Genomic DNA, 57084 nt, shown 5'->3' with positions numbered 1-57084 from the left:
TGGCACGGGAGGCCTCCACCGCCAGGTCGAGCTCCGGGCACGAAATTTCAAAGTCGTCGCGCATGGACGCGTGGCTCGCGTCCAGGAGTGGGCCGATTGACGCCGGCCCCTCAGCCGCGAGGAGGTCCACAGTCTGGAGGACGCGGTCATTCTCGGTGACCACATGGCGAACCCGGCGGAACGTCACTTCGTCCAGTAACCCTGAGGCTTCCTCCAGTTCACCTACCTGGACATCCCGCAGTGCCTTAACGCCCAGCACCTCAGCGCCCAGCTCGCAGGACGCGCGCCGGGACGCGTAGCCGCCGTCGGCATGGGAGTGGGACACCTTGGTGTCGATGACCAGCATCACCAGGTCTGCCGGCTCCGTTTCGAACGGAACCAGGCTGACGTTCTGGTCCCTGCAGTCCAGGAAGACGGCGTGGCCTTTGGATCCGCGCAACGAGGCGGATTGGTCCATAATGCCCGTGGGCGCCCCCACGAAATCGTTTTCGGCCTGCTGTGTGGCCAGGACCATGTCCTCTGCCTGCAGCCCGGCGCCGGTCAGTTCATTCAGTGCGGAGATGACCGCGCACTCGATGGCGTGGGAGGAGGAGAGCCCGGCACCGAGCGGGACGTTCGAGTCCAGCAGCAGGTCAACGCCCGGCACCTCGATGCCCTTCTGGCGAAGCGCCCACATGACACCCAGCGGATACTTCGTCCAGCCTTTGGCTGAACCGGGCTGCAGGGAATCCAGCGTGGTGGTCACCACGCCCTGGTCCCCGTACGTGGACAACAGCCGCACGGAGTTATCAGGGCGCACTGCTACTGCCACGCGTGCTGTCCGGTCAATCGCGAAGGGCAGGACGAACCCCTCGTTGTAGTCCGTATGCTCACCGATCAGGTTCACGCGGCCCGGCGCCTGCCAGATGCCGGCGGGAACCCCGCCAAACTCCCGGGTGAACCGGGCGGCCAGGTCCTCGGTACCGGTGCCTTCCGGTACGGTCAGCGGGTCAGATGCGGCACTCACGCGGAAGCTCCTTGGGGCAGGGCTGCCCGGAGGGCAGCGGTGGATGGTGTTGAAGCCGGAACGGTGACGCTGCGCAGGCGCTCGGCCACGCTTTCCGGGGTGGTGTCATTAATGAAGGCGCCCATCGCTGCCTCAGAACCGGCGAGGAACTTCAGCTTGTCGGCAGCCCGCCGCGGGGAGGTCAGCTGGAGGTGGAGGTAGCTTGCGGGACGTAGCAGGTCGTCCAGCGGGGCCTGGTGCCACGCGGAGATGTACGGCGTTGGCGTGGGGTAGAGCGCGTCCAATCGTTTGAGCAGGTCAAGGTAGACATGCGCCAGTTCATCTTTTTCTTCCCCGCTCAGCCCTGCCAGATCGGAAACCTGGCGGTGGGGAACCAGATGGATCTCCAGTGGCCAGCGGGCAGCAAACGGAACGTAAGCGCTGAAGTTTTCGCCCTCCAGGACCATCCGGCTGCCATCTTCGCGTTCGGAGCGCAGCAGCGAGCCCGTGAGGGTCTCCCGGCCGTCCGCCGCATCGTAGAACTTCCGGGCAGCCGCGCCCAGGACACCTGCGCGCGGCGTCACGTAGGGATAGGCATAGATTTGGCCATGCGGATGGTGGAGAGTTACGCCGATATCCGCGCCGCGGTTCTCGAAGGGGAAGACCTGTTTGATTCCGGGGAGCGCGCTCAGGGCTTCGGTGCGCTGCGCCCATGCCTCAATCACTGTGCGGGAGCGGGCTTCGCTGAGGCCGCTGAAGGATCCGGTATGGGCCGGGGTGAACGCCACCACTTCGCAGCGGCCGTAGGCGGGTCCCGTTGTTCCCCAGGCCGCTACCGCAGGGACCGTGCCCAGAACCGGGCCAAGCGACGGGAAGCGGTTCTCGAATACCACAACGTCGTAGTCGTCAGCCGGTATCTCTGAAGGATTGCCGGCGGTAGTGGGGCAAATGGGACACTGGTCCGCCGGCGGCAGGTGGGTGCGGCTTTGGCGGTGGGCTGCTACAGCCACCCATTCGTCGGTGAGGGCATCGAAACGCACTTCGCCCGGCTCGCCCCTGTTGGGCAGGCCGCGGTGGTCCGTGGTGGTGTCCGCCGTCCGCGCTTTGGGGGCGTGGGCGTCGTCGAAATAGATCAGCTCCCTGCCGTCAGAGAGCCTGGTGCTGGTGATTCCCGTCATGAACCGTCCTTTGGGTGTTGCTGCAACTTAACAATATTGTGTCACAGATCGCCCAAAAAGGAATAGAAGCAAACAAAACAGAACAAATGCCGGGTGCGCGGGCAATGGCAGCGCTGTACGGTATTGCTCATGACTTCCGATTCACCCCACGAAACCAGCGTCGCTTCAGGCTACCGGGCATACGCCACCGGCCGGCAGTATGAACTCCGGCGGGGAGACGCCCTGGCAGTGGTCACCGAACTGGCTGCCGGACTCCGCTTGTTCAGCCGGGCGGGCGTCCAGCTCACTGAAACTTACGGCGACGACCAGATCCCGCCGGGCGGGTGCGGTATTACCCTGGCCCCGTGGGCCAACCGGGTGGAAGACGGCCAGTGGTTCCTGGACGGCAAGAAGCAGCAGCTGGCCATCACAGAGGTGGCGCGCCACAACGCCAGCCACGGACTCCTCCGCAACGCCTCCTACACGCTGGTTGACGAGTCCCAGCATTCTGTGACGCTCGAGGCCACCATTTTTCCGCAGCACGGTTACCCGTTCCTGGCACGGCACCGTGTGCAGTACCTCCTCAACGAAGACCTCGGCCTGGTGGTCCGGCAGACGCTGGCCAACCAGGCCAAGGCGCCGGCGCCGTTCGTCCTTGGGGCACACCCGTATCTGCGGCTGGGGGACGCCGCCATCGAGGACCTGGTGCTGACTGTTGCTGCCGACACCCAATTGCTTGCTGACGAGCGCCTCATTCCGCGCAGCAGCGCTCCGGTCCAGGGCGATACGGACTTCCGGGCAGGGCTGCACATCGCGCCGCTAAGCGTGGACGTCGCCCTGACCGGCCTGCAGTTCGAGGACGGCAAGGCCCGTCACACTTTGGCGGCACCGGATGGCCGGCAGGTGAGCCTTTGGCAGGACGAATCCTGCCAGTACGTCCACGTTTACGTCAGTACCCAGTACCCCGGCCGCAGCCGCGCTGTGGCTGTTGAACCCATGACCGGTCCCGCCAATGCCTTCAACTCCGGCGACGGCCTTCGCTGGCTGCAGCCGGGTGAGTCCTTCACCATGTCATGGGGGATCGATTACCGCGCAGGGGACGCCGGCTAGCAGTTTCCCATTAGGCCACGGCTGGGGAATTATTAGGCTATGACGCCAGCCGAGGATCCCGTTTCGCCCGACCCTCAAACCCTATTACGGCAACCATCCGCTGCACCGGCAACAGGAACTGCACCGGCAACAGGAACTGCGCCGCTCCGGGTTCTGACAGACCGTGAACTGGACAGGGACATTCCCTACGGGGTGCGCATCGCCGCGTCCTGGGCCTGGCGCCTGGGACTCATCCTCCTTGTGGGCGGTGCACTGGTGTGGCTGCTGAGGGGGATCAGTTTCCTGATCATTCCGGTGATGGTTGCGGCCCTTTTGGCCGGGCTCCTGAGTCCGGTGGTGAGCTGGCTGAAACGGGGCAGGGTGCCCGGCGGAGCGGCTGTGGCCATCACCGTGGTGGGTTTCCTGGGCCTGATCGGCGGATCACTGGCGCTGGTGGGCAGGCAGCTCGTCGCCGGATTCGGGGAGCTCTGGTCTGAGGCGCTGACCGGCATACGCCAAATACAGGACTGGTTGTCCGAGGGGCCCCTCCACCTGACGGCCGACCAGATTGACAGGTACCTGCAGGAAGCCACTACGGCGCTGCAGGACAACACCAGCAGTATCCTCAGCGGTGCGCTGTCATTCGGCAGCACCGCGGGGCATTTCGCGGCGGGACTGGTACTCGCGCTCTTCGTCCTCATCTTTTTCCTGCTGGAAGGCGACCGGATTTGGGCTTTCCTCGTCCGGCTGCTGCCCCGGAAGGCACGCGCGGCGACGTTCGGCGCAGGGCGTAAGGGCTGGGCATCAATGGTGAGCTATGCGCGCATCCAGATGTTCGTCGCATTTGTCGATGCCGTGGGCATCGGCGTGGGTGCGGCGATTATCGGCGTCCCGCTGGCGCTGCCACTGAGCGTGCTGGTGTTCATCGGTTCGTTCATCCCCATTGTTGGTGCACTGGTGACCGGTGCCATAGCAGTACTGCTTGCATTAGTGGCTAATGGCCCCATCAACGCCTTGATCATGCTCGGCATAGTGCTGCTGGTGCAGCAGTTGGAAAGTCACATCCTTCAGCCCCTCGTGATGGGCAAGGCCGTAGCTTTGCATCCCGTGGCTGTGATCCTGTCGGTAGCGGCCGGATCCTACCTGGCCGGAATTCCGGGCGCGCTGTTCTCGGTGCCCATCCTCGCCGTCGCAAACTCGGCCGTTCGCTACATCGCCGCCAGAACGTGGGAACATGAACAGGTGCTGGCAACGCCTGCAGGCCCGGTGGCTGCCGGGACTGGCCCGGACAACACCATTACGCATGTTGACCCGCCGGACGCCCTCAAGGGCGGCAAGGACGCCGCAGCCAGCACCGACGCAGAACAACCTGACGCCCGTTCCGACGACGCGGCGCCGGGGCCAAAATCCAGAGGAGATTAGTCCGTGAACATCCTTGAAACCCTTCCCGTCACGCTGGACGATGTCCTGGAGGCGCAGAAGCTGCTCGACGGGATTATTGCGCGGACTCCCGTGGAGTCATCCCGGGCCCTGGGCGCGCTCGTCGGCGGCGACGTTTACCTCAAGTGTGAAAACCTCCAGCGGGCGGGATCATTCAAGGTCCGCGGTGCGTACGTGCGGATGGCGCGGCTGTCCCCGGAAGAAAAGAAGCGGGGGGTGGTGGCCGCGTCCGCAGGCAACCACGCCCAAGGTGTTGCCGTGGCCGCCAAGAGCCTGGGCATCAAAGCCCGGATTTACATGCCGCTGGGGGTGGCCCTTCCCAAACTTGCTGCGACCCGCGGCCACGGCGCAGAAGTCATCCTGCACGGACACAATGTCGACGAGGCGCTCGCCGAGGCGCAGCGGTACAGCAATGAAACCGGCACAGTCTTCGTCCACCCCTTCGACAACGTGGACGTCGTCGCAGGGCAGGGCACGTTGGGGCTCGAAATCCTGGAACAGGTGCCCAACGTTGACACCGTCCTCATGGGCGTAGGGGGTGGCGGGCTCCTGGCGGGCGTCGCGGTCGCCATCAAAGCCCGGGCGAAGGAACTGGGCCGGGAGATCCGCATCATCGGCGTGCAGGCGGAGAACGCCGCGGCATATCCGCCCTCGCTCGCTGCTGATGCACTCGTGCCCTTGAAAAAGGTGTCCACCATGGCAGACGGTATCGCCGTCGGGCGCCCGGGGCAGCTTCCCTTCAGCATCATCCGGGAGCTGGTGGACGACGTCGTCACGGTCAGCGAAGATTCCCTGGCGCGGGCGCTCATTTTCCTGCTGGAGCGGGCGAAGATGGTGGTTGAGCCCGCCGGTGCTGTGGGCGTGGCCGCCCTCATGGACGGGAAGATCGAGAATCCGGGAACCACGGCCGTGGTCCTCTCGGGCGGCAACATCGATCCGATGCTGATGCTGAAAGTCATCCAGCGGGGCCTCTCCGCCGCGGGACGCTACTTGACGGTCCGCATGATGCTGGATGACCGTCCGGGTTCGCTGGCCACCATCGCCCGGATCATTGCCGAGAACGACGCCAACGTCACCGGCCTGGACCACACGCGGGTGGGTGGGTCCATCAGCATGGGTGACGTCTCCATTACCGTCAACCTGGAAACCAAGGGGCACGAGCACGGCGAGCAGGTCCTCAGCGCGCTTCGCGCGGAGGGTTTCCAGCCCATCGTGGTGCACTAGGAGGGACCATGGCCGGACTGATGGGCAGCGGGGGTCCTGGGGAGCAGCGGACCATTGCTGCCCGGGCAAAGGGCGGATTGCTGGTGCTGGGCGGCTTTGTGGCGCTGCTGTTCGCCATCGAACTGTTCAACGCGCTGATGCTGCGCTCTCTGAACCGGACGTTCGGACTGAGACCCAGGAGCGCCGACGGGCTGCTGGATATCCTCACGTTCCCGCTCCTGCATGCCAACCTGAACCACTTGCTGTCCAACAGCCTGCCGCTGATAATTTTCGGCTTCCTGGTCTTTTTGTCCGGACTGCGGGTGTTCCTGACGGCACTGGCTTTCAGCTGGCTCGGTTCCGGGCTGACTGTGTGGCTTATTGGGAACGGCGGCATTACGGTGGGGGCTTCCGGGCTGGTCTTCGGGCTGTTCGCTTTCCTGCTGGTCCGCGGCTTTTTCAACCACAGCTGGCGGCAGATTCTGCTGGCGGTTGTCCTGTTTATGGGCTACGGCAGCATTCTGCTGGGCATCCTGCCCCTCGTGGCCGGGTATGTCTCCTGGCAGGCGCATCTTGGCGGCGCGGCCGGTGGGGTGGTGGCAGCGCTGCTCCTGAGGCCCCGCACAGCCACGGGCTCGAGGTCCTGAATTCGTTTGCTTAAAACAAAACGCTGGCCGCCCCCGGAGGGACGGCCAGCGTTGCGGTTAAGGCTTACGACTATGCGGCGTACGGCTTGGCTGAAAGGATCTCGACTTTGATGTCCTTGCCGTTGGGGGCGGTGTAGCTCAAGGCGTCGCCTTCCTTGTGGCCAAGGATGGCTGCGCCCAGCGGTGACTTCTCGCTGAACACGTCGAGATCGGAATCGCCCGCGATTTCGCGGGAACCGAGCAGGAAGGTCTCTTCGTCGCCGGCGATCCTGGCGACCACGATCATGCCGGGTTCAACGATTCCGTCATCTGCCGGAGACTCGCCCACGTGGGCGTCACGAAGCAGGGCAGTGAGCTGGCGGATGCGGGCCTCGATCTTGCCCTGCTCCTCCTTGGCCGCGTGGTAGCCACCGTTTTCCTTGAGGTCACCCTCTTGCCGGGCTGCTTCAATCTTCTGGACGATCTCTGCCCGGCCAGCGCCGGAAAGGTGGTCCAGCTCTGCCTTCAGGCGGTCAAAAGCTTCCTGGGTAAGCCAGGCTGCAGCTGCGCTGTTGGTGGTAGACACGGACTTCTCCTCTAATGGTCCTACATGCAAAAGACCCCGCCACGGTGGCCACTTGTGGAACAGCAACCAGCTCAGCGGGGTAAAGGTATTGCTCCATTGTAGTCAATCCTGTGGATTTAACCCAACAAGGAAGCGGCGCGCATCACACCTTGCGGACCTGCCTCAACCTAGTCGCCGGGAATCCAGCAGCTGTCCACCACGCCGGACACGGACAGTGACTCGGTCCTGACCGGGACCCGCTGTGAAACGGAACGCCCGCCGTCGGCTGTTCCATCAGCCTCCGACGGAGGAATGTCCACAACTTTCCATCCCACTACAGCGAACTTTGAATCCAAGGCCTTGACAGCACATTGCACCGAGGTTCCGGGTTCCCTGGTCACCTGGAAGTCCACCTCCGCCAGCGTGGCGTCAGTGGTGACATAGCCGATGTCCTTGAAGCTCACGTCGTTCAGGGAATTCGACGTGGAAACCCAGGCCATAAAACCAATGCCTGCGGCCAGGGCGACGCCTGCGATGGTGCGCTTGGCGGCAGGGGAAAGCCGGCGCTTTTTAGCGCCATAACGATTGGCTAGGCTAGTGTTCGCGGGCTCGGAGTCGGCCGACTGTTCCGGGGAAGTCACCAAACCAGTTTAGTGCCCCTTCCGTCAGAGCTTTCCCGGCCGGCGGCGCAGCAGGCCGCGAAGCAAGCCCGCCCGTTCAGCGAACCGTTCAGCAGCCATCAAGCCGCAAGAAAGAATAAGGAGCCGTCCTTCCATGACAGCGTCCAGCAACTCCCACGCACCGCTCCGGCTGCTCGCCGTCCACGCCCACCCCGACGACGAGTCCAGCAAGGGTGCCGCCACGATGGCCATGTACGCCGCGTCCGGGGTGGACGTTATGGTGGCCACCTGCACGGACGGCTCCCGGGGGGACATCCAGAACCCGGCGGTGGAAGGCGAACCCCATCCCAAACGGGACATGGCCGGCGCCCGCCGCCTGGAGATGGAACGGGCAGCCCGGATTTTGGGCATCAAGCAGCGGTGGCTGGGCTTTGTTGATTCGGGCCTGCCCGAAGGGGACCCGCTTCCGCCGCTGCCGGCCGGGTCCTTCGGCACCCTGCCGCTTCACCACGCGGCAGCCCCGTTGGTCCGGCTGGTCCGCTCCTTCAAGCCGCATGTCATCCTTAGCTACGACGAAAATGGCGGCTATCCTCACCCGGACCACATCATGGCCCACCGGGTTGCTGTTGAGGCCTTCGACGCTGCAGGCGATCCGGCGCGTTATCCGGATGCGGGTGAACCCTGGGAACCGGGCAAGCTGTACTACGACCGGGCCTTCAGCCCGGAGCGGTTCCGTGCACTGCATTTCGCGCTGGAGGAAGCGGGACTCCAGTCCCCGTACGCCGAGCGGCTGGCCGCGTGGCTGGAGTCCGACGCCGAGGGCCACACTCCGCCGCCCGCGCCCCACCCGACCACTACGCAGGTGGACTGCGGGGACTTCTTTGAGGTGCGCGACGACGCCTTGCGGGCACACCGCACGCAGGTGGATCCGCTGGGGTTCTTCTTTGCCGTATCCCCGGAAATGCAGCGCCGGGCGTGGCCTTGGGAAGATTACTCCCTGATCCAGTCCAGGGTGCCCTCAGAGCTCCCGGAGAAGGACCTGTTCGCGGGGCTAAGATAGAAACGGCAGGCAATTTCTATGCCGCGTAGAAGAGGCGCCCGGAACCGGGCCGCCGGATCTGCTGCCTGCTGACACCCGTTCCATAGAAGGTATTCAACGTGCATCGTCTGCTTCTCAACCTGGCTACCACCCCGTCCCCCCTGCCCACACCCTCGCTGCGGGAGGGGATCTCCGAGGACCAGGTAACACCGGGCCTGTTGGGATTCATCATGACGGCATTTTTTGTGGTGGCCACTGCCCTGCTGATTGTGGACATGGTGCGCCGTATCCGGCGGGTCCGCTACCGCGCCCAGGTGGAGGAAGACCGCATTGCCGCAGCTTCTGCGGCCGACGTCGAAGCGGCGGAAGCCGCGGAGGCAGGCTCGGCACCGGCTGGCTCGGGAGCGGCAGGCCCTGCCGCCGGTTCAGCGTCCGGAGATTCCTACCAGGGTCCTTCCGACGGCGCAGCGGACGCCGATCCGGGAAACCGCCGGCACTAGAGCCATAAGGGTTCCCCTCCTTGTCCCCGCGCCTCCTTGTCCCCTCGCCATGGCCCCGAGCCTGGTGCCGCACGGCAGGCAGCCAGGACGGGACCGGCAGTCCTAGCCCAGCACCGCCAGGGCTATTGCCGTGAAATGCGCAGCGAAGGCCACCACGGTCAAGGCATGGAACAGTTCGTGGAAGCCAAAGTGGTGGTAGCTGAAGTTGGGCTTTTTCAGGGCGTAAAACACGGCACCGGTTATGTAGAGCACGCCGCCCACGCAGATGAGGACGGCGGCGGGGACGCTGGCCTGGAAGAACTGCGGCAGGTAGAAGAGCGCGCCGCAACCCAGGGCGATGTAGATCGGAACGTAGAGCCAGCGGGGCGCCTCGGTCCAGAGCAGCCGGAACAGCACGCCCAGAATGGCGCCGGACCAAATGACCCACAGCAACAGGACAGCCTGGGGCCGTTCCAGCAGGGTCCAGGCGAGGGGGGTGTAGCTGCCGGCGATGACGAGCATGATGTTTGTATGGTCCAGCCGCTTGAGCACCATCTTCACGCCCGGTGACCAATTGCCCCGGTGGTACACGGCGCTGACTCCGAACAGCAGCACCCCAGTGGCCGCGTAGATGGCCGACGTAATCTTGCGGTCAGTGGTCGGCGCCAGCAGCACCAGGACAATTCCCGCCGCGAGTGCCAGCGGCGCTGTAACAGTGTGGATCCAGCCGCGCCACTTCGGTTTGATCATCAGGAGCCCGGCCAGCCGCTCGGCTGCCTCGTCCATGGCGTTTGTGTTGGCGTTCGTTTCCGCGCTGGCCTCGGCGCCTGTGTTGGCTTTCGGCTGCGGCGTCCGGGGACCCTCCGGGGTGTCGCTGTTCATGGCTCCAGAATAACTTACGGGCCGGTAAGTTACTGCTCAGTAACTATTGGTCACGCCGTGCCGCGGGAGGGGAGGGGCGCCCCCCTCCCCGGCGGACGGTAGCCTAGGATGTGCAAAGCCGAACGTACAGCAAGGAAGTCAGGTGAGAGACTGCGTGGAGTTGCCCGGGTTCCTCTACGGCTTTTACGAGCGCCGGCTGCTTAAGGATCTTGCGCGCGACCGCATCCCCCGGCACATCGGCGTCATGGTGGACGGCAACCGGCGTTGGGCCAAACAGTTCAACGCGCCCACCAGCCAGGGCCACCAGGCGGGTGCAGACAAGATTCATGAATTCCTCGGCTGGTGCCAGGAACTCGGAGTCAAGGTGGTGACGCTCTACATGCTGTCCACGGACAACATGAACAGGTCCAGCGAAGAACTCGACCTCCTGATGGGCATTATTGCCAACACTTTGGACCGGCTGGATGAGGACGCGAACATCTCGGTGCACGCCATGGGTGCTCCCGAGTTGCTGCCGGACTATCTCGCGGAGCGGCTGAACAAGCTCACGGCCCGCACGCCGGTCCGCGAAAAGATCCACGTCAATGTGGCCGTGGGGTACGGCGGACGCCGGGAAATTGTTGACGCCGTGCGCGAACTCCTGCACGATGCCGTCGCAAAGGGCACGGACATCGGCAAGCTCGCGGACGACCTCTGCGTGGACGATATTTCCCGGTTCCTCTACACGCGGGGCCAGCCGGATCCGGACCTGGTGATCCGCACCTCGGGTGAACAGCGGCTCTCCGGGTTCCTGATGTGGCAGAGCGCCTACAGCGAGTTCTACTTTTGTGAAGCCTTGTGGCCTGCCTTTCGCAAAGTGGACTTCCTGCGCGCCCTCCGCGATTACGCCGGCCGGCAGCGGCGCTTCGGCTCCTGACATTCCGGGTTCACCGACAGTTCACACGGCCGCAACAGGAATCGCCGCGTAATGGTTGTGGAAATTACTTCCGATGGATTTACGTTGTATCCATCAGCAGGCAAACCGCCGGCTGATCGGGGAGGCCAGTACATGGAGCGGAACATCGCACCGGTTGTATGGGAGGCCGGACCCGGCCTCGTGGCCGAGCCGCCTCACCACTAACAATTCCGGGCATGCGCCCGGGGCTGGAGTCGATGTGGCTACTTCTGAACAACTGCCCGCGGTCCTTTCCGACCAGGGACAGAAAGCTACCTCTCGCGCCACGCGAGCCACCTCAGAGACCGGCACGGCAGAAGATGCTGCGGCCGGTTTTGCTGTCTCCGGAAGGAAAGCCACCATCCACACGTTCGTGATCGACACCTCCGTCCTGCTGTCCGACCCGCGTGCGCTGCTGCGCTTTGCGGAACACGAGGTGATCGTGCCGGTGGTGGTCATCACCGAGCTCGAGGCCAAGCGGCACGACCCCGAACTTGGCTACTTCGCCCGCAAGGCGCTCCGGCTCCTCGATGATCTTCGGGTCAAACACGGCGGCCTGAGCCAGCCGATCCCCATCGGCGACGACGGCGGCAGCCTCATGGTGGAACTGAACCACATCTCCGCCGAGGTGCTGCCGCTGGGATTCCGCAGCGGTGACAACGACAGCCGCATCCTCGCGGTCGCGAAGAACCTCGCCAACGAGGGCCGGGACGTCACCGTGGTGTCCAAGGACCTGCCCATGCGGGTCAAGGCGTCGGCCATGGGGCTTACTGCGGACGAGTACCGCAACGAACTGGTGAAGGACTCCGGCTGGACAGGCGTGGCGGAGGTGGAAGCCAGTGAGCAGGAGGTTGCCACCCTGTATGGGCACGAACCAGTGTTCATCCCGGCGGCAGCGGAAATGCCGGTCAACACAGGCCTGGTCCTGCTGTCCAACCGCGGCTCCGCACTCGGCCGGGTCGGGGCCGACAAGCAGGTCCGGCTGGTGAAGGGCGACCGTGACGTGTTCGGCCTGCACGGACGGTCCGCGGAGCAGCGGCTCGCCATCGACATGCTCATGGATCCCGCCGTCGGCATCGTCTCCATCGGCGGCCGGGCAGGCACCGGCAAGTCGGCCCTGGCCTTGTGCGCGGGCCTGGAAGCGGTGCTGGAGCGCCGCGAGCACCGCAAGGTGATCGTTTTCCGGCCCCTTTACGCAGTGGGCGGGCAGGAACTGGGCTACCTGCCCGGATCCGAGTCCGAGAAGATGAACCCCTGGGCGCAGGCAGTCTTCGACACCCTCGGGGCACTGGTCAGCCAGGAAGTGGTGGAGGAGGTCATGGACCGCGGCATGCTCGAGGTCATGCCCCTCACCCACATCCGTGGACGCTCCCTCCACGACGCCTTCGTCATCGTTGACGAGGCCCAGTCACTCGAGAAGAACGTCCTGCTGACCGTCATGAGCCGCATCGGCCAGAACTCGAAGATCGTCCTGACCCACGACGTCGCCCAGCGCGATAACCTCCGCGTGGGACGCCATGACGGAATCGCCGCCGTCGTCGAAACCCTGAAAGGGCACCCGCTCTTCGGCCACATCACCCTGACCCGCTCAGAGAGGTCCCCGATCGCCGCCCTGGTGACCGAACTGCTCGAAGGCTAAGCCGCCTCATCGGATAGGTGCCCGAGGCACCCTTCCTCTGCGTGCTGGCTCCTTCGTCGCCTCCGACGCACGCTGCCGGAGGGCTGCCTCGGGCACTCGGCCGGTGCCAGTGCTTCGCGTAGGAGCGCATCGCCGACCAGAGCGTTGTGCAGGTCGCCCAGCGACCGGAGCGGCGCGGCGGGAGGTGTCTAAGCGACGGCGAAGTGCTGGTGGCGGACGAACCCAGCCGAAGCCACGCGCTCAAGTGATCTGCAGGAACTTCGCCGCTGGTTCGTGGCCCTTCACTTGTAACTCCCAGTCGGGGCGTTTGAAGGTTTCAGGGGTGAGCCGCACGTGCTGGACTGATTCGACTTTGGTGCCCCAGGCATTCCTGGTGATGCCGTTCAGTTCGTAGCCGAGGGAGCGGGAGACGCCGAGGGAGGCGTCGTTCCAGCTGGCGGCTTCGGACTCGGCCACTTCCGCGCCCAGCCAGTCGAAGGCGTAGAGTGCGACGGCGGCGCGCATCTCCTTGCCCAGGCCGCGGCCCTGCATGGATTGGGTGAGCCAGGATCCAGTGGTGACGGTCTTGAGCCTGGCGAAGTCCTTGGCGCCAACATCCTGGCAACCGATAAAGCTGCCTTCGTGCCAGATGCCCAGGAGCAGGGTCCAGGATTCGGTGGAGCACTCGGCGCGGCAGCGCCAGTACCAACGGGCCATGTTGGGCCCCAGCTCGTCCACGGCAAGCTCGGTCCACGGGGTGCTGAACGGACTCCTGCCGACTTCATGGATTCCGCTTTGCGCGGCTGCGACAGCCGCGGGGATGTCCTGATCCGAAATGGGGCGGAGTTCCAGCCGGGGCGTGGCCAGCCGGAGACCGAAAAGTGGCCAAACGTCGTTCAGTGAGGTCATCCGCGAAGCCTAGCGGATGAGCTAGTGCGGGTCTTGTCACAGTCAGGCCGGGACGTCCCACGGGATGTGCTGCCGGACATCAGTGAGGCTCATGGACTGGGCCAGGAACAGGTCATCCAGCATGTACTCGTCCACGGCGATGATGCGCAGCCAGTGACCGTACTCTTCCGTCTCCGGCTCCAGGGACTGGCTCGCCACGCACACGCCGGTGCCGAGGTCCACCCGGATCCGGGATCTGCCGGGAAGGCACAGCGGCGCGGCAGGATGGGCCGGATGGTAGGCGGCCGTGGGCAGCACCACTGCCTCGAGGACGGGGCGACCCTCGTGCTCGTGCTGCCTGACCTCCTGGACTTCCACGGTGTTGCTGCCGGGAAATTCAAGGGGTACGGGGGCGTTTCCGGCCAGCTCCACCGGGTCCAGGGCTGCGGAGAACCGCCCGTTGCCGAACCCGGGCTCGCCGTAGGCTGCTTCAGGCCGCCGGCGCACCAGTCCATGGTCGTCGTACACGGGGGTCACAAGATGCGGGGGCAGGAGCCACGACTTCCGAGTGGCGCTGACATACAAGCCGTCCTTGGAATCATTGATCCCGGTTGTGCTGTGCAGGACAAGTCCGTCTGCGGTTTCAAGTCGCAAAGCACCCGGACGGCGCAGCCACGCCCGGACCAAGGGCGCCGCAGGATCGGGCGCGTCTGCGAAGGGCTCATCCCAATACTCGAAGCGCAGGGACTGCCATTTCCAGGGCGAGGACCTGCAAAGGTTTCGGAATATCGCCGGGTCCGCGGCGGCTGAAGTCCTGTCCGGATCCATTCGGTGCCGGGAGTCCCACGTCGCCATATCCACAGTTTACGCGCGGGCGGTGCGCCGTCGAGCGGAAATCCAGTAGCATCCGAGGGTGATCCAACGACTGGGCGAACTATGGCCGCACACCCCGCTGGCCTTCTGGCTGGTGCTTGCTGCCTGCGCGTACTTCGGGGTGATGGCCGTCCGCCTGACGGTGATCGACGTCCGGCATCACCTCCTGCCCAACCGGATCGTCTTCCCCTCCTACGCTGTGGCCGGTGTCCTGCTCCTCACGGCTGCTGCCTTTGCCGGAGCCGGTACCGGCGCGGACCCGGGTCCTGCTGGTCCGCCCGCCGGACTGATGGCTGTGCCGGCGCTGCGCGTAGTGGCCGGAGCCGCAATCCTGTGGCTCTTTTACTTCATACTGCGGTTTGCGTACCCACCGGGCATGGGGTTCGGGGACGTGAAACTCGCCGGGGTCCTGGGCATGTACCTCGGCTACCTGGGGTGGGGACACCTGTTCGCCGGCACTTTCCTGGCCTTCCTTTTGGGCGGCCTCTGGTCCATCGCGCTCCTGGCCGCCCGCAGGGGGACACTGAAATCGTCAATTCCCTTTGGTCCGTTTATGCTCGCCGGGGCAGCGGCTGCGATGCTCCTTCCGGCCTGAACTATAGTTGCCCGGGCGGACGGGAGCCCGGTCGTTTTAAGGCAGGCAAGCAGTTCGGTAGGCTGGCGGAATGCCTGCGCCTGACTACATCCTGAAACTTCGCAAGAAAATCGGTAACGATCCGCTCTGGGTCCCCGGCGTCCGGGGTGTGGTGGTTGATGATTCGGGGAGGGTGCTGCTAGCCCAGCGTGCCGACAACAAACAGTGGGCGCTGGTCAGCGGGATGCTTGAGCCGGGGGAGCAGCCTGCCCGTGGGCTGGTGCGGGAGATTTTTGAAGAAACGGCAGTAGTGGCCGAACCGGAGCGCGTGGTGTCTGTGGGGGCAGTGGGTCCGTTCACGTACCCCAACGGCGACGTGTGCGAGTTCCTGGACGTGGTGTTCCTTTGCCGCTATGTCTCCGGGGCGGCCCGGGTGAACGACGACGAATCGCTGGCTGTCGCCTGGTTCGGCATGGATGAACTTCCTGAGCTGATGCCCGGGCACCTCACCAGCATCCACCGCGCCCTGGCTCCGGCCGACGCCGCCCACTTCGAACCCTGACCGGCGCCTCACAGGCAGCTCCGGGAGGAGACAGCACAGGGGCGCCGCATCCCCCAAGACTGCGGCGCCCCTGCGGGCTTAGCCCGCAGCGTTGTCATGCAGGCAGTACGACGGCGGTCAGTGGCGCTGGGAGACCAGCCCGCCGTCGTCCTTGACGCTGTCCCGCTGCTCCGCGGCTTCCGCCGTTGCCTCCACCGCTGGGCCGGGCAGCCCGGCGGCGAGGCGCTCCGCCTCCTCGCCGCCCACGGCTTCGCCGCGGGCCACCATGCCGGCAGTGTCCGAAAGCGGGATCTGCTTCAGCGTGAGGGCCAGGAGCAGCGCCAACGCAATAAACGGGATGAGGTACCAGAACACCGGGGCGAGTGAATCGGCATAGGCGTTGACGATCGCGTCGCGCAGCTGATCCGGAAGCTGGTTCAGGGCCTGCGGATCCAGGGTGCTGGTGGACTGTGCAGCCTGCTCGGCAGAGGCGCCAGCGCCGGTGAACGCGCCGGTCAGGGATTCGGAAAGCCTGTTGGTGAAGATCGCACCAAAGATCGCGACGCCCATGGCCGCACCAACCTCACGGAAGTAGTTGTTGGTGCTGGTGGCCGTGCCGATCTGGTCCGCGGGGACGGCGTTCTGCACCACCAGCACCACCACCTGCATGATCAGGCCGAGGCCTGCGCCGAAAATGAACAGCTGGACGCAGATGACCCAGATGGGGGTGGTGGCGGCGAGGGTGGTCATCCAGAGCATGGCGGCCATGGTGAGGGCCGCTCCCAGAATGGGGAATATTTTGTACTTGCCGGTTTTGGAGATCCGGATGCCTGAATAAATGGACGTGCCCATCAGGCCCGCCATCATGGGCAGCATCAGCAGTCCGGACTCGGCGGCCGAGGTGCCGGAGGACATCTGCAGGAACGTGGGGACGAATGCGATGGCGGAGAACATGCCCAGGCCCAGGGTGAAACCGATGGCGGTGGCATTGACGAAGATCCGGTTGCGGAAGAGGCTGAGCGGGATGATGGGGTCCTCGGCGCGGCGCTCCACCAGCACGAAGGCAGCAGCGGACAGCACCATGCCGGCGCCGAAGGCCCACGTGAGGGGCGAATCCCAGCCTTCGTCCTTCTTGCCGCCGAAATCAGTGAAGAAAATCAGGCAGGTGGTGGCGGCCGAAAGCAGCACCACGCCCAGGATGTCGATCCGCTTTTCAGCCTTCTTGTTGGGCAGCGTCAGGGTGAACCAGGCGATGGCGAACGCTGCGATGCCGATCGGGATGTTGATGTAGAAGGCCCATTCCCAGGTGAGGTGGTCCACAAAGAAGCCGCCCAGCAGGGGACCGGCTACGGCGGAGAGGCCGAAGATGGCGCCGAGCGGGCCCATGTACTTGCCGCGGTCCTTGGCCGGCACAATATCGGCAATGATCGCTTGGGACAGGATCATCAGGCCGCCGCCGCCCAGGCCTTGGATGGCGCGAAAGATCACAAAGCCCCAAAAGTCGGTGGCAAGGGCGCAGCCCACGGACGCCAGGGTAAACAGTGCGATGGCTACCAGGAACAGGTTGCGCCGGCCCAGGACGTCGCCGAACTTGCCGTAGATGGGCATCACGATGGTGGTGGCGAGCAGGTAGGCGGTGGTGATCCAGGCCTGGTGTTCCACGCCGCCGAGCTTGCCCACGATGGTGGGCATGGCGGTGGAGACAATGGTCTGGTCCAGGCTGGAGAGCAGCATCCCGGCGATCAGCGCCGAGAAGATGATCCAGATGCGTTTCTGGGTCAGCAGCAGGGGGCCCGCTGGTGGCTTGGTGGCAATACTCATGGTTGTCCTTCTGCGGCGGTGGTTTCCGGCTGGTCGTATGGCTGTGAGAAGAGGAGGCTCGCTGCGGAGATGTTTTCCATCAGCAGCTCTTTGTAGGGGCGCGTGTTGCCGTCGGCGAAGTAGGCCATGCTGGTTTTCCGGGCGATGGTGCTGAGCAGCGTGACAGCCATCTGGACCACGGGGTGGTCAGTGGCGACGCCTTCCCGCTGGGCGACGTCACGGGCGAACTGCGCTTCCCGCCGCTCGGTGACGCCAATGAGGCGGAGGATCAGCTGGGGCTCTTTTTTCACGACGGCGATCAGCTGGCGGGTCTCCTCCTCGGAGGCCTCCATGTCTTCGGACAACCGAAGGGAAAGCCGGACGAGGTCCCGGAAGAGCGTGGGGGACATTTCGCCGCGTGGCGAGGAGGCGCCGCCGTCGATGAACTCCTGGAGGATGTCAGCGGGCATGTCCTCGTCCGCATGGCCGATCACGGCGTCTTCCTTTGCCGGGAAGTAGTTGAAGAACGTGCGGCGGGAGATGGCGGCGCGCTCGCAGACTTCCTCCACGGTGTAGCCGGTCAAGCCGCGCTCGGCCGTCAAGGCGCGGGCGGCTGCGGTAATCGCCGCCCGGGTTGCGGCGCGCTTCCGCTCGCGGAGGCCGCCTTCAATTACTGCACTATCGTTCATAAAGTAAAGTTTTGCACTATCAAATAGTTAGTGCAACTTCATCGGCATCCGAGCGAGTTTTTGTCCAGGTATGCAGCTTTTAGGGGCCGGAAGCCTGCATATCTGGACAATAACTCCGAGGGTGGGGAGGGGGCGGGCAGCAGTACGACGACGGCCGGCACCTTTCGTGCGAAAGGTACCGGCCGTCGTCGTACTTGGGGTTGGTGCGGAGGCTACGCCTTGTGCGCCGGAGCCGTCATGGTGGTGACGTCCAGGGCCTTGTCGAGGTCGGCCTCGGAGACCTTGCCTTCGCCGTCACCGACGAAGCCGAGCTTCTCGGTGGCCTGGCGGACGGTGAGGCCCTCGGCGACAGCCGTCTTGGCGATCTTGGCTGCGTTCTCGTACCCGATGTACTTGTTCAGCGGGGTGACGATGGACGGGGAAGCCTCGGCGAGGAAGCGGGCACGCTCCACGTTGGCCGTGATGCCGTCGATCATCTTGTCCGCCATCACGCGGCTGGTGTTGGCCAGCAGGCGGATGGACTCGAGCAGGTTGGAGGCCATCACCGGGATGCCCACGTTCAGCTCGAAGGCGCCGTTGGTTCCGGACCATGCGATGGCGGTGTCGTTGCCGATGACCTGGGCGGCCACCATGATGGACGCTTCGCAGATCACCGGGTTGACCTTGCCGGGCATGATCGAGGAGCCGGGCTGCAGGTCCGGGATCGCGATTTCGCCGAGGCCCGTGTTGGGGCCTGAGCCCATCCAGCGGAGGTCGTTGTTGATCTTCATGAACGAGATGGCAATGTTGCGCAGCTGGCTGGACGCCTCGATGAGCCCGTCGCGGTTGGCCTGGGCCTCGAAGTGGTCGCGGGCCTCGGTGAGGGGAAGCCCGGTGTCGGTGGACAGCAGTTCGATAACGCGCTCCGGGAAACCGGCCGGAGTGTTGATGCCGGTGCCCACAGCAGTGCCGCCGAGGGGTACCTCGGCGACGCGGGGGAGGGAGGCGTTGATGCGCTCGATGCCGTAGCGGACCTGCGCTGCGTAGCCGCCAAACTCCTGGCCGAGCGTTACCGGGGTGGCGTCCATGAGGTGCGTGCGGCCGGACTTGACCACGTCCTTGAACTCCACTGCCTTGCGCTCCAGGGACTCGGCGAGGTAGCCGAGTGCCGGGATGAGGTCGTTAATCAGGGCCGACGTGGCGGCAACATGCACCGACGTGGGGAACACGTCGTTCGAGGACTGCGAGGCGTTGACGTGGTCGTTCGGGTGGACCACCTTGTCGCTGCCGGCGGCCTTCAGGGCGCGCGAGGCAAGCTCGGCGATGACCTCGTTGGTGTTCATGTTCGAGGACGTGCCGGAGCCGGTCTGGAAGACGTCGATGGGGAAGTCGCCGTCGTACTTGCCGGCGGCCACCTCATCCGCTGCGTCTGCAATGGCCTTGGCAAGCTCGCCGTCGAGCACACCCAGTTCAGCGTTGGCCTGGGCGGCTGCTTTCTTGACCCGGGCCAGCGCCTCAATGTGCGCACGTTCCAGGGTCTTGCCGGAAATGGGGAAGTTCTCGACTGCCCGCTGCGTCTGCGCGCGGTACAGTGCGTTCACGGGGACGCGGACTTCGCCCATCGTGTCATGTTCAATACGGAACTCTTCAGTGGAAGTCATGGGGCTAGCTTAGGGCGATCCGGCACCCCATCGAAAACCGTGAAGAGCATGCTACGGGCGGGTTTTCACACCCGCCTTAGAGCTCACCGATCCCGGAAACAACGTTGGCGCGGCCCTCGGCCAGGCTGTACGAGAGGCCGATGACGGCGGTGCGTCCGCTTTCGACTGCGTCGGAAATCACACGCGAACTGTCCACCAGCCGCTGGGCGGTCTGCTTGACGTGCTCCACCACCATGTCGTTCACCTCGTGCTTGTCCTGGCGCATGGAGGTCAGCACCGACGGCGTGATGCGCTCCACCAGGTCGCGGATGAAGCCCGCCGGCATATCGCCGGTGTCCACGGCGGCCTTGGTGGCGCTGACGGCGCCGCAGCTGTCGTGCCCCAGGATGGCAATCAGCGGTACCCCGAGCACACCGACGCTGTACTCCAGCGAGCCGAGGACGGCGTCGTCGATGACCTGTCCTGCGGTGCGCACCACAAAAACGTCGCCCAGTCCGACGTCGAAGATGATTTCGGCGGCGAGCCGTGAGTCGGAGCAACCGAAAATCACGGCGAACGGGTGCTGGTTCTCCACCAGTGAGGACCTGCGGGACGAGTCCTGGTTCGGGTGGGAAGACTGGCCGGCGACGAAGCGTTCATTTCCTTCACGCATCCGGCGCCAGGCAAGGGCAGGGGTCAGGTAGGTAGTCACCCTGCTTACCTTAGGGGGCAGTAGTGGCCGCAGGTGAAACTGTGACGGCAGGATTGCTGTCCAGGGATTTCACGACGGCGTCCGCCAAAGTGGCGAACTCGTCCAGTTGGGCGGCACCCGCCAGGATGACGGTGGTCCCGCGGTACTCAAGCTCCATCGACTTCCCGCCCTTGCCGGTATCGCGCAGCTGCCATTCCTTGCCGCCTGCGTTCCGCGAGCCGGTGACCGGCGCGTTCTGTACTTGCTGGAGGAGCCAAGTGGGGTTGGCGCTGCGGGTCTGGACCAGACCGATGAAGGACTCCTTGGGCGTGATGTAGCCCACCTCCCACGCCGGCACGCCGCTGCCCGTTCCGGCTTCCCACCGCGCGTAGTTCGCCCTGAAGGAGTTGCCGGTGTCCGGCGCTACGGGTGTGAATCCTGCCACGTCGGTCGCATTCCGGGCCGCGGCGCTCACATCGATGTTCGGGCGATAGCCGTCGGTCTTGGGAGAGGGGTTCATCAGGACGATGGGCAGGAAGGCAGCGATGCTCACCGCCAAAGCAATGATCATGCCGATCACCGACGCGTTGGCCCGCTTGGCTGCTGCCGCGGGAATGACAGGCTTAACCGGGCCCTGCCCGCCTGCCCCGCTGGATCCGCTATTGCTTCCGGATCCTGCTGGTTCGGGGGAAGGACTGGTCTTTTCCTGCATCTCATTCACCCCTCTATAGTCGCCCATTCCGGTGTGCAACTCACACTTGGTGCGCCCGCAGCGGGCCCGCCGGCCACCCCAGCCTCCGCGTACATTGCGCGGCCGCGTCATCCCGCCGCCGGAACCCGGTGCCGCGACTATGATCGATATCAGAGGAATCACCGCCCGGCTGTTCCGGCTGGGCGGGTTCAATGATCGCCACTCGAAGAAGAGGTTAACGTGTCACCAGCGTCCATGACCCAGAAGTACTCCACGATCTCCCCGTCACTGGCGGTGGGCAACGATGAGCCGGACCGCAACCTTGCCCTCGAGCTCGTCCGCGTTACCGAAGCGGCAGCCATCGCCGGCGGACACTGGGTAGGTTTCGGCGACAAGAACACCGCCGACGGCGCCGCCGTCGACGCCATGCGCTCCTTCCTTCAGACCGTCCACTTCAACGGCGTAGTGGTCATCGGCGAAGGCGAAAAAGACGAAGCCCCCATGCTGTTCAACGGCGAACGCGTCGGCGACGGCACCGGCCCGGAGTGCGATGTGGCAGTTGACCCCATCGATGGAACCCGGCTCACCGCATTGGGCATCAACAACGCCCTGGCCGTCCTGGCTGTGGCCGAGCGTGGCTCCATGTTCGACCCCTCCGCCGTGTTCTACATGGAAAAGCTCGTCACCGGACCGGAAGCTGCGGACATGGTGGACCTCCGCCTCCCCGTGAAGCAGAACCTGCACCTGATCGCCAAGGCCAAGGGCGTCAAGGTCAACCAGCTCAACGTCATGATCCTGGACCGTGACCGCCACCGCCCGCTGGTGGAGGAGATCCGCGAAGCAGGCGCCCGCACCAAGTTCATCATGGACGGCGACGTTGCCGGCGCCATCGCGGCTGCCCGTTCCGGTACCGGCGTGGACGCACTGATGGGCATCGGCGGTACCCCCGAAGGCATCGTTGCTGCCTGCGCCATCAAGTCCCTGGGCGGCGTTATCCAGGGCCGGCTGTGGCCCACCAGCGACGAGGAGAAGCAGAAGGCCCTCGACGCCGGACACGACCTGGACCGGGTCCTGTCCACGAATGACCTCGTCTCCAGCGACAACTGCTACTTTGCCGCCACCGGCATCACGGACGGCGACCTGCTCAAGGGCGTCCGGTACTCCAAGGACAAGGTCCTCACCCAGTCCATCGTGATGCGCTCCAAGTCCGGAACCATCCGTTTTGTGGACGGCGAGCACCAGGCCAGCAAGTGGGAAGGGTACGCCCGCAAGAGCTGACCCCGGCGGGAGGCTGCACAGATCCCCGGAGCGCCGCAGGGTGCTCCGGGGATCTGCCGTTTGAGCCTTGGTATAGGGTTGAAGCCATGATTCCAGCTGTTGTGCCCTGTACTGACCGCGCCCTTTGGGACGAATACGTTGACCGGTTCAAGGGACATCCGCAGCAGCTTTGGGGCTGGGGCGAGACCAAAGCCATGCATGGCTGGTCAGTGGACCGGGTGCTGCTTAACGACGGCGACAACACGGTAGGCTGCGCGCAGCTGCTGGTCCGCCGTCTTCCGTTCCCCTTCCGTGCCCTGGTCTACATTCCCCGGGGACCGATGTGTTCGGTAGAAAACGCCCCTGCCGTCCTTGGCAGCCTGGCAGACCATGCCGCCGTCCGCCACCGCGGTGTGGCCCTGAGCATCGAACCGGACTGGGACCAGGACTCGGACTTCGCGGGCGCCGTAGCGTCGGCTGGTTTCCGGGCAACCACCAATACTGTCCTCATTCCGCGCACGCTCATCCTGGACCTCACCCGGACTGACGACGAGCTGATGGCTGAGATGTCCAAGTCCACCCGGGCAAACATCCGCAAGGCGATGCGCAGCGACGTGGAGTTCCGCAAGGTCAAGAACGACGCCGAGCTGGAGCAGGTGCTCGCGATCTATCACGAGACCGCTGAGCGCGCCGGTTTCGGCATCCATGAGGACCGGTACTACCGGGACATCTTCAGGAACATGGGGGACGGGTCACCGATCATCGCAGCCTTCGACGGAGAGCAGATGCTGGCCTTCGTGTGGCTGGCCAGGAGCGGTTCCACCGCCTTCGAGCTGTATGGCGGCGTCTCCTCCGAAGGGCAAAAACAGCGCGTCAATTACGGCGTGAAGTGGGCAGCCCTGCAAGCCATGCGCGAAGACGGGTGCGTGCGTTACGACTTCAACGGCCTCCTCAACGACGGTATCTCCGACTTCAAGAAGCAGTTCGCGAAGCACGAAAACATGCTCCTGGGCACCTGGGAAAAACCGCTCTCGCCGTTCTACCCCGCTTACTCGCAGGCCATGCCGCTGGCCCGCCGCGGACTTCAAACGGCGCGGCGCCTGCTGAAGAGCGCGGCCGGCCAGGTCCGATCGGTGCTTAGGCGCGGCTAGAGTCCGGTGGTCACGGCGAACGCCAGCGCAGGTTCGGTGCTGCCGGCCACGGGATGAACGTTGACGGGAGCCTCGGCGGCAGCCAGGAAGGCGCTGCCGCCCCGGGAGAGCTGCAGGTCGCCCTTGGGTGAGTCCAGGTAGACATCCCCGGCAACCACAATCACCACCGCCGCACCCGACTGTGCCAGCGGTACGGGCCTGGCGTCGGATGAGAGTTCGATGCGCTGCAGCTGGAACTCGGCGAAAGGCGGGCGGAAGAGTTCCTGGTCCATCACCGTCCGCTCAGCTTCAAGCATGGGCACCGCGACCGGCTGGAAGTCGATGGTCCGCAGCAGTTCGGGGACGTCAACGAACTTCGGGGTGAGTCCGCCGCGCAGGACGTTGTCCGAGGACGCCATGACTTCAACGCCCAGGCCATGCAGGTAAGCGTGGACGTTCCCGGCGGGCAGGTAGACGGCCTCGCCCGGCTCGAGCGAGATGCGGTTCAGCAGCAGCGAGATCAGGACTCCGGGATCGCCGGGATACTTCTCATGGAGGTTGATCGCTGTTGACAGTTCGGCGTCAAAGGGAGCCAGGGGAGCTCCGGCAAGCAATGCTGCCACCACCAGGGACGTGTCCTCAGCTACGGCCTTGCCGCCGGTGATCAGGCGCTCGAAGGCTTTCCGCAGGCCGGCACTTTCGTTGCTGTCCTCAAGATCCGCCAGCAGGGCGCTGACCAGTGCGGGCGCCGCGCCCTCGTTGGCACGGAAGGCTGCTTCAACGTGCTGGAGGATTTCCCGGGTCTGCGCCGCCGGCCGGAAACCGCACAGCGCCTCAAACGGCGTCAGGGCAAGGATCATCTCGGGTTTGTGGTTGTCGTCCCGGTAATTCCTGTTGGGGGCATCCGCGGCCAGGCCCTCGGCATTCTCCCGCGCAAAACCCGTCTTTGCCTGTTCCAGGCTCGGGTGGACCTGCAGGGACAGCGGCTGGGCAGCGGCCAGGATCTTGGCGAGGAAGGGCAGCCGGGGACCGAAACGCGCCACGGAGTCCGGGCCGAGGAAATGCTCCGGGTCGCCGGCGATCAAGGCGTCCAAGGCGGCAGTAGACCCGTCCTCGGGCAGGCGGGCGACGGACGGTGAGTCAGGGTGCGCACCGATCCACAACTCTGCTTCCGGACCGCCCGACTCCGGACGTCCCAGCAAGGCGGCGATCGCCGTCGTGGATCCCCAGGCATAGTCCCGGAGGACATTGTCAATCTCGTACAAGGCGGTGTCCGTTCCGTAGTTAGGTGTGTGGTGGCGGCGTTGGCTACAACGGGGCGCACTGGCCGTTGGTTGCCACGAGTTCCCGGATTGCCTGCTCGTTGCCCTGGCTCTTGAGCTCGTTAAGCATCGCTTCGGTGATCGGCTCACCGTCAGGGGTGGTGGTCACAGGCGTGAAGTCCGACGCCGGCGCGGGGGGAGACTGCTGCGCCGGCGTCCCGCCCGCCGGCAGCGGTGCTGCGGGATAGCGGACCGGTGCAGCCTGCAGATGCCTTCCGCCCGCGCTCGGCACCACCATTGCGTCATCCGGCAACCCCGCGGACTCGGCTTCCGACGCCGAGGCCAACAGCTGGTCCACCCGGGTGTGAATGACGTCGAAGTTGGGCACCGTGGAGAAGGAGGCGTCAAAGTCCGGCGGGCCGATGGTGAGGCGCTTGATGTCCTGGCCCTTAGCCTTCATGGCCAGGTCCACGAAGCTTCCCAGCTGGGAGGAAGAGATATTGGAGTCCACCACCTTGGTACCGGCGTTGGCGATCTCCTCGAACTTGGCCAGCAGCGTGCCGGGGTCCAGCTGCTTGAGCATTGCCTGCTGCACGCACTGCTGGCGCTGGATGCGGGCGTAGTCGTCCACGAATTCGCGCGACCGCCCGTACCAGAGGGCAGTGTAGCCATCCAGTGTCTGGTCGCCCGCGGGGATCCAGCCCAGGGGCATGCCGTGGATGCCGTTGGCCTCATCGATGGTTTCGCCGCTGATGGGCACCCAGCCCCCGGCCTTGATCCGGATGCCGCCCATCGCGTCAATGAGCTTGGAGAAGCCCTCCATGTCCACCAGCACATACGCCTGGACTGTGATTCCCAGCGTCCCGGAGACGGCCTCAAGCGTGGCCTGGGCGCCGGGATCTGGAACGCCGGGATAGAGGTCAGCGTGCTCGTTGGTCACTTCGGTGTTGATGGCGTTGATCAGGCACGTGTCACCGCAGTCGTAGCCGTCAGGGTAGATGGCCCGCATGGGGGAGTCCTCGCTGAACTGGGCGTTCTGAAGGTTCCGGGGGACGGAGATGATGGCGGTTTGGCCGGTCTCGGCATCGACGCTCAGGACCGAGAGGCTGTCTGTGCGCCTGCCGGTACGGTCGTCACCGGCGTCTCCGCCCATCATCAGGAAGTTGTAGCGGCCCTCTACGGGGTCGATCGCGGGCCCTGCGGAGAAGATGCTGCCGATGGCGTTGCGTCCCACGTTGAGCAGGTAGGCCGCGTAACCGAGCGTTCCGCTGCCCAGGACCATCGCCAATACCAGCGAAATCACGACGACGGGACGTGCGGGCGGGGCCAGCAGGACCGGGCGGATGAGCCGCAGGGTATTGATAAAAAGAATTGCCCAGCCGGCAGCGAGTGCCACCAGCAGAATGACGATGACGAGCGAGGCAAAGGAGTTGGTGATGATATTGATGAGGAGCGGCCGGTTGAGCAGCAGCAGGAGTACGGCAAGCAGCAGGGCCGCCCAAACGCAGAGTGTCACCCTGAGGGCCGCGCGCCCGAGTTTGCGGTTGCCAGCCACAAGTTGCGCGCTGCCCGGCACCAGGAGAGTCAGGAGCACAAGCACGAAGCCGCGTTTGGTCCGGACCGGAGAGGAAGCGCTGACCGGGTAGCGGACCGGGTCGGTGAGCGCTGCCTCCGAAGCGGACTGCGGGAGCTTGCTGCTGGCCATGGCCGCCTTCCTAACGGCTGCCCCGGAGCGGGCCGTTGCCTTCGGCGAAGACCTCACTGACCTTTTGCCGCAGGTTTGCCCCCTTGCGGGAGGCTACGGCATTCAGGTCCGCGGCGAACTCAAGAAGGTCGGCGCGCAGCGATGCTGCAAGCTCATCCGTGCCTGCTGCAAGCATCCGTACCGCCAGGAGTCCGGCGTTGCGCGCTCCCGCGATCGAAACGGTGGCCACGGGGACACCGGCAGGCATCTGCACGATGGAGAGCAGGGAGTCCATGCCGTCCAGGGTCTTCAGCGGGACCGGAACCCCAATCACGGGAAGCGGAGTGACGCTGGCGAGCATCCCCGGCAGGTGTGCGGCACCGCCGGCACCGGCGATGATTACCCTCAGCCCGCGCTCGTGGGCTGTTTGGCCATAGCGGATCATTTCGGTGGGCATCCGGTGGGCGGATACAACGTCGGCTTCGAAGGGGATGCCAAACTCTGCAAGGGCGTCAGCCGCGGCTTCCATGACCGGCCAGTCTGAATCCGAACCCATCACCAGGCCTACCAGCGGGTTGCCGGCGGAACCGGCGGCAAGGGTGGCTTCGGCGCTCATGCTTTCTCCTCAAAAATTGCCTGCGGTTCTTCGGTGGGTACCCGCCCGTCCCGGATGATGCCCGCCACGGTTCCTGCACGGCGTCGGACGTCGTCAACCTCTGCGGTGGATGACCCCACCAGGTTTACATGGCCAATCTTCCGGCCCGGCCGTACCGACTTGCCGTAGCAGTGCACTTTGGCAGCCGGCTCGCTGGCCAGCGCCAGGGGGAAGGCGGAAAACAGGTCCTGGTTGTCGCCGCCCAGGAAGTTCTTCATCACCACTACCGGAGCGAGGACATCAGTGGCGCCGAGCGGGAGGTTCAGGACCGCCCGAAGGTGCTGTTCAAACTGGCTGGTGACGGACCCGTCCTGCGTCCAGTGGCCGGTGTTGTGGGGACGCATGGCCAGTTCGTTGATGAGGAACCCTGCGCCGGTACCCGGGGTTTCGAAGAGCTCCACGGCGAGGACCCCTGTCACTCCCAGTTCATGGGCTATGCGCAAAGCGGCGTCCTCGGCTGCGGCCGCAACTTCCACCGGGATGTCCAGGGCGGGGGCAATGACTTCATCACACACCCCGTCCACCTGGATGGTGTGTACCACGGGCCAGGCCCGGGCTTCGCCGTCCGGCGTCCTGGCGACCAGGGCGGAAAGTTCGCGGGTGAATTCGACTTTTGCCTCTGCCAGGAGGGGGCTCATGGCCTCAAACCATCCGAAGGTTTCGGCGGCCTCCTCCGCAGAGGAGATGATCCGCACGCCCTTGCCGTCGTAGCCGCCGCGGGGCGTTTTCAAAACCACAGGCCATCCGGTGTCCTCGCCGAAGCTGATGAGTGCGGCCACATCCGCCACCGACGCCCACACTGGGTTGGGAAGCTCCAGCCGGTCGATTGCGGCGCGCATCACCAGCTTGTCCTGCGCATTCACGAGGGCGTCGGGGCCGGGCTGGACGTTAACGCCGGCTTCCTGCAGCGCCCGTAGATGTGCCGTGGGGACATGCTCGTGGTCAAAGGTCATAACGTCCAGGCCCTTGGAGAACTCCAAAAGAGTCTGCAGGTCCTTGTAGTCGCCCACCGGAGAGGAGGCCACTGCCGGGACGGCGGAAACGTCCTCGCCCTCGGCCAGGACACGGAGTTCAAAGCCGAGTGCAGTCGCGGCTGGGGCCATCATTCGCGCGAGTTGGCCGCCGCCAACCACACCTATTACTGGAAAAGTCACATGGGCCAGCCTACCGAAGACCGCCCGGTATCCCGCTTTTGGGACGCGGTGGGGGAGGAGTTTTCCCACTGCCGGCCCCCTCCTGCCGAGCCTTGGGGGGCTGCCCCTCAGCTTCGGGGGCTAAAATAGGCCTCTGGCCGAGTGGCCCATAGTTCCAACGGCCATGGAGGGTCATGTTTAACACACTTGCAGATCGCGTCCGGGGGCTCGCCTCGCTTTTCTGGCGTGAGGTAGCCAAGTTTGGGGCCGTAGGCGGTGTGGCATTCGTCATCGACAACGGCCTTACGTATTACCTTATGCACGGTCCAATGACGGACAGCGAGGCCAAGGCCCGCTTTGTCGGCGCTTCGGTGGCCACCATCTTTTCCTGGATTGCCAACCGGCTCTGGACCTTCCGGCACCGCCGCCAGGACAACGTACTCCGCGAATTCCTGATGTTCATCCTTATCAACGGAATCGGCATCGGCATCTCCACCGGCTTCACTGCCCTCGCAAAGTACGGGCTTGGCATCACCGACAAGAACATGCTCTTCTTCGCGGGTGTGGCAGGCATTTTGGTGGCCACGGTGGTCAGGTTCTTCGCCTATCGGTTCCTGGTGTTCAACAAGGAACTGGACCAGGACCCCGAGTTCTCGCACGACCACGAGCTCATTGAACTCCACCACCATGCCAAGGACGCCGGTGTCGGCACGGGTCTGGCAGAGCATGAGCCCTTCACAGAAGACCCCGCGCAGCCCACAAAGTAAGGGCAAAGCGGCTAGGGCAGCCCCTCAGCTGCCGTGGATCCGTTCCGCCGCGAGCAGCTTCTCCGTGGGCTCAACATCGGGGTGCGTTATCACCACTGAGCCCCCGAGCCGCCATGCGCCCAGCGCATTGGCCAACGCCGCCTCCAGTCCGTCCCTTCCCGGTATATGTAGCCGAACGGCCTCTTCGTGGGGTACTGCGAAGCCGTCAAGCAGGTCCTGGTGGGAGTGCCGGCGGCCGTCGTGCGCAACGATTGCGCAGGACGAGGGGTCGGCCTCGGTGTGCTGCATAAATACGTCTCCGTGGGAGCGCACTTCCGCCGCGTAATCCAGGCAACCGGCCGGCAGTTCGCCGGCCCAGCGCATGGCGAGGGCCGGCAGCGCAACGGCCACGACGGCGTCGTACTTACCTGCAGCCGGCTCCGGCCGGGCCGTGGCCAGGAAGTCCGCTTCACCGCCGTTCAGGACTGTCTCAAGGCCAAGCTGCCAGGCGGCCAGCGCCCAGACCAGTCCTTTCCAGTGCGCGGGCAGGTCCAGCGCCAGCCGCATGCCGGGTTCGGCATCCAGGTCGTCCTGGAGGAGGTTACTGGTTTTAGCCACCCAGTTGTCCAGCACCTTTCCGGACAGCTCCACGCGCTCCGAATCCTGTCCGTACCAGGTGAGGCGGGGGGCTGTGGAGTTGCCTGAACGAAGGCTGGTCATCAAATCGATTGCCGGGGTAGTCATGGCTCAATCCTGCCATTGCCGACGGGCGCGGTCACTGGGCCGGGCAGTGGTTTGAAGAGGACCATCGGTGTGACCTTCGTCGCAGAAAAAGAGGTGCAACCTTCCGCACTGCGCCCTTCGGGCCGCTAAAGTCCTGTGTTTTGGAAGCTGACACCCTGCATAAACAGTCCGTCGATGGGTAGCGGGGCAAAAGTCCGGGCGTGGCGTGCACCATTTTGAGGGCCCTTGGTGATTATTATCCGGGCAGCGGCTTGACTCACCCTAGTTACACGCGTGTAATTAGGTAACTAAAGGCACCTGCGTAAATACCGGCACACAACCGAGTGTCCACGTATCCAGGCAGAAGCTGCAACATCAGGAGGGGCGCCGTGGGGCAAGCAGAGCGTATCCAGGAAGATGCCGTCGTGGCCGGCCAGGCAACGGCAAGATACCGTGCACGGGGGGTACCCAGCGATTGGTACGTCGACCCGGCTGATCCTGACGCTGCGGAGCGGTACAACACCAACAAGGACTTCCTGCAGGACCAGGCAACAGCTTTCCTTGCTGCGCACGAAGCACTGCTGGACGGCGGGCAGGACCCCGAGGACGAGCTCGATCCGCCCATGGAGCTGGCGGCCGGAACAGCACAGCCTGTTTGGATCGGACTGCCCTTCCAGCAGGACTTTGATGATGAAGGCGAGCTCGGCTGGCAGACGGATGCGCTGTGCGCCCAGACCGATCCCGAGGCGTTCTTTCCCGAAAAGGGCGGCTCCACCCGTGACGCCAAGAAGGTCTGCGGTGCCTGCAACGTGCGGTCCCAGTGCCTTGAATACGCCCTGGCAAATGACGAGCGGTTCGGCATCTGGGGAGGCCTTTCCGAGCGTGAGCGCCGGCGGCTAAGGAAGCGAGCAATCTAATTCATCAGGATTTTCACGTCACTGCCGTTGTGGTTGCACACAACGGCAGTGCCTATCTCCCCAAAACCCTGGCAGCTTTGGCGGACCAGACCCGGCCGGCGGATTTCGTCATCGGCGTTGACACCGGGTCCGGCGATAATTCCAGGGTCCTCCTTGAGCAGTCCCTGGGTGGGGCGCAGGTAGTAAGCCACCGCGGAAAGAGCGGCATGGGCGCTGCGGTCAGCGCCGGTCTTGCCGAACTCGCCCCGTTGCGGAGAGACCACGGCAACGGCAGTTCAGGGTGGATCTGGCTGCTTCACGATGACGCCGCGCCGGCTCCGGAGGCCTTGGCGGAACTTCTCCTCGCGGTCGAACGCGCGCCCTCCGTAACAGTTGCCGGCTGCAAGCAGCTGGACTGGCACGCCGAACGCAAGCTGGTGGACGTTGGCCTTTCCACCAGCCGCTGGGCTGAGCGGTTGACGCTCATCGACGCCGACGAACTTGATCAGGGGCAATACGACGGCCGCAGTGACACTTTTGCCGTGAATTCCGCCGGCATGCTGGTCCGCCGGGACGTCTGGGAACACCTTGGCGGCTTCGATCCCGCCCTCCCCGGCAGCGGGGATGACGTGGACTTCTGCTGGCGCAACCGCCTGGCGGGACACCGTGTGGTGGTTGTTCCGGCAGCGAGGATGTTCCACGTAGCCCACCGGCCCCATGCACTGGGCAACGCCGCCGCGGCCCGAAAAGCCCAAGTCCACTTGAGGCTGAAGCACGCACCACCGTGGATGGTTCCCGTCCATGGCGCGGCAGCCCTTCTCGGCAGCATTTTCAAACTGGTGTTGAGTATCGCTGTGAAGGATCCCGGGCACGGCATCACACAGCTGGCAGCAACGTTTGCAGCGCTGGGACGCCCCCGGGCCGTTATGAGGGCAAGGGCGAACGCCAGGAAGACACGCCGGATCCGCCGGTCCGTCATCCGGAAACTTCAGACTCCCCGGCGTGAGGTATGGAGCCACCGACGCTCCCTCATGGAGGCCCTGGGTTCAGACGGCAACGCAGGGGACCACCTCGAACAGGACCCGTTGGCCAACCAGCCCACCGGCGACGCAGCCGATGACTTCGCGGCGCTTGCCACCAGCAAGCGTGGCTGGGTGGGCAACGGTGCCCTGGCCGCAGTCATCATTGCGTCTGTTACCTCCCTGCTGGGCTTGACCGGACTTTTTGGTGCCCCCGCAGTGTCCGGCGGCGCGCTCATCCCGGTCGCAACCGGCTTGGGCGACATCTGGCACCATGCGTCCAGCTGGTGGATCTCGCTGGGTGCCGGTCTTCCCGGCCGCGGGGATCCCTTCGGATATGTCCTCTGGATCCTGGGTGTGCTGGGCGGCGGTGACGCCAATGCCGCCATGGCCTGGCTGCTGCTGCTCGGCACGCCACTGTCCGGCCTTACCGCCTGGTTCGCCGCGGGCGGCCTCACCGTACGCCGCCGCCTCCGCCTGGCAGCAGCACTTTCCTGGGCCGCTGCCCCAGCCCTGCAGGTGGCCCTCAACCAAGGCCGGGCCGGATCCCTTATTGCGCACATCATGATTCCGCTGCTGGCCCTGGCCCTGTTGCGGGCAACCGGCTCCGCAGTGGGACAAGGACGCTTCCAGCTGCCGGCCCCCGGCGACCGCCGTTTCGCCGACAGGGCACCGGCCAAACCCGGGATCAACGGAATGCCCTCCTGGACTGCTGCGGCGGCGGCCGGCCTGGCGCTGGCTGTTGTGACCGCGTCCGCGCCGTCCCTGCTGATAACTGCCACGGTGGTGATAGTTCTCGGCGGGCTCCTGCTCGGGAGCCGCGGGCGGACGGTGTGGTGGGCACTGCTGCCCACCGCGGCCCTGTTTATCCCGTTCGGCCTCTCAGCCCTGGACAGGCCCCGGGCCCTGCTGGCTGATCCCGGCGTGCCGCTGGGCTTCGACGCCGCTCCTCTGTGGCAGCAACTGCTCGGGCAGCCGCTGGAATTCGGAGCCAACAGCGGGCTGGCGGGATTGCCGTACTTCGCCGACAGTCCTGTGCCTTGGGCCCTGTTGTTGGCCCTCCTCATTGCCGTCCCCGTTCTGCTCCTGGCCGTGGCCGCCGTTAGCCTGCCCGGCAACCGGGCCGGGCTTGCCAGGTCCCTGTGGGTCGTTGCCACTATTGCGCTGGCCGGAGGCTGGCTTGCAGGGCACATCGCCACCGGCATGAATGCCCACACCATGGTTACGCCCTTCTCCGGACCTGCGGTTTCTGCAGCAGCGTTCGCCCTGCTGGGTGCCGGAGTACTGGGAGCAGAACGGCTGCTGGACATGGCGGACCGGGCGGTGGCGGGCACTGACAAACACAAGAGGGCACTGCAGTCAGCGGTCGCGTGCGGCATGGTGCTCCTGCTGGTGGGACCGCTGGCAGGAATGGCTGCCTGGTCGGCCCAGAACATCCTCCGTCCATCAGTTGTTACCGCCCAAAAGCCCACCGCTCTGGGTACGCCCAGGCTCGTCGGGGCAGCCGGCGCGCGCACCCTCCCGGCCACGGCCATCGATCGCGGGACCGGGCCCGAACAGACGCGTACACTCCTGATCAGCACCGGCGAGAACGGCACGTATGAGGCTTCCCTCATGAGGGGCGCGGGCACAACACTGGACAGCCTTTCCGCCATCGCCTCGGTGCGGAATATCCTGGGCTCGCCGGGGTCAGAAACGGTGCGTGATGACGATGACGTCACCGGGGCGGTCCGCCGCGTGGTGGCGACCCTGGTGGCCGGCCAGGGCGTAGACCCACGGGCCGACCTTGAACAGCTTGGGGCCGGCTTTGTGGTTCTCCGGGCAGCAGATACCGCAGCCCAGCTGACTGCCAGCAGGATGGACGCGGTACCCGGACTTACTGCGGTGGGGCAGACCGACGTCGGCTGGCTGTGGCGCATCACCCCACTGAACCAGCCAGTCCTTCAGGCCGCAGACGTTGCCCACCGGGTGCGGGTAGTTGACGCAGACGGCTCCGCGATTGCGCTGGTCCCGTCAGGGTATGACGACGTCGACGCTGCCGTTCCCGAGGGGCCGGAGGGCCGCCTGGTGGTGCTCGCGGAACGGGCAGATCCCGGCTGGAGTGCATGGCTGGACGGCCGCCGGCTGACGTCGACGACTTCCGGATGGTCCCAGGCTTTCACCCTCCCGGCCTCGGCGGGCCACCTGACGGTACGGTACGAGAATCCGTGGGCCCTGTGGTCCGGCATCGCCCAGTTCACCGTCTTTGGGCTCACGGTAATGCTCGCCACCCCGATGCCTGCCCGGCGCCAGAGGACAGGTATTTCACGGGACGAAGGCTCGCTGCGTAAGGAACACCAGAATGCGTAACACTTCCACGTCCGCGGAAGCATCAGAGGCAGGCGGTTCCACCGATGTCGAACCCCCGGAAAGCCCCGCGCCTGCCAAGCGCTTAGCTGCCAAAGGGCGGAAGGCGCTGCTCTCCGGCCTGGCGTCTGCCGCCGTCGTCATCGCCGGTGCGGGCGCCGTGGTGGCAGCCGGGTCAGCCCTCCCGCAGCCCGTATCCAGCCGTGCTGTACCCGCAGGGGAGTCGGCAGTTCCTGCCGGATCCAGCGTTGGGGTCTGCCCTGGGCCCGCCCGGCTGCTGGAAGGCACTGAAGCGGGCACTGACCCGCAATTCAGCCCGGAGTCGGAAACTGCCGCAAGCTCGGTAACCGGGGCAGTACTCAGCGCAGGAGGCGTGCTGCCGGCCAGCCGGCTGTCCGACCTCAGCGGAACGACCACGGTCGAGATTGCGAAGGAGCAGGCACGGTCCGGTGCCGCCGGAGGTCCCCAGGAGCTTCTCGCGGGAGTGGTTGCGGGCCGTTCCGTGGATCAGGTCAGCGTCCTCAGCGCCGATGCCCTGGCAAACCAGAAGGCCTCTGCGGCCGCCGCCATGAAGTTCACGGCAACAGACGGCGACCTGCAGGGGACTGCTGCAGCCAACTGCCTGCAGCCTGCCAACGATCAGTGGCTGGTGGGTGCCAGCACCACAGTGGGCCGTACGTCAGTGCTGGTGCTGACCAACGCATCCACCACGCCGGCCACCGTCAGCCTCGAGCTTTTCGGGTCCGCGGGGCAGATCCAGGCACCCGGCAGCCGGGGACTGCTGGTGGCGCCCGGCTCGTCGCGGCCGGTGGTGCTCGCCGGCCTGGCTCCAGGGAAGGGGCAGCTCAGCGTGCACGTGCGCAGCGCCGGAGGCCCTGTCGCAGCCGTCATCCAACAAAGTGTTCTGCGCGGGCTCACCCCGGGCGGCGTGGACTTTATCGCGCCCGGAGCGGCGCCGGCCGTCCGGCAGGTGATGACCGGCGTTGATATCCAGGACCCCGGCCAGGTAGCTGCGGTCACCGGAAGGTCCGGTTACGAGGACGCCGGCCCCGCTCTGCAACTCACCGTCCCCGGCCCTTCAGACGCAGTGGTGGAGGTCAAGCTCTACGGGCGTGACGGCCAGAAGGCACTGCCCAACGGGGGAGTCATCACCGCCAAAGCGGGGACCGCCACGGAAATCCCGCTCGCCGGCGTCCCGGCAGGTCATTACACGGTGGTTGCATCATCGGATGTCACCTTCGTCGCCGCCACCCGGGTTACCCGGGGCCTCCAGGACAACAGGGCGGCCGACGTCGCCTGGGCGGCGTCGGGAGCGAGGCTTGGCAGCCAGCACGTGGTGCCCGTTCCACAGGGGGGCCAGCGGCACTTCGTTTTCGGTGCCCTCGACAGCCGGGCCACCATCACCTATTCCGCCATCACTGCCGACGGTAAGGTCCGGGCGGCCTCCACCGCCGACATCGCCGGCGGAACCACAGCGTCCATCGCCATTCCTGAAAAGGCCGAGGATTCCGACGTCGTGGGCTACGTGGTGTCAGCCTCAGGCGATGCCGCCTACGGAGCCCTGCTGCTGCAGCAGGACGGGAGGGACGACGTCTCGTCACTGGCCTTCCTGTCCGCAGCGGCAGGACAGGAGACAGTGCCCGTTACCTTGAGCTACTGAGCTAGGACGTCGGGTACTGGCCGCAGGCTGATGCAGCGGCCAGCAGCAGCTGATGAAGCGGGATCAGTACCGGCGGCGGTACACGGGATCCAGGGTCTCCGGTGCGACACCCAGCATTTCAGCCGTGTGCTCCACCACCACGTCATGGACCAGGTCGTGGAGTTCGTCCACGCTGCCGCACGCCTGTTCAACCACGCGCCGGTACACGGTAATCATCGGCCCGTCCTCGCCCGCCCCAGGGGTATAGGAACCCATGGGGGGAGTGGTGGCATTCGCCGTCAATTGCTCCAGGTCCGGCGGGATTTCATCGACGCCGAAACGGACGCCGTCGAGGGTCTTGCCCCAGATGTCGTGCAGCCGTTGCGCGGAGTCCAGCACCATGTCATCGAAGCGGTCAGAACGCGTGCGGTAACCGGGATGGGTGGGGAGCATCACCTCGCCGCGAAGGCCCCGGCCGTGGCGGTTGCGGCGGCGCATCATAAAGCTCTTGCCCGGCGATGCGGTGCCCGGGTCCCTGCGGGCGTCCGGGTCAGCCAACCGGACCGAAAAGCCTGATTCATGGTTCGATGACTGCATACATCGACTGTAAACCCGGGCGGGGATTTACGCGACACATGGGCTCCACCCGCCAGGGCGCGTCGACCCGGGGCGGCAATGCCGTGTTTTGCCGCCTGCACGGAGTAGTCTGTGATGTCGTGGGAGCTATCCGTCAGTGTTCAAGATCTGCGTGCCGCCAGTCAGCGGTAGCTACTCTGACGTACGTATATGCGGATTCCACAGCGGTCCTTGGTCCGTTGGCCACGTACGCGGAGCCCCATTGTTACGATCTCTGCGAGCAGCACGCTGATTCCCTCACCGTCCCCCGTGGCTGGGAAGTTCTCCGCCTGGCCATGCCCTCCACGCCGCAGCAGCCGGGCCCGGACGACCTCCTGGCACTGGCTAATGCAGTCCGCGATGCTGCTGCCTTGCCCGCCCAGGCGCCGCCGCCGTCCGGAAAACGCGGCCCCCATTCGGCGCTCGAAGCACCAGCCGGAGCCGAAGGGACCCGAAGGGGCCACCTCCGCGTCCTGCGGGAACCGTCCTGACGCGCATCTGGCGGTAGGCTGGAAGCTGCAATTCCGTCCGATACCGCGCCAGCGCGCCCGCCAGGGAGCATGAATAATGCCAAAGATCAGTCCTGAACTCCTGTCCGTCCTGCGTTGCCCCATGACAGGGTCGTCCCTGGTGCAGGAAGGCGAGGAACTTGTTGCAGCCGTCGCGGGCGAATCCGGAGCGAAGCCCCGCTATGCCATCGAGGACGGAATTCCCCTCCTCCTTCCGCCTGCCCTGCTGGCAGCAGCGGCTGCGGCCGGGTCCGACCAGCACGATTCGGACCGGCAAGGTTCAGCCGCCGTCTCACCCCAGGCTGTTTAGCCCTTCATCCGCCAGCACAGACCATAGGCGCCCACGCTGCAGTTCCCGGACCGGGCGCCGGAAGCAGTACCCGGCCCTACCGCCGGACAAAGTAAAGGATTCATCCATGGCTTTTGATTACAAGGTTGCCGACATTTCGCTGGCCGAGGCCGGCCGGCACCAGATCCGCCTGGCAGAGCACGAAATGCCCGGCCTGATGTCCCTCCGCGAGGAATTCGGACCCACCCAGCCGCTGAAGGGTGCGCGGATCGCGGGATCGCTGCACATGACCGTGCAGACCGCGGTGCTGATCGAAACCCTTACCGCCCTGGGCGCCGAGGTCCGCTGGGCTTCCTGCAACATCTTCTCCACCCAGGATGAAGCCGCCGCTGCCGTGGTGGTGGGGAAGGGCACCGTAGACGACCCGCAGGGTGTTCCGGTGTTCGCGTGGAAGGGCGAAACGCTCGAGGAATACTGGTGGACCGCCGAGCAGATCCTCACCTGGCCCGGCGCGGAGACCAACCCGGAGCTCGGCCCCAACATGATCCTTGACGACGGCGGCGACGCCACCATGCTGGTGCACAAGGGCGCCGAGTTCGAGGCAGTGGGCATCGTCCCGTCCGCCGACCCGACGGATTCCGAGGAGTACGGCATCTTCCTTGACGTCCTCCGCCGGTCCCTTGCAGCCGACCCGCACAAGTGGACCCGCACGGCCGCCACCATCAAGGGTGTCAGCGAAGAAACCACTACCGGTGTCCACCGCCTGTACCAGCTCGCTGAACAGGGCAAGTTGCTCTTCCCCGCGATCAATGTCAACGACTCCGTCACCAAGAGCAAGTTCGACAACAAGTACGGGATCCGGCACTCGCTTCCGGACGGCATCAACCGTGCCACGGACGTGCTGATGGGCGGCAAGGTAGCCATCGTCTGCGGCTATGGCGACGTCGGCAAGGGTGCCGCGGAGGCACTGCGCGGCCAGGGTTCACGCGTGATCGTCACCGAAATCGACCCCATCTGCGCCCTTCAGGCGGCCATGGACGGTTACCAGGTGGCCAAGCTGGAGTCCGTCCTGGCCCAGGGCGATATCTTCATCACCACCACTGGCAACAAGGACGTCATCATGGCTGAGCACATGGCGGGCATGAAGAACAAGGCCATTGTGGGCAACATTGGACACTTCGATAACGAGATCGACATGGCCGGACTCGCCAAAATCCCCGGCATCAAGAAGGTGGAAATCAAGCCGCAGGTCCACGAATGGGTTTTCGAAGCCGGCACCGGGGCTGAGCGTTCCATCATCGTCCTCTCCGAAGGCCGCCTGCTCAACCTCGGCAACGCCACGGGCCACCCGTCCTTCGTGATGAGCAACTCGTTCGCCAACCAGACCATCGCCCAGATCGAGCTGTGGACCAAGAAGGACCAGCCCGAGGGGGAGCGCGAGTACGAGAACCAGGTCTACGTCCTGCCTAAGGTCCTGGACGAAAAGGTGGCCCGCCTGCACCTGGATGCCCTGGGAGTGGAGCTGACCGAACTGAGCAAGGACCAGGCTGAGTACCTGGATCTGGACGTCGCAGGCCCGTACAAGCCCGAGCACTATCGTTACTAAGAAGTAAAGTGCCCGGGCGCCCAGAGTGCCCGGGCTGTTACTTTCTGCGCCTAGGATCAAAATATGGAGCCCGAAGTCCAATCCCGCCGGCCGGGTCGTGTGAAAAAAATACTTGTGGTGCTGGCTGTGTGCCTCCTCGCCGCTGTGGGCGGCGTGTTCGCTGCAGTGGCACCGGGCATGGCCCGCGAAGCCATCGAATCCGAGGCAGGGTCCGCGGCCAGGACCTCGCCCGGCATCGCTGTGCCCGTTATCGCCCCGGTCAAGCTCGACGCCGCGCCGGCCAACGGTGCCAAGCAGGTAAACCCGGCCGCCCCGGTGTCACTGAAGGTGGCCGACGGGACCATTGAACGCGTCACCCTCACCAGCACTTCCGGCGAGACGGTGGAGGGCAGCATCGACGCCGCGGGGACAGGCTGGACAGCTTCCGGCCCGCTGAAGTTCAACACAGACTACAGCTACACCTACGTGGTGAAGGACGGAGCCGGACGCGAGACCAGCACCACGCAGTCCTTCAGCACGGTTTCCAGTTCCCACGAGGCGGATGCAGCCATTTACCCGCTGGACGGCATGAAGGTGGGTGTCGGGCAGCCGCTGCAGGTGATCTTCAGTGAACCTGTGGTCAACCGTGAGGCCGTGGAAAAGGCCATTAAAATCACCAGCAGCGCCGGCCAGGCGGGCGCGTTCCATTGGCACAGCGACACCATGGTCCGGTACCGGGCGGAAAACTTCTGGGCGGCAAACTCCACCATCACCATGGACATGCAGCTGTTCGGCGTGGACCTGGGCAACGGTCAGATTGCCAACTTCAACAAGAAGGTGAACGTCTCCATCGGCGACAAAAAGGTAGCGGTGGCGGACGCGGCAGCCCACACCTTCACCCTCCGCGTCAACGACCGGGCGGTCAAGACGCTGCCGGTGAGCATGGGGGACAAACGGTTCCCGTCCGCCCGCGGCTACGGCGTGCTGATGGAGAAGAAACGCTACGACCACTTCCGGGCCTCGAGCATCGGGCTGAAGCCCGGAGATCCGGCCTATTACGGGAACGTCGACGTGGAATACACCATCCGGCTCACCCTCAGCGGCGCCTACATCCACCAGGCTCTGCCGTCCGCCTTCCCTTTCATCGGCAACACCAACGTCTCACACGGCTGCATCGGATTCGCTCCCGACGGCGCCGCCTGGGTCTTCGAGAACATGGGCACCGGAGACGTTGTCCAGATCGTCAATACTGAAGGCGACTACGCAGCCCACGATGACGGGTTCGGCGACTGGAACATCCCGTGGAGCGAATACGCCAACTAGCGCTCAGCTGCCGAAAGGCAGCCGGTGCAGCCGCTCACCCGTCTCGGCGCTCCGGCGTCGTGCCTGGGACAACCGGGCGAGCTCCCTGTTCCGCCGCTCCGCCACGACGGCGGCCAGGTAGTCATCGGGGCTGGTCCCGGCAGGCGGCGGCGGGGCCACGTGGGCGGAGAGCTCAGTTGCGATTGACTCCGCCATGCCGGCCCTGGACAGTGGCGCCATCCGGTGGGCCTGCCGGATGAACTGGGATGCCCGGCGCGCCGTCGCATCCGGAATCCGGCCGATATCCGCCGCCGATGCCCAGGACCGGAGCCGGGGCGGAACAAGCACCGGCGGATATTCTTCAACCGGGACACGGCTGCGGATGGCGTAGGTCCCCGCCATCAGGTCGCCCAGCCGGCGCGACCTGTCATTGAACAGGGCCACAGCGATGGCCAGCCCACCGAAGGTCAGGTAAATCTCGAGAAAACCGGTCAGCCCGCGGATGAGTGCGTGGCGGAACCGGATGGCGCCGCCGTCCTCCCGCACAACCCGGAGGCCTGCTGCGAGCTTGCCCAGCGAGAGCCCGCGGCTCAGGGTCTCCACCGCCACTGGAACAATCACCAGGCAGAAAACCACACTGGCCACCACGAGGGCCCGCATCGCCGCGTCGTCGAGGTCTTCGCCCGCGGCCGCCACTCCAAACAGGATCACCACCAGCAAAATGATGCTCAAGGCCATGTCCAAAAGCAGGCCCAGCGCGCGGGCTGCAAAGGATGCGGGGCGCAGTTCCAGGACCACGGCCTCGCCGGTGATTATCGAACTCACACTGTTCCTGTTCCTCGCGGTGATGGGACGCTCATAGTCTATGGCGGGCCGCTAGGCTGGTGCCGTGGATATGGACGCGTTCTCCGCCGTCAACGCGGACAAGTGGTCCCGGCTGCACGAGCTTGCCTACAAAGGCAGGCTCAGCGGGCCGGAAGCAGATGAACTGCTGACGCTGTACCAGTCCACGTCCTCCCACCTTTCCCTCATCCGGTCGCTGGCGCCGGAGAGCGGCCTGTCCGCCTCCCTGTCCGCGACGCTTGCCCAGGCCCGGACCCGTTTTACCGGTGCGAGGTCCAACGTTATGGAGGACCTGGCTCGGTTTTTTGTGGTGGCCCTTCCTGCCGCCTTCTACCGGCTCACCTGGCTCACCCTGGCCTGTGGGGCGGTCTTTGTCCTCATCGGGGCGGCCTACGCTCTTTGGATCGGCACGTCCCCTGAGGCTCTGCGCGCGGTGGCGTCCGAGGCGGCGGCCAGGCAGTACGTCGAGGAGGACTTCATCAACTATTACTCGGAGAACCCCGCTGCCTCCTTCGCCGGCGCCGTCTGGACCAACAACGCCTGGATCAGCGCGCAGGCCGTGGCCCTGGGGATCACGGGAGTGTGGGTACCGATGATCCTGTTTAGCAACGCCCAAGGAGTTGGTATTGCCGCCGGCATGTTCGCGGCCGCCGGAAAGTCCGACGTCTTCTACAGCTACATCCTGCCGCACGGCCTGATGGAACTCACCGCAGTGTTCATTGCCTGCGCTGCAGGACTCCGGATTTTCTGGGCGATGGTGTCGCCGGGGCCGCGCACCCGCGGCCGGGCCGTGGCCGAGGAGGGCAGATCCCTGATCACGGTAGCCCTGGGACTGGTCCTGGTGCTGTTCCTCTCCGGCCTGGTGGAAGGGTTCGTCACCCCCAGCGCACTGCCGGTCTGGGCAAAGATCACCATCGGAGCCGCGGTTCTGGCCGCCTACTGGCTGTATGTCCTCGCCTGCGGACGGCCAGCCTACCTCGCGGGCGAACGCGGCGACCTCCGCCGCGAGGACGCGGGCTATTCGGAAATCGCTGCGTGAAGCGTTGCTCGAATCGTTGTAATCCCGCCGGGGTGGTTCCTCGCCCAGCCGGAAGCCCGGACGGTAGGCTCGTCAACAGATAAAGCGCGCCACGGACCCAGAACCTGGCGCGGAATCCCAACGGAAGTGACGCTGCTGTGAAAGACGAAACTCCTGCCCGCGCCAGGCGCGCCGAGCCGCAGCCGGAACCGGTCCTGGACACGTCAGGGGACTCTGCCGAGCCGGCGTTTTCCTGGATGACTCCCGCCGGTACGGGCACCGGGAGTTCTGCGACGGACAGTTTCGATGGGCCGGCCGCTGAAGGGCCGGGGGAATCGGCCGGGGACAGGAAAGCATCGACGCCGGTAAACACCGGGACCGGGGCCGCCGGCTCAACTGCCACGGCCACGGCTCCGGAGGCCCGCAAGGCCACCCAGCCGGAGAGCAGGGCTGACCGGAAAGCCGCAGAGGCCGCCGTCGCAGATGCCGAACCCGAGTCCGGACATGGCAGCTCGCCTATTTTCAAGGAGCCGCTCCCCACCTCCGCGTTGCAGGTCCGTCCGCCCGAGGAAGAGGTGGAGCGCCGTAAAGCGCAGCGGGAGAGCGCGGCCAACGCCAAACCGGTAGCCCCGCGGGTGATGCAGGTCCTGCTTGCCATCTTCTTCCCACTGATCCTGCTCATCCTTGCGGTACGTGCAGTGACCAGCCCGCTGTTCCTCTGGGTGGAGTACAACCGCCCCGGATTTCCCGGCGATGGCTACGGGTTCAGCACCGACGACAGGATGACCTACGGCTCGTACGCCGTCGATTACCTCAGCAACTGGTCCGGCCCGCGCTACCTGGGGGACCTGGTGCACCGCGGCGGCGACAAGCTGTTCAAGGACGGCGAAGTCAGCCACATGGCGGACGTCAAGCTGGTGATCCTCTCCACCTTTGGTGCCGGCGTGTTGCTGGTCCTGGTGAGTATCATCGCTGTCCTCTACCTGCGCAAGCGAAGCACCGGGGGAGTCCGCAGGGGCCTGTTCGCCGGCTCGATCATCACGCTGGTCCTGATCCTGGGGCTGGGTTCGCTGGCCGTGCTGGGCTGGCAGCAGTTCTTTACTGAGTTCCACCGGATCTTCTTCGCCGATGGTTCCTGGACTTTCAGCCTGGATGACACCCTGATCCGGCTGTTCCCCGGCCAGTTCTGGATCGACGCCGGGATTGTGATCGCGGGCCTGGTGCTGTTGACCGCGCTCGTCACGCTGATCCTTACTTGGCCCACCCGCCGGCGCCGCGGCCTCGTCAAGGACCACCAATCCGCTGGAGGAGATCAGTCAGCAGATCAGTCAGCAGGTCAGTCTGCGGATCAGTCAGCAGGTCAGGCAGCCGGTAAGTCAGCAGGTCAGGAGTAAAGTTTGGCGACTTCGCTTTCGTAGTCATGCACGACGGCGGAGCGCCTCAGTTTGAGTGAGGGCGTCAGGTGTCCTGACTCGACCGTGAACTGGGCGTCCAGCACAGTGAACCTGCGGATCGATTCTGCCTTGGACACCAGGTGGTTCGCCTGGTCCACGGCCTCCTGTATCGCTGCAGCCACCTGCGGGTCCGTGACGGCGTCCCGGACAGCAAGGGCTGGCAGTCCCTGCTCGGAGCGCCAGTTCGCCAGGCCTTCCGGGTCCAGGCTCACCAGCGCCGAGACAAATGGCTTTCCGTCACCCACTACCACCGCTTGGGCCACCAGCTGATGGGCGCGGATCCGTTCCTCCAACGGCCCGGGGGCAACGTTTTTGCCGCCGACGGTCACCAGTAGGTCCTTCTTCCTGCCCGTGATGGTCAGGAACCCCTCGGAATCAAGCTGCCCGAGGTCGCCGGTGCGGAAGAAGCCGTCCACAAAAGCCTCTGCGTTCGCCGCCTGGTTGGCGTGGTAACCCCGGAAGACGCCGATTCCCTTGACCAGGATCTCGCCGTCCTCGGCTACCCGCACGGTAGTGCCGGGGATGGGGATCCCCACTGAACCCACCCGGGTGCGGGAGGGCGTGTTAACGGTGCACGGCGCGGTGGTCTCGGTCAGGCCGTAGCCTTCCAGTACGGGAATGCCCGCGCCGCGGAAGAAATGGGCGTCCTCGGCTGCCAAGGCACTGTCCCCGGACACGGTGTATCCCACGTGGCCGCCGAAGGCCTGCCGGAGCCGGGGGTAGAGCAGCCTGTCATAGATCCCGTGGCGGATCCGGCATAGCAGCCCGGGACCGTTGCCCTCGCCCCGGCCGCGCTTGTCTTCCTCCTGCGAGTGCTCAATGGCAGTTGCCGAGGCGGCTCTGAAAAGCCGGGCCTTGCCGCCCACTGCTGCTTTGTGCCCCGCGGTGGCACGGACCTTCTCGAAAATCCGCGGAACCACCAGAAGGAACGTTGGCCGGAACGATGCCAGATCCTCGAGGAGCCGGGTCGCCCCTGTGTGCCCAAGCGTGGCACCGGCCGAGAGGCAGACTACCTGGACCGCCCGTGCAAGGACGTGTGCGAGCGGCAGGAACATCAGCGTGCGGGCTTTGTCCTGGAGCAGCAGTTCCGGGAGGAAAGCGACGATGTTCCGCGCCACCAGGGCGAAGTTGCCGTGGGTGATTTCGCAGCCTTTGGGTCTGCCGGTGGTGCCCGACGTGTATACCAGGGAAGCGACGTCGTTCAGCCCTGCCCGGCTCCGGTGCCGTTCCAGCTCGGCGTCGGTGACACCGGTTCCGGCGGCGGCCAGGCTCGCGAGGTTCGGGGCTTCGCCCTCGAAGTCCATGCGGACAACGTTGATGAGCCGGTCGCGGAGGAGTTCGGAACCGGCCAGGACAGCGGCCACCAGCTTCACCTTGGCACGGTCCTCGGCGAAGACGCGCCGCACGCCCGCGTCATGGAGGATCCACTCCACCTGGCTGGCCGAGGACGTTTCGTAGATGGGAACGGTGACGCCGCCGGCAAACCAGATGGCGAAATCCACCAGCGTCCATTCGTAGGAGGTGGCGGACATAACCGCCACGGTGTCACCGGGTTCGAGGCCGCCCGCGATCAGGCCCTTGGCAAGGGCACTGACATCCTGCAGGAACTTCTGCGCGGTCACGTCAAACCAGCCGTTGGGCCCCTTGCGCCGGTAGAGGGCGTGGGCAGGATTGAGGGCCTGCTGCTCGAGCAATAGATCCGTGACGTTGCTGGCGGCATCAAGCTCAACCAGCAGTTCGGTGCTCGCTTCTCTCACAGCAGGTCCCCGTTCCGCTGCCATGCCGCGGCAGCGGCTCCGTCAAGGTCTCCTGCCATCCTGCCCTAGATCCAGGAAGGCATCCACATCCGGAGCCGCCACTCCTGGTACGGGATGACCTCGGCGGCCCAGACGGGATAGAAGTAGGCTGCCAGCAGGACTGCGGCGGCCACGAACAGGGCCACCAGGTACAGGCCGGACCGGCGCCGCCACCGGGGATCCGTCGTCCTCCCCAGCACCAGACCCAGGCAGTACACGAGGGCCAGCACCAGGAACGGTTCGAAGGACACCGCATAGAAGTAGAACATGGTGCGCTCCGGGTACATGAACCACGGAAGGTACCCGGCGGCCACCCCGGCAAGCACTGCTCCGGCCCGCCAGTCGCGGCGTCCTGCCCACCAGAACAGGAGAACCACCAGTGATAGGGCTGCCGCCCACCAGATCATGGGATTTCCCACGGACAGGATGGCGGACGTGCACTTGTCCACGTTGCAGCCCGGAGTGCCGCGCTCCGGTGATTCGTAGAAGAACGACGTCGGCCTGCCCATCACGAGCCAGCTCCAGGCGCTTGCCTCATACGGATGCTCGGACCCCAGGCCCTGGTGGAACTTGTAGGCTTCCAGATGGTAGTGCGCCAGGGACCGGACCGAATCCGGCAGCCAGCCCCACTCGGCGGACGGATTGCTCTGCGCCCAGCGGCGGAAGTACGCGTTGTCTGAGCGGAACCAGGCGGTCCAGGTGGCGGTATAGACAAGAGCGGCAACCGGAACCATGCTCACGAACGCCGGGATGCCGTCCTTAATGACGCCGCCGCTGATCCAGCCGCGGATCCCCGCCACCCGCCGGGCGCTGAGGTCCCACAGGACGGTGAGGATGCCGAAACCGGCCAGGAAAAACAATCCGGACCACTTGGTTCCCACGGCAAGGCCCAGGAAGACACCCGCTGCGACCCGCCACCAGCGGATGCCCAGCCAGGGTCCGGACAGCAGCTGGGTAGTAGTGGGAAGCCCCCCGTTGGCAGCGGCAACCTTGCCCAGCCGGGCAGCCAGCCGCCGTCGGCCGTCATCCCGGTCCATCAGCAAGGCGCCAAACGCTGCAAGGATCCAGAACATCAAGAAGATATCCAGCAGCGAAGTCCGCGACATCACCAGGTGGTGGCCATCCACGGCCAGGAGAAGCCCGGCGGCACCCGCCAGGGGAAGTGATCGGAAGAGTTTCAGCGCTATCAGGGACAGGAGCAGGATGGACAGGGTCCCGGTCAGTGCTGCGGCGAAGCGCCAGCCGAAGGAGTTGTCGGCGCCGAAGACCGACATGCCGGCGGCAATCATCCACTTTCCCACCGGGGGGTGGACCACGTACTCGGGAGAATCCAGAAGGATGCCGGGGTTCCCGGCGTTGAAGGAGTCATTGGCCTTGTCCGGCCAGCTGCGCTCATAACCGCTGATCAGGTACGAGTAGGCGTCCTTGACGTAATAGGTTTCGTCAAAGACCAGCTTGTGCGGCGTCTCCAGCCGGACGAACCGCAGCACGCCGCCGGCTGCCGCAGTCAGGACAGGAACCAGCAAAAACCAAAGCCGCAGCGACGGCGGGTAGTCCCGCCAGCTTTGGACAGGCCCGAGCAGCCGGGTGCGCAGGGACTCCGCAGTAAAGGCCTCAGCTGGACGCCTGACCCAGGGCCGGGCAGGGCGGGCCGCGGGCTGGCCTCCAGCTTCGGAGGAAGAGCTGCTGGACGCCGGGGATGTGGCGTATTCGGCCCCGGCCGGCCGCGTCGAGGTCTGCGTCACGAGCCCCATGCTACCTTTTGCGGCTGGTTGCGCCCCGCAGCAGTAGGCTGGTGGCGTGGACCCTAACCCCAGCCCCTTCCCTGAATCCGGCACCGCCATCACCGACGAGGAAGCCGGAGGGCAGCCGTCAGAGGCGGCGGAGGCAGCCGCGGTGCCAACGCCGGCCGGCGGGCGGATCGTGCTGGCGGCCACCCCGATCGGCAACACGGGCGACGCTTCTGCCCGCTTGGTGGAGCTGCTGGGCACGGCGGACATTGTTGCCGCTGAGGACACCCGCCGCCTGCACCGGCTGGTGCAAAGCCTGGGCGTCACTGTGGCCGGGCGGGTGATCAGCTATCACGAGCACAACGAAGCAACAAAGACTGCGGAGCTGCTGGAACAGGTACGGGCCGGCAAGACGTTGGTGATGGTCACTGACGCGGGGATGCCCTCGGTGTCCGATCCCGGGTTCCGGCTGGTGGAGGGCGCCGTGGCCGGCGGGCTCAAGGTCACCGCCGTACCCGGACCATCGGCTGTACTGACGGCGCTGGCTTTGTCCGGCCTGCCCACAGACCGCTTCTGTTTCGAAGGATTCCTGCCACGGAAGGCAGGCGAACGGGCGTCACGCCTGGCGGACCTGGCGGGGGAGCGCCGGACGATGGTGTTCTTCGAAGCGCCGCACCGGCTTGAGGTGATGCTGCGGGCGCTGCGCGAACGCTTCGGGCCCGACCGCCGCGTGGCCGTGTGCCGGGAACTGACCAAAACCTACGAGGAAGTGATCCGCGGCTCGCTCGGGGAGCTCCTGCAATGGGCGGAAACCAGTGAAGTCCGTGGTGAGATTGCCGTTGTCCTGGCCGGCGCGCCTGAACAGGAGCCCGGAACACCCGAGGACCACGTGGCTGCTGTCAATGCACTGGTGGGCCAGGGGATCCGCCTCAAGGAGGCTGTCGCCGCCGTCGCCGAAGACGTCCGGGTGAGCAAACGGGAGCTCTACTCAGCTGTTCTGGCCGCCCGGTAGCCGGGCAGCCAGAGGGCCGGGAAGGGCTGTGCAGGTGCACAGCCCTTCCGCGTTTCGGTAGTGCGTCAAGGCGTAGACCCACCGCGGGTGCAGCAGTAGTCTGGCAACTAATCAGCCAGGACGACGGCGGCTACTCCAGCCGCCGCCGGGGCTGCAACAACCCTACTGACAAGGGAGTCATCGTGACTGTCACTGCACAGCCGGCCGTTTCCGCAGAACGCGAAAGCGCCCTTCTGGCCTCTGTTCCCACCGGCCTGCTTATCAATGGTGAGTGGCGGGCCGCCGCCTCGGGCAAAACCTTCGACGTCGAAGACCCGGCCACCGGCAAGGTGCTGTTGAGCATTGCCGACGCCGGCGCTGAGGATGGTGCCGCTGCACTGGACGCCGCCGTGGCCGCCCAGGACTCCTGGGCCAAGGTCCCGCCGCGTGAGCGCGGCGAAATCCTGCGGCGCGCATTTGAGCTCGTGACCGAGCGGGCCGAGGACTTTGCGCTGCTGATGACCATGGAGATGGGCAAGCCCCTGGCAGAAGCCCGGGGCGAAGTCACGTACGGCGCGGAGTTCCTGCGCTGGTTCTCGGAGGAAGCCGTCCGCGCCTTCGGCCGCTACTCCGTCTCCCCGGACGGCAAGTCCCGGCTGCTGGTCACCAAGAAGCCGGTGGGTCCCTGCCTGCTGATCACGCCGTGGAACTTCCCGCTGGCCATGGCCACCCGCAAGATCGCCCCCGCCGTGGCTGCGGGCTGCACCATGGTGCTGAAATCCGCGAACCTGACCCCGCTGACCTCCCAGCTGTTCGCCGCCGTCATGATGGAGGCAGGCCTGCCCGCCGGTGTCCTGAACGTCATCCCCACCTCCACGGCCGGTGCCACCACGGGCCCGCTGATCAAGGACTCCCGGCTCCGCAAGCTGTCCTTCACCGGCTCCACCGAGGTTGGACGCCGCCTGCTCGCCGATGCCTCCGAAACTGTCCTGCGCACGTCCATGGAGCTTGGCGGCAACGCACCATTCGTGGTCTTCGAGGACGCCGACCTTGATGCCGCCGTCGCCGGAGCCATGCTTGCCAAGCTGCGGAACATGGGCGAGGCCTGCACCGCTGCCAACCGCTTCATAGTGCACGAGTCTGTTGCCGCAGAGTTCGCGGAGAAGTTCGCCGCGAAGATGAAGGAAATGACCACCGCCCGCGGCACCGAGCCGGAGTCCAAGGTGGGCCCGTTGATTGACGCCAAGAGCCGGGACAAGGTCCACGAACTGGTGTCCGACGCCGTTTCCGCCGGCGCGAAGGCAGTCCTGGGCGGGGGACCGGTGGAAGGGCCGGGTTACTTCTACCAGCCCACGATCCTCTCCGGCGTCACCGAAGGCACCCGGATCCTGTCCGAGGAAATCTTCGGACCCGTCGCCCCGATCATCACCTTCAGCAGCGAAGATGACGCGGTGCGGCTGGCCAACAACACCGAATACGGGCTCGTTGCCTACGTCTTCACCAAGGACCTCAACCGTGGCATCCGGATGGGTGAGCGGCTGGAGACCGGCATGCTGGGCCTGAACGCAGGCGTCATCTCCAATGCTGCGGCACCGTTCGGCGGCGTCAAGCAGTCCGGACTGGGACGCGAAGGCGGCCTCGAAGGCATCGAGGAATACCTCTACACCCAGTACATCGGCATCGCAGACCCCTACGCCGGGTAGTCCCCTCCCTCAGGGGGCGAATCCCTCGGGCGGCAAATCGCTCGGGCGGCAAAGCCGCCGCATGCTTGTTATCAGGAGCGCGCAGACCAGCGCGCTGACCAGAAGCGTGCGGCGGCTTTTGCTGCCTGGACCATAGCTGCTCCGGCAGCCCGGAACGGTGCCGCCAGCAGGCGTCCCAGCCGTCCAATGACCGACGGCGGCACCCACAAGGCACGCAACCGCCGCAGTGCGGGGGCATGGGCGCGCAAAGCCGTATCAAGTGCTGCGATCCGGGCGCCGGTCACCTCCTGGTCCGCGCCCGCGGCCCGGGAGCGTCCGGTGCGCTCCTCCGGCGCCTCCGCCCCTTCCGGCGGCCTGCCGTATTCGCGCCGTTCGAAGTCTGAGGTCAACGCAGTCGCCGCCCGGTGGGCAGCATCATCCATCCCTCCCGGTTCACCCAGCAGGGATGATTCGCGAAGGCGCGAGCTGTAAGCGCGCGGGGTCTCGCTGGATTTCGGGGGCAGGCCATAGTCGGTCCCCAAGTCCACCATTTCATTCCAGGCCAGCACTGCGGCCGTCTCGGTATCTGCCGGTCGAAGCCGCCGTGCCCTGATGCCTGTCCTGGCCAGGCGCGGGGCGGCGGCCAGAAGGGCAACCCCCAGGACTCCGCCCAGGCCCAGCAACAGGGGCAGGAGTTGCACGCCGGCATCAGTGCCTTCGCCTCCACCCGGCGCGGGCAGGGGAGCGGCGCTTGGTGCCGGGGCAGGAGCTGGGGTGGCATCCGGGACCAGGTCGTCATTGTTCTCGAGGGCACCCGGGGCTGAAGGAGCCGATGCTTCTGAAGCATAGTCAGGCACTACCCCGCGGGACGGCGTGGGCTCAAATGGTACCCAGCCCAACCCTTGGAAGTACAGTTCCGGCCAGGCGTGGGCGTCCCTGGCGTCCACCTCGTATTCGGGCAGTGCGCCCTCGCCTGCCACGGAAACGGTGGCGCCCGTCAACCTGCCCGGGGCATAGCCCACTGCGATCCGGCTGGGTATCCCTTCGAGCCTGGCCATCACGGCCATGGCTGACGCGTAATGGATGCAGTACCCGCTTTTCTGGTCCAGGAAGTCAGCAAGGACCGAGAGGCCGTTTCCGTCGTAGCCTCCCTGCACCGGAGATTGCAGGGAGTAAGTGAACTCCGCGGAGCGGAGGTACTTCTGGATGGCCATGGCCTTCTCGTAGGGCGTCGCGCTGGAACCGGCCACGGTGCTGGCCGTCGTGCGGACAATCTCGGGAACGTTGCCCGGAATCCTGGTGAAGTCCTCCGGGATGCCCTGCACGCCTGCCGAAGACCGGGCCAACTGCCCCGCCGTCAGTTTCGGAACCGAAGACCGGACCAGGTACTCCTGCCGCCGGGAGGTGGCGTCCGTACCCTTAATGCTCAGGGTGGCCGGATCCCAGGTCCACCGGCCGTCAAGGCCCCGCACGGATTCCGGGGGATACGGGGCCGGCAGGTAGGGGCTGGTGAAGGTTCCGGCATCGATTGCCGTCACCACGGGCTGCTGTTCGTCCGCCAGGACCGTATAGCCGGGGTCAATCCGGCTGCCAAGGGAGCGCCGGGAGGCGTTGCGGTCATCCGGGCCCCACGAGTCGCCGTCGAAATGGTCCACGGTGACTGACCGCAGGTACAGCGGTGCTTTCGAATTCGTGGCATAGGTGATGCGTCCGGTGCCGGCAGGCGTCCGCAGGCTGTTGCCCAGGGTGATCATCGGATTGAGGCCCGTGGATGCGCCCCACGGGTTAAGGCGGGAACCCTGCGGGAAGGTGCCCTGGTCGAAGCCAGGGACTGCCAGCGGCACCAGCAGGGTGGCTACCAGCGCCACGGAGCCTGTCAAAGCGGCCCGCCGGACCTGGCCCGGGCTGCGGGCGGAGTCGGCGGGGGTCCGGGCGTCCGGAACAAACCACTGGCTGCAGGCGAGGATCATCAGGTACCCCGCCACAGCCGCGGTGAATCCCCAGAAGCCTACGCTCTGTGGCTTGATCATGGCGGGCACCACGAGGATGGCCAGCAGCCCCGCGCCGGTGGCGGCAGGCATGCCCAGCGGCACCGCAAGCGCGTCCACAAGGATGACAGCCAGGCCCAGGACGGCGCAGACCACCATCACGATGCCCACATTCGGGGCGACGGGTGCGGTTTCGGACAGTACGGTTTCGCTGGCGCGACGGATCAGCCGGTCCAGCTCAGCCAGGGTTGCTCCCGTGGGGATGATGCCGGCAACGCTGGAGCCGCGGAAGAATGTCAAGGTCAGGGCGGCGCCCAGGGCAAGGAACCCGCCGGCTGTCACGAGCAGGGGCTTGGCCCTCACTGCACGCAGGGCGGCGAGGGTGAAGCAGACCACCAGCACGGTGGTGAAAACGGGCCAGTACCAGCCCCAGCCCCTCAGGACTCCGTTCAGGGACAGGGCGGCTCCGGCCACTCCAACGGCGATGGAGCCTGCCATCGCCCACGGGTAAGGGCCAATCCGGGTACGCCCTGCTGCGTTCCCAGCTGAGGGTGCAGGGTGCTGGTCCGTTCCGGTATTCCGGGGCGGCGCAATGGTCATCCTGCCACCTCCGCTCCGCGCCGGACCTCCGTCGCCGGGGTTTCCGGCAAGGCGACGTCCTGGTCGAACTGGTTCCAGGCACCTGCAACGGATACCGACGGCGGCACGGCCGCGGCACGCCAACCTCCCTGCCGGAGCTTCTCGAGAGCGTCCTCGAACTCCGCGGGCCGGTCTGTGACAACGATGGCAAAGGCGTTGGTGCCGTACCCGGCGGCCGGAGCGAGTGAGAAGGCTTCCATCGGTGAGATCTTTCCCAGGACTGCGATCAGCGGTCCCCGCATCCTGTGCGCCGACAACTTGTCCATCAGGTTGTCATCAAAGGGCGGCGGTCCGGATTCCTGGTGGCCGTGGGATTCCCGGGATCCGAAAATATCCCTTCGACCTGAGTCGCGGCGGGCGTGCGGCCCTGTGAGCTGGATTGCCGCGAGGCTTTCAGCGATGGACTGGAGGCCGGAGGCTCCGGTGTACTCCTCAACCTCAGGTTCGGGGGCTGAGGTTGAACGGAGGAATGCCGGTTCGCCCCGGGCGTCCAGCAGCCGCAGGCCATAATTGCGCTCGGCGAGGTGTGCGCTAATGGACATGGCGGCAACTACGGCCCACTCGAAGGTTTCGCTGCTGATCATGGAGTGCCCATCCTGGGCTGTGCTTCCTGGCGGTACCGTCCCGGAGCTGCCGGAGAACGCGGCGAATCTCTGGTCCAGAATGATCGTGGCCTCCGGCGTCGTGACGGATTCCTCCTGCCGCACCATCAGGGAACCGTGGCGGGCGGTAGCGGTCCAGTGCACCCGGCGCATCGGGTCCCCATGGCGGTATTCGCGCGTCATGACGTCGTCGTCACTGGGGTTGGCCCGGATCCTGGTGGCCGTGACGCCGTCGTTGCCCCGGGCGCCGGCCAGCCCGGTCAAAGGAAGCACGACGGCGGCGGGCGTTACGGTGAGGGTGTCGCCGTCGTCAATTGCCTGCCGGTGCAGGGACAGCCCAAACGGATCGGTGAACTCGGCGGTCACGGGTCCGATAAGGAACTGGCCGCGCTGGGTGGAGCGCAGGTGGTACTCGTACCTGCTGGTGCCGCCGGTGGCCGAACGGGACGGAAACCGGAAGGCAGGCGACTCACCGAACCGGGAAGGCAGCCTTTCCTCCATGGTGGCCCTGCCGCTGGCTGCCCCGGTACGGGCTACCGCAAGCCGCACGGTGGCAGGGGCCGAAGTCTCCACCGGTGACGGGTTGAATTCGCGGTACACCTGGAAGCGGGGCTTCACCAGCCGGATCCCCGCCAGGGAAACCATTGGAAGGACGAGCAGCAGTACAGCCAGGCTCAGCAGGTCCCGGCGGCCCATCACCTGCGCTGCGGCAAGTGCCGCGGCCCCGGCTGCCAGCATTCCCCAGCCCCGCTGGGTGAAGAGGTGTCGGGGCAGTCTGTCCAGCAGCGCCATGGGAAACCGCCTAGTGGTTCCGGCTCATGCCTGCGACAGGGGTGGTCCTGTTCGTGGACCCGGGAGCCCTGTTCCCTGGATCGGCAGGCCGGTGCGGGACCGACAGCCGGGACAGGATGCCGCGGAGGACGCTGTGCGGGGTTTCACCGGCGCCGGCGGCCTTCCGGTCCAGGATGATCCGGTGAGCCAGGACAGCTTCCGCCACATGCACGACGTCGTCAGGCAGGACAAAGTCGCGTCCGTCCAGGGCCGCCGTTGCCTTGGCAGCGCGCAGCAGCTGCAGCATGGACCGGGGGCTCGCGCCCAAGCGGAGCAGCGGGCTTTCCCGGGTGGCCCTGCCCACGGACACCGTGTACTCCTTGACTGCCTGCGAGACATAGACCTGCTGTACCGTCGCGATCATGGCCGCCACCTCGGCAGTGGTGACTACTGCCGACACCCGGGCTAGAGGGGACGTTGCCTGATGGGTCTCAAGCATCTCAATCTCGGAGTCCTTGTCCGGGTAGCCCATCGAGATGCGTGCCATAAAGCGGTCCCGCTGGGCTTCAGGCAACGGATACGTGCCCTCCATCTCGATCGGATTCTGTGTTGCCACCACCATGAAGGGTTCGTCCAGCCGGTACGAATTGCCGTCCACTGTCACCTGGTGCTCTTCCATGCACTCGAGCAGGGCTGACTGGGTTTTGGCTGAGGCGCGGTTGATCTCATCGCCGATCACGATGTTGGCGAACACGGCACCGGGCCGGAACTCGAAGAGCCGGGAGGCCTGGTTGTAGATGGAGACGCCGGTGACGTCGGAGGGCAGCAAGTCCGGGGTGAACTGGATCCGGTTGACCGTACAGTCGATGGTCCTGGCAAGCGTTTTGGCCAAAAGTGTCTTTCCCACACCCGGCACATCTTCCAGAAGCAGATGCCCCTGGGCGAGCAGGACGGTCAGGGCCAGCTTCGCGGCGTCGGACTTTCCGTCGATCACCGTGTTGATGGTGGTCAGGATCCGTTCGCTGGCCGCGTGGAATGACGCGCCGTCCATGGGGGTGGGCCGGTGCCCGTTGAGATGGCTGACGGGGTCTGCGACCCCCGCCAAACTGCGGTTCGCAGCGCTCACATCGTTGGCAGTGCGTCGGTGGGATTCCATCGGCAACCTTTCAGCCAGGGGTTCACCTGGACGGGACAGCAAGCCCTGCCTTCGCCCATTGGTGGGCGTCCGCATCTGTTCGTACCAGACTACTAACACAACTGCTTCGGCTGACAGAGAGTTCCAATAAATGTGGGCGACCGTTCCCGGTTAGGGTGGATAAATGTGCAATCCGCTGATCCCTGCCGCCTACCGAGCTTCCGTCCCCGGCGGCCAGGAATCCGGAGCCTCCCCGAAGCGTGAGTTTCCCCCTGCCCCCGAGCCTTTACCAGTGCCGGTTATGGACAACCACACGCACTTGGATTTCCCGGACGGGGAAGCGCCGGTGGGTATCAAGGAGGCGCTCGATGCCGCCGAGGCGGTGGGCGTCCGGGGCGCGGTCCAGGTGGGTTGCGATCTGGAATCCTCGCGGTTTACGGTCAAGGCGCTGGACCTTGACGAGCGCCTGCTTGGCGCGGTGGCGCTGCACCCCAACGACGCTCCGCGCTATGCCGAACGCGGCGAGCTGGAAGAGGCGCTGGCGGAAATTGAGCGGTTGGCGGCCCATCCCCGGGTAAGAGCTATCGGCGAGACCGGGCTGGACTTTTTCCGCACCGAAGGGGCGGGCCTGGCCCACCAGCGCCATTCCTTCCGCCGCCATATAGACATTGCCAAGCGGCTGGACCTGACGTTGCAGATTCACGACCGGGATGCCCACAGCGACGTAGTGCAGGTGCTGAAGGAAGAAGGGGCTCCGGACCGCGTGGTTTTCCACTGCTTTTCCGGGGATGAGGAGCTGGCTGAAATCTGTAATAAGGAGGGCTGGTGGATGTCCTTCGCCGGCACGTTGACGTTCAAGAACGCAACCAACCTGCGGGCTGCGCTCGCCGTCGCTGATCCCGGCCTGGTTTTGGTGGAAACTGACGCTCCGTTCCTGACCCCGCATCCTCATCGGGGCCGCCCGAACGCCAGTTACATGGTCCCGTACACCGTCCGTTCGATGGCGGAATTGACAGGCACTGACCTCGCGGAGCTGTGCACGGGAATCCAGGAGAATACCGTGCGCGCGTACGGATCCTGGGATTAAGACCACGTAGCGCCGGGGCTCCAGGGCGATACCGGGTATGCAGAATTGTTGGCCGCTTTATAACGCTACGGTTACAGTAGGAATCAATTAGCCGGGGTCGGGGAAGGCCACCAGGCAAATTCACTTCATTTTGCAGCAGGGTCTGCTGGGCCTGGTTCCAGACTGCCTGCTGCGCAGTGTGGCGGTGCGATGATGCCCGGACCAGCCCTTTCGAGGCGGTGCCGGGTATTTTATTGCGCTATCCCCGTGCCCGGAAGGACCTAAAGTTACGGGCAATCGTGGTCAAGTTCTTTACAACGGACGGCAAGTTCAGCGTTATCAAGGTTGGAACCCAGCTCCTGGTTCTGTGCGCGCTGGTGGTGGGCCTCGTAGCCTTCGTCGGCAATAACAAGACCATTACGCTGAACGTCGACGGCAAGGTAACGTCCGTTCGTACCTTCGGCGGGACCGTGGGGCAGGTCGTCAAGAGCGCCAACGTCGAGCTGAAGCCGGCGGACCGGGTCTCCCCAGCCGTTGATGCCACGGTCCAGAACGGCACGGTCATCAACGTCAACATGGCCAAGGCAGTCAAGGTCAGCCTGGACGGCTCCGAAAAGACGGTGAACACCACAGCCCAGGACGTTGCCGGACTGGTGACCGAACTCGGCGTCGCAAGTGCATCGCTGGTCTCCGTCCCCAAGGACGCCCAGCTCTCGGTCGCAGGGTCCTTCGTCTCCATCACCACTCCCAAGTCCGTGAGTATTGTTGCTGACGGCAAAGTGGACACCGCCACCACAACTGCCGCCACGGTGGGCAAGGTACTGGAAGATGCAGGCCTTACCCTTGGCGCCAAAGACCGGACTTCCCAGCCGGCAAACGCCCACGTGGTGAACAACATGGTTATCAAGGTGTCCCGCGTGAAGGCCAAGACCGCGGTGACAGCGGAGGAGGTCCCGTTCAAGTCGGAGACCAAGGAGAGCGCTGAGCTTCTGAAGGGTGAAAAGGAAGTCACCCAGGCAGGCGCCGCCGGCAAGGTGGAAAAAACCTTCAAGCTGGTGTTGGTTGATGGCCGCGAAGCATCACGCACCCTCGTGTCCGAAGCGGTCACCGCGCAGCCTGTGACCGAGATAATCACGGTGGGCACGAAGGACAAGCCGGTAGCCCCCCCGGCTCCGGCGGCCCCTGCCCGGAAAGTCAGTGCCGGCGCCAATACGGGTGCTGCCGCCCCTGCCATGATGAACGAGGCCATGTGGGACAAGATCGCCCAGTGTGAAGCAGGTGGAAACTGGTCCATCAACACCGGCAACGGCTACTACGGCGGACTGCAGTTCGACATCCAGACCTGGCTCGGATCCGGCGGCGGCGCGTACGCTCCCAACGCCAGCCTTGCCACCAAGGCCCAGCAGATCGATATCGCCAACCGCGTTTACGCCCAGCGCGGCCTGCAGCCGTGGGGCTGCGGCTGGGCTGCCACCAGCTGACGCAAACCTGACTCAAGCCCCCACCGGGGCAGTGCGGCGGGGGGGGGGGGGGGGGGTGGTGGTGGTGGGGGGGGGGGGGGGGGAGGGGCAAGGCC

50 protein-coding genes (1 of these 50 only partly in view) are annotated in these 57084 nt (G+C 65.5%); 26 read left to right on the top strand and 24 right to left on the bottom strand.

Annotation, left to right across the window (positions count from 1 at the left end; all coding sequences use genetic code 11):
* Both galK and galT read right to left on the bottom strand, forming a co-directional pair.
* Positions 1–1006: the 5' portion of a galactokinase gene (galK, locus tag AC50X7_RS15215; RefSeq protein WP_494979787.1), read on the bottom strand. It extends 182 nt beyond the left edge of the window; the window shows 1006 of its 1188 coding nt (coding positions 1–1006); it begins with the start codon at positions 1004–1006; its stop codon lies beyond the left edge, outside the window.
* Complete coding sequence (gene galT, locus AC50X7_RS15210) at positions 1003–2163, bottom strand: galactose-1-phosphate uridylyltransferase (protein ID WP_494979786.1); 1161 nt, start codon at positions 2161–2163, stop codon at positions 1003–1005. The genes galK and galT overlap by 4 nt, the downstream gene beginning before the upstream one ends.
* A 129-nt stretch (positions 2164–2292) precedes the next feature.
* On the opposite strand from galT, the gene AC50X7_RS15205 reads away from it, so the two are divergent.
* The 4 genes from AC50X7_RS15205 to AC50X7_RS15190 are packed head-to-tail and all read left to right on the top strand — an operon-like array spanning position 2293 to position 6521.
* Positions 2293–3252, top strand: a complete 960-nt coding sequence (locus AC50X7_RS15205; protein WP_494979785.1) for an aldose 1-epimerase family protein — start codon at positions 2293–2295, stop codon at positions 3250–3252.
* A 39-nt stretch (positions 3253–3291) separates the two neighbouring features.
* Complete coding sequence (locus tag AC50X7_RS15200) at positions 3292–4653, top strand: AI-2E family transporter (RefSeq protein WP_494979784.1); 1362 nt, start codon at positions 3292–3294, stop codon at positions 4651–4653.
* 3 nt (positions 4654–4656) lie between these two features.
* Positions 4657–5895, top strand: coding sequence for a threonine ammonia-lyase (gene ilvA, locus AC50X7_RS15195; protein ID WP_494979783.1), 1239 nt, complete (start codon positions 4657–4659; stop codon positions 5893–5895).
* An 8-nt stretch (positions 5896–5903) separates the two neighbouring features.
* Positions 5904–6521 carry a rhomboid family intramembrane serine protease gene (locus AC50X7_RS15190; RefSeq protein ID WP_494979782.1) on the top strand — a complete coding sequence of 206 codons (618 nt, stop codon included), beginning with the start codon at positions 5904–5906 and terminating at the stop codon, positions 6519–6521.
* A 70-nt stretch (positions 6522–6591) separates the two neighbouring features.
* Here the strand turns inward: AC50X7_RS15190 and greA are convergent, their stop codons facing one another.
* Complete coding sequence (gene greA, locus AC50X7_RS15185; RefSeq protein WP_104042988.1) at positions 6592–7086, bottom strand: transcription elongation factor GreA; 495 nt, start codon at positions 7084–7086, stop codon at positions 6592–6594.
* A 167-nt stretch (positions 7087–7253) separates the two neighbouring features.
* Entirely contained in the window at positions 7254–7706 is a 453-nt protein-coding gene (locus AC50X7_RS15180) for a DUF4307 domain-containing protein (RefSeq protein ID WP_494979781.1), read from the bottom strand.
* 133 nt (positions 7707–7839) lie between these two features.
* On the opposite strand from AC50X7_RS15180, the gene mca reads away from it, so the two are divergent.
* Both mca and AC50X7_RS15170 read left to right on the top strand, forming a co-directional pair.
* Complete coding sequence (gene mca / locus AC50X7_RS15175) at positions 7840–8745, top strand: mycothiol conjugate amidase Mca (protein ID WP_494979780.1); 906 nt, start codon at positions 7840–7842, stop codon at positions 8743–8745.
* A gap of 98 nt (positions 8746–8843) precedes the next feature.
* On the top strand, positions 8844–9224 hold the full coding sequence (locus AC50X7_RS15170; protein ID WP_307095931.1) for a hypothetical protein: 381 nt from the start codon (positions 8844–8846) through the stop codon (positions 9222–9224).
* A 102-nt stretch (positions 9225–9326) separates the two neighbouring features.
* On the opposite strand, the gene trhA is transcribed toward AC50X7_RS15170, so the two are convergent.
* Positions 9327–9989, bottom strand: a complete 663-nt coding sequence (trhA, locus tag AC50X7_RS15165; protein ID WP_494979833.1) for a PAQR family membrane homeostasis protein TrhA — start codon at positions 9987–9989, stop codon at positions 9327–9329.
* Between the two features lie 250 nt (positions 9990–10239).
* Here trhA and AC50X7_RS15160 point away from each other — a divergent pair, with 250 nt between their 5' ends.
* Positions 10240–11001, top strand: a complete 762-nt coding sequence (locus AC50X7_RS15160; protein WP_307097872.1) for an isoprenyl transferase — start codon at positions 10240–10242, stop codon at positions 10999–11001.
* Positions 11002–11239: 238 nt separating this feature from the next.
* Positions 11240–12658, top strand: a complete 1419-nt coding sequence (phoH2, locus tag AC50X7_RS15155; RefSeq protein WP_494979779.1) for an RNA 5'-3' helicase PhoH2 — start codon at positions 11240–11242, stop codon at positions 12656–12658.
* A 240-nt stretch (positions 12659–12898) separates the two neighbouring features.
* Here phoH2 and AC50X7_RS15150 read toward each other — a convergent pair whose 3' ends face one another.
* Complete coding sequence (locus AC50X7_RS15150) at positions 12899–13546, bottom strand: GNAT family N-acetyltransferase (protein ID WP_494979778.1); 648 nt, start codon at positions 13544–13546, stop codon at positions 12899–12901.
* A gap of 42 nt (positions 13547–13588) precedes the next feature.
* Positions 13589–14380 (bottom strand): hypothetical protein, encoded by a 792-nt coding sequence (locus tag AC50X7_RS15145; protein WP_494979777.1) that lies wholly within the window; start codon positions 14378–14380, stop codon positions 13589–13591.
* A 58-nt stretch (positions 14381–14438) separates the two neighbouring features.
* Between AC50X7_RS15145 and AC50X7_RS15140 the strand changes: the two genes are divergently transcribed.
* Together AC50X7_RS15140 and AC50X7_RS15135 are read left to right on the top strand one after the other, a co-directional pair.
* Positions 14439–14993: a prepilin peptidase gene (locus AC50X7_RS15140; RefSeq protein WP_494979776.1), complete on the top strand. Its 555-nt coding sequence runs from the start codon at positions 14439–14441 to the stop codon at positions 14991–14993.
* A gap of 70 nt (positions 14994–15063) precedes the next feature.
* Entirely contained in the window at positions 15064–15534 is a 471-nt protein-coding gene (locus AC50X7_RS15135; RefSeq protein WP_494979775.1) for an NUDIX hydrolase, read from the top strand.
* Between the two features lie 117 nt (positions 15535–15651).
* On the opposite strand, the gene AC50X7_RS15130 is transcribed toward AC50X7_RS15135, so the two are convergent.
* The 5 genes from AC50X7_RS15130 to AC50X7_RS15110 all read right to left on the bottom strand — a co-directional run bounded on the left by AC50X7_RS15130 (position 15652) and on the right by AC50X7_RS15110 (position 21024).
* Positions 15652–17334 carry an MDR family MFS transporter gene (locus AC50X7_RS15130; protein WP_494979774.1) on the bottom strand — a complete coding sequence of 561 codons (1683 nt, stop codon included), beginning with the start codon at positions 17332–17334 and terminating at the stop codon, positions 15652–15654.
* Positions 17331–18002, bottom strand: a complete 672-nt coding sequence (locus tag AC50X7_RS15125; RefSeq protein ID WP_494979773.1) for a TetR family transcriptional regulator — start codon at positions 18000–18002, stop codon at positions 17331–17333. The genes AC50X7_RS15130 and AC50X7_RS15125 overlap by 4 nt, the downstream gene beginning before the upstream one ends.
* 212 nt (positions 18003–18214) lie before the next feature.
* Positions 18215–19642: a class II fumarate hydratase gene (locus tag AC50X7_RS15120; RefSeq protein WP_494979772.1), complete on the bottom strand. Its 1428-nt coding sequence runs from the start codon at positions 19640–19642 to the stop codon at positions 18215–18217.
* 76 nt (positions 19643–19718) lie between these two features.
* Positions 19719–20333, bottom strand: a complete 615-nt coding sequence (locus tag AC50X7_RS15115; protein WP_494979771.1) for a carbonic anhydrase — start codon at positions 20331–20333, stop codon at positions 19719–19721.
* A gap of 10 nt (positions 20334–20343) precedes the next feature.
* The gene (locus tag AC50X7_RS15110; protein ID WP_494979832.1) at positions 20344–21024 is read right to left on the bottom strand and encodes a DUF4245 domain-containing protein; all 681 of its coding nucleotides are present in this window, start codon (positions 21022–21024) and stop codon (positions 20344–20346) included.
* A 234-nt stretch (positions 21025–21258) separates the two neighbouring features.
* Here AC50X7_RS15110 and glpX point away from each other — a divergent pair, with 234 nt between their 5' ends.
* Together glpX and AC50X7_RS15100 are read left to right on the top strand one after the other, a co-directional pair.
* Positions 21259–22281, top strand: coding sequence for a class II fructose-bisphosphatase (glpX, locus tag AC50X7_RS15105; RefSeq protein ID WP_307095921.1), 1023 nt, complete (start codon positions 21259–21261; stop codon positions 22279–22281).
* A gap of 86 nt (positions 22282–22367) precedes the next feature.
* The gene (locus tag AC50X7_RS15100) at positions 22368–23411 is read left to right on the top strand and encodes a lipid II:glycine glycyltransferase FemX (protein WP_494979770.1); all 1044 of its coding nucleotides are present in this window, start codon (positions 22368–22370) and stop codon (positions 23409–23411) included.
* Here AC50X7_RS15100 and manA read toward each other — a convergent pair.
* Genes manA through AC50X7_RS15080 form a run of 4 tightly spaced genes read right to left on the bottom strand, consistent with a single transcriptional unit; the run spans position 23408 to position 28145 of the window.
* Positions 23408–24655 (bottom strand): mannose-6-phosphate isomerase, class I, encoded by a 1248-nt coding sequence (manA, locus tag AC50X7_RS15095; RefSeq protein WP_494979769.1) that lies wholly within the window; start codon positions 24653–24655, stop codon positions 23408–23410. The genes AC50X7_RS15100 and manA overlap by 4 nt on opposite strands.
* A 43-nt stretch (positions 24656–24698) precedes the next feature.
* Positions 24699–26357: an LCP family protein gene (locus AC50X7_RS15090; RefSeq protein WP_494979768.1), complete on the bottom strand. Its 1659-nt coding sequence runs from the start codon at positions 26355–26357 to the stop codon at positions 24699–24701.
* 10 nt (positions 26358–26367) lie between these two features.
* A complete protein-coding gene (purE, locus tag AC50X7_RS15085) occupies positions 26368–26952 on the bottom strand; it encodes a 5-(carboxyamino)imidazole ribonucleotide mutase (protein WP_494979767.1) in 585 nt (194 codons plus the stop codon).
* A complete protein-coding gene (locus AC50X7_RS15080; protein ID WP_494979766.1) occupies positions 26949–28145 on the bottom strand; it encodes a 5-(carboxyamino)imidazole ribonucleotide synthase in 1197 nt (398 codons plus the stop codon). The genes purE and AC50X7_RS15080 overlap by 4 nt, the downstream gene beginning before the upstream one ends.
* 173 nt (positions 28146–28318) lie before the next feature.
* Here AC50X7_RS15080 and AC50X7_RS15075 point away from each other — a divergent pair, with 173 nt between their 5' ends.
* Entirely contained in the window at positions 28319–28891 is a 573-nt protein-coding gene (locus AC50X7_RS15075; RefSeq protein ID WP_494979765.1) for a GtrA family protein, read from the top strand.
* 24 nt (positions 28892–28915) lie between these two features.
* Here the strand turns inward: AC50X7_RS15075 and AC50X7_RS15070 are convergent, their stop codons facing one another.
* Positions 28916–29614: a TIGR03089 family protein gene (locus AC50X7_RS15070; protein WP_494979764.1), complete on the bottom strand. Its 699-nt coding sequence runs from the start codon at positions 29612–29614 to the stop codon at positions 28916–28918.
* A 368-nt stretch (positions 29615–29982) separates the two neighbouring features.
* Between AC50X7_RS15070 and AC50X7_RS15065 the strand changes: the two genes are divergently transcribed.
* From AC50X7_RS15065 to AC50X7_RS15055, 3 genes are read left to right on the top strand one after another with little or no spacing between them, the layout of a single operon-like run.
* Positions 29983–30510, top strand: coding sequence for a WhiB family transcriptional regulator (locus AC50X7_RS15065; RefSeq protein WP_307095910.1), 528 nt, complete (start codon positions 29983–29985; stop codon positions 30508–30510).
* Positions 30511–30539: 29 nt separating this feature from the next.
* Positions 30540–33857 carry a glycosyltransferase family 2 protein gene (locus tag AC50X7_RS15060; RefSeq protein WP_494979763.1) on the top strand — a complete coding sequence of 1106 codons (3318 nt, stop codon included), beginning with the start codon at positions 30540–30542 and terminating at the stop codon, positions 33855–33857.
* The gene (locus AC50X7_RS15055) at positions 33850–35514 is read left to right on the top strand and encodes a DUF5719 family protein (protein WP_494979762.1); all 1665 of its coding nucleotides are present in this window, start codon (positions 33850–33852) and stop codon (positions 35512–35514) included. The genes AC50X7_RS15060 and AC50X7_RS15055 overlap by 8 nt, the downstream gene beginning before the upstream one ends.
* Before the next feature lie 63 nt (positions 35515–35577).
* Here the strand turns inward: AC50X7_RS15055 and AC50X7_RS15050 are convergent, their stop codons facing one another.
* Positions 35578–36090 carry a metallopeptidase family protein gene (locus tag AC50X7_RS15050; RefSeq protein WP_494979761.1) on the bottom strand — a complete coding sequence of 171 codons (513 nt, stop codon included), beginning with the start codon at positions 36088–36090 and terminating at the stop codon, positions 35578–35580.
* A 119-nt stretch (positions 36091–36209) separates the two neighbouring features.
* On the opposite strand from AC50X7_RS15050, the gene AC50X7_RS15045 reads away from it, so the two are divergent.
* From AC50X7_RS15045 to AC50X7_RS15030, 4 genes are all read left to right on the top strand, one after another.
* A complete protein-coding gene (locus AC50X7_RS15045; RefSeq protein ID WP_494979760.1) occupies positions 36210–36599 on the top strand; it encodes a DUF3499 domain-containing protein in 390 nt (129 codons plus the stop codon).
* 76 nt (positions 36600–36675) lie between these two features.
* Entirely contained in the window at positions 36676–36927 is a 252-nt protein-coding gene (locus AC50X7_RS15040) for a hypothetical protein (RefSeq protein ID WP_494979759.1), read from the top strand.
* Positions 36928–37033: 106 nt separating this feature from the next.
* Positions 37034–38512, top strand: coding sequence for an adenosylhomocysteinase (gene ahcY / locus AC50X7_RS15035; protein ID WP_494979758.1), 1479 nt, complete (start codon positions 37034–37036; stop codon positions 38510–38512).
* Positions 38513–38575: 63 nt separating this feature from the next.
* On the top strand, positions 38576–39814 hold the full coding sequence (locus tag AC50X7_RS15030) for a L,D-transpeptidase (RefSeq protein ID WP_494979757.1): 1239 nt from the start codon (positions 38576–38578) through the stop codon (positions 39812–39814).
* A 3-nt stretch (positions 39815–39817) separates the two neighbouring features.
* Here AC50X7_RS15030 and AC50X7_RS15025 read toward each other — a convergent pair whose 3' ends face one another.
* On the bottom strand, positions 39818–40618 hold the full coding sequence (locus AC50X7_RS15025; protein ID WP_494979756.1) for an RDD family protein: 801 nt from the start codon (positions 40616–40618) through the stop codon (positions 39818–39820).
* Positions 40619–40682: 64 nt separating this feature from the next.
* On the opposite strand from AC50X7_RS15025, the gene AC50X7_RS15020 reads away from it, so the two are divergent.
* Together AC50X7_RS15020 and AC50X7_RS15015 are read left to right on the top strand one after the other, a co-directional pair.
* On the top strand, positions 40683–41675 hold the full coding sequence (locus tag AC50X7_RS15020) for a stage II sporulation protein M (RefSeq protein ID WP_494979755.1): 993 nt from the start codon (positions 40683–40685) through the stop codon (positions 41673–41675).
* A gap of 137 nt (positions 41676–41812) precedes the next feature.
* Positions 41813–43048: a TIGR01906 family membrane protein gene (locus tag AC50X7_RS15015; protein WP_494979754.1), complete on the top strand. Its 1236-nt coding sequence runs from the start codon at positions 41813–41815 to the stop codon at positions 43046–43048.
* Here AC50X7_RS15015 and AC50X7_RS15010 read toward each other — a convergent pair.
* Positions 43039–44865, bottom strand: a complete 1827-nt coding sequence (locus AC50X7_RS15010) for an AMP-dependent synthetase/ligase (RefSeq protein ID WP_494979753.1) — start codon at positions 44863–44865, stop codon at positions 43039–43041. The two genes, AC50X7_RS15015 and AC50X7_RS15010, sit on opposite strands and share 10 nt — an antisense overlap.
* A gap of 65 nt (positions 44866–44930) precedes the next feature.
* Positions 44931–46658 carry a dolichyl-phosphate-mannose--protein mannosyltransferase gene (locus AC50X7_RS15005; RefSeq protein WP_494979752.1) on the bottom strand — a complete coding sequence of 576 codons (1728 nt, stop codon included), beginning with the start codon at positions 46656–46658 and terminating at the stop codon, positions 44931–44933.
* A 46-nt stretch (positions 46659–46704) separates the two neighbouring features.
* Here AC50X7_RS15005 and rsmI point away from each other — a divergent pair, with 46 nt between their 5' ends.
* Entirely contained in the window at positions 46705–47646 is a 942-nt protein-coding gene (rsmI, locus tag AC50X7_RS15000) for a 16S rRNA (cytidine(1402)-2'-O)-methyltransferase (protein ID WP_494979751.1), read from the top strand.
* Positions 47647–47828: 182 nt separating this feature from the next.
* On the top strand, positions 47829–49328 hold the full coding sequence (locus tag AC50X7_RS14995) for an NAD-dependent succinate-semialdehyde dehydrogenase (protein ID WP_494979750.1): 1500 nt from the start codon (positions 47829–47831) through the stop codon (positions 49326–49328).
* Between the two features lie 71 nt (positions 49329–49399).
* On the opposite strand, the gene AC50X7_RS14990 is transcribed toward AC50X7_RS14995, so the two are convergent.
* The 3 genes from AC50X7_RS14990 to AC50X7_RS14980 are packed head-to-tail and all read right to left on the bottom strand — an operon-like array spanning position 49400 to position 54463.
* Positions 49400–51895 (bottom strand): transglutaminase TgpA family protein, encoded by a 2496-nt coding sequence (locus AC50X7_RS14990; RefSeq protein ID WP_494979749.1) that lies wholly within the window; start codon positions 51893–51895, stop codon positions 49400–49402.
* Positions 51892–53328, bottom strand: a complete 1437-nt coding sequence (locus AC50X7_RS14985; protein ID WP_494979748.1) for a DUF58 domain-containing protein — start codon at positions 53326–53328, stop codon at positions 51892–51894. The genes AC50X7_RS14990 and AC50X7_RS14985 overlap by 4 nt, the downstream gene beginning before the upstream one ends.
* Positions 53329–53338: 10 nt before the next feature.
* Entirely contained in the window at positions 53339–54463 is a 1125-nt protein-coding gene (locus AC50X7_RS14980; RefSeq protein ID WP_494979747.1) for an AAA family ATPase, read from the bottom strand.
* A gap of 163 nt (positions 54464–54626) precedes the next feature.
* Between AC50X7_RS14980 and AC50X7_RS14975 the strand changes: the two genes are divergently transcribed.
* Positions 54627–55529, top strand: a complete 903-nt coding sequence (locus AC50X7_RS14975; protein WP_494979746.1) for a TatD family hydrolase — start codon at positions 54627–54629, stop codon at positions 55527–55529.
* 278 nt (positions 55530–55807) lie between these two features.
* On the top strand, positions 55808–56989 hold the full coding sequence (locus AC50X7_RS14970) for a resuscitation-promoting factor (RefSeq protein ID WP_494979745.1): 1182 nt from the start codon (positions 55808–55810) through the stop codon (positions 56987–56989).
* The last annotated feature ends 95 nt before the right edge of the window (positions 56990–57084 follow it).

Source organism: Pseudarthrobacter sp. Hb11 (assembly GCF_059383655.1).
This window is presented reverse-complemented; position numbering and strand designations above follow the sequence as displayed.

Bases quoted from the DNA above. Each gene is read 5' to 3' on its own strand.
- galT (WP_494979786.1), bottom strand. From the start codon at position 2,163: ATGACGGGAATCACCAGCACCAGGCTCTCTGACGGCAGGGAGCTGATC.
- AC50X7_RS15205 (WP_494979785.1), top strand. From the start codon at position 2,293: ATGACTTCCGATTCACCCCACGAAACCAGCGTCGCTTCAGGCTACCGG.
- AC50X7_RS15200 (WP_494979784.1), top strand. From the start codon at position 3,292: ATGACGCCAGCCGAGGATCCCGTTTCGCCCGACCCTCAAACCCTATTA.
- AC50X7_RS15190 (WP_494979782.1), top strand. From the start codon at position 5,904: ATGGCCGGACTGATGGGCAGCGGGGGTCCTGGGGAGCAGCGGACCATT.
- mca (WP_494979780.1), top strand. From the start codon at position 7,840: ATGACAGCGTCCAGCAACTCCCACGCACCGCTCCGGCTGCTCGCCGTC.
- trhA (WP_494979833.1), bottom strand. From the start codon at position 9,989: ATGGACGAGGCAGCCGAGCGGCTGGCCGGGCTCCTGATGATCAAACCG.
- AC50X7_RS15150 (WP_494979778.1), bottom strand. From the start codon at position 13,546: ATGACCTCACTGAACGACGTTTGGCCACTTTTCGGTCTCCGGCTGGCC.
- AC50X7_RS15145 (WP_494979777.1), bottom strand. From the start codon at position 14,380: ATGGCGACGTGGGACTCCCGGCACCGAATGGATCCGGACAGGACTTCA.
- AC50X7_RS15135 (WP_494979775.1), top strand. From the start codon at position 15,064: ATGCCTGCGCCTGACTACATCCTGAAACTTCGCAAGAAAATCGGTAAC.
- AC50X7_RS15130 (WP_494979774.1), bottom strand. From the start codon at position 17,334: ATGAGTATTGCCACCAAGCCACCAGCGGGCCCCCTGCTGCTGACCCAG.
- AC50X7_RS15125 (WP_494979773.1), bottom strand. From the start codon at position 18,002: ATGAACGATAGTGCAGTAATTGAAGGCGGCCTCCGCGAGCGGAAGCGC.
- AC50X7_RS15120 (WP_494979772.1), bottom strand. From the start codon at position 19,642: ATGACTTCCACTGAAGAGTTCCGTATTGAACATGACACGATGGGCGAA.
- AC50X7_RS15110 (WP_494979832.1), bottom strand. From the start codon at position 21,024: ATGCAGGAAAAGACCAGTCCTTCCCCCGAACCAGCAGGATCCGGAAGC.
- glpX (WP_307095921.1), top strand. From the start codon at position 21,259: ATGACCCAGAAGTACTCCACGATCTCCCCGTCACTGGCGGTGGGCAAC.
- AC50X7_RS15100 (WP_494979770.1), top strand. From the start codon at position 22,368: ATGATTCCAGCTGTTGTGCCCTGTACTGACCGCGCCCTTTGGGACGAA.
- AC50X7_RS15090 (WP_494979768.1), bottom strand. From the start codon at position 26,357: ATGGCCAGCAGCAAGCTCCCGCAGTCCGCTTCGGAGGCAGCGCTCACC.
- purE (WP_494979767.1), bottom strand. From the start codon at position 26,952: ATGAGCGCCGAAGCCACCCTTGCCGCCGGTTCCGCCGGCAACCCGCTG.
- AC50X7_RS15075 (WP_494979765.1), top strand. From the start codon at position 28,319: ATGTTTAACACACTTGCAGATCGCGTCCGGGGGCTCGCCTCGCTTTTC.
- AC50X7_RS15070 (WP_494979764.1), bottom strand. From the start codon at position 29,614: ATGACTACCCCGGCAATCGATTTGATGACCAGCCTTCGTTCAGGCAAC.
- AC50X7_RS15055 (WP_494979762.1), top strand. From the start codon at position 33,850: ATGCGTAACACTTCCACGTCCGCGGAAGCATCAGAGGCAGGCGGTTCC.
- AC50X7_RS15050 (WP_494979761.1), bottom strand. From the start codon at position 36,090: ATGCAGTCATCGAACCATGAATCAGGCTTTTCGGTCCGGTTGGCTGAC.
- AC50X7_RS15040 (WP_494979759.1), top strand. From the start codon at position 36,676: ATGCCAAAGATCAGTCCTGAACTCCTGTCCGTCCTGCGTTGCCCCATG.
- ahcY (WP_494979758.1), top strand. From the start codon at position 37,034: ATGGCTTTTGATTACAAGGTTGCCGACATTTCGCTGGCCGAGGCCGGC.
- AC50X7_RS15030 (WP_494979757.1), top strand. From the start codon at position 38,576: ATGGAGCCCGAAGTCCAATCCCGCCGGCCGGGTCGTGTGAAAAAAATA.
- AC50X7_RS15005 (WP_494979752.1), bottom strand. From the start codon at position 46,658: ATGGGGCTCGTGACGCAGACCTCGACGCGGCCGGCCGGGGCCGAATAC.
- AC50X7_RS14990 (WP_494979749.1), bottom strand. From the start codon at position 51,895: ATGACCATTGCGCCGCCCCGGAATACCGGAACGGACCAGCACCCTGCA.
- AC50X7_RS14985 (WP_494979748.1), bottom strand. From the start codon at position 53,328: ATGGCGCTGCTGGACAGACTGCCCCGACACCTCTTCACCCAGCGGGGC.
- AC50X7_RS14980 (WP_494979747.1), bottom strand. From the start codon at position 54,463: ATGGAATCCCACCGACGCACTGCCAACGATGTGAGCGCTGCGAACCGC.
- AC50X7_RS14975 (WP_494979746.1), top strand. From the start codon at position 54,627: ATGTGCAATCCGCTGATCCCTGCCGCCTACCGAGCTTCCGTCCCCGGC.